Raw genomic sequence first — 48,195 nt, forward strand, 5'->3', positions numbered from 1 at the left:
TGGCGCGACGGCTGGCTCTGGCCCGAGACGGGCGATCCCGTGCCGCGCATTCAGATCCCCGCACCGGCCGAGCCACCCGCGCCGCAACCGGTGATCCGGCGCTTCGACAGCACGATTCTGCCGCCGGAATTCCAGTGGCTGCGCACGCCCCATCCCGACCGCATCTTCACGCTGACGGGCGAGGCGCTGCAGCTGATCGGTCGCGAGAGCATCGGCAGCTGGTTCGAACAGGCGCTGGTCGCCCGCCGGCAGGAGCATCTGGCCTACCGGGCCGAGACCACGTTGCAGGATTTCACCCCTGACAGCTACCAGCAGGCCGCGGGGCTCGTGACCTATTACAACCGGCACAAGTTCCACTATCTCGCCGTCACGCATGAGCCGGGCCTCGGCCGGGCGCTGACCATCCTGTCCTGCCTCGGCGACGCGGTGGATGCGCGGCTGAGCTTTGCGATCGACCCGATGCCCATTGCCGATGGCCCGGTCGATCTGGCCGTGCGGACCGATCACGCGACGCAGCGCTTCCTCTGGCGGCAGGGGGGCGACTGGCAGGAGATCGGCCCGCCGCTCGACGCCACGCTGCTCTCGGATGAGGGCGGTCTGGGCGAGCACGGCTCCTTCACCGGCAATTTCGTCGGCATGGCCGCGCATGACGTCACGGGGCAGGGGCGCCGCGCGACATTCACCCGCTTTGCCTACCTGCCGGGAGGGGACTGATGTTTGCCAGTATCGAGACCATCGACATCGAGACCGGCGAGACCTTCGTGGTGTTGCAGACCGACGCCCATGTCGAGGCGCCCAACTGGACCCGCGACGGTGCGGCGCTGATCGTGAACTGCGACGGCCGGCTCTACACTGTCTCGCTGGCCGAGCCTGCGCTGGTGCCGATCGACACGGGCCCGCTGGCGCGGCTCAACAACGATCACGGCCTGTCGCCCTCTGGCGACCTGCTGGCGATCAGCGACAAGACCGAGACCGGGAAAAGCTGCATCTACGTGCTGCCCGCCTTGGGCGGGGTGCCGCGGCGGCTGACGCGGCAGGTGCCCTCGTGGTGGCATGGCTGGTCGCCCGATGGCGGTGCGCTGCTCTATACCTGCGTGCGCGACGAGGCCTTCGGCATCGCCACCTGTGCGCTGGAGGACGGGGCAGAGACGCTGCTGATCCACGGCCCGCACCATTATGACGGGCCGGATTACACGCCTGACGGCGCGTGGATCTGGTTCAACTCCGACCGCGGCGGGGCCATGGCGCTGTGGCGCATGCGCGCCGATGGCAGCGATGCGCAGCAGATGACCGACGGCAGCACGGTCGACTGGTTTCCGCATCCCGCGCCCGACGGGCGGCAAGTCTGCTACCTTGCCTACCCGGCCGGGACCGAGGGGCACCCGTTCGGCTGCGAGGTCGAGCTGCGCCTGATGCCGGCCGAGGGCGGCACGCCCCGGACGCTGCTGTCGCTCTTCGGCGGGCAGGGCACGCTCAACGTGCCGTGCTGGGCGCCCGACAGCCGCCGCTTCGCCTTTGTCCGCTATTCCCGACCATCCTGAGACAGGAGATTCCCATGCCCGGCCTCATCAAGGGACCCGCCCTTTTCCTTGCCCAGTTCGCGGGCGACACCGCGCCGTTCGACAGTCTCGAGAACATCACCAGATGGGCCGCGGGGCTCGGTTACAAGGGCGTGCAGATCCCGACCTTCGACCCCCGGCTTTTCGACACCGACAAGGCGGCCGAAAGCGCGACCTACCGGGACGAGGTCAAGGGGATCTGCGCCGAGGCAGGCGTCGAGATCACCGAGCTGTCGACCCATCTGCAGGGCCAGCTGGTCGCGGTGAACCCCGTCTATGACGCGGCGTTCGACGCCTTCGCGCCGGCGGCGGTGCATGGAAACCCGCGGGCGCGGCAGGACTGGGCGGTGGACCAGGTCACCAAGGTCGCGCGCATCTCGCGCGCCATGGGGCTGGACACCACGGTCAGCTTCACCGGCTCGCTGGCCTTCCCCTTCCTCTACCCCTGGCCGCAGCGCCCCGCCGGGCTGGTGGAGGAGGCCTTTGCCGAGCTGGCCCGCCGCTGGAGGCCCATCCTCGATGTCTACGAGGAGGAGGGCGTCGATATCGGCTTCGAGATCCACCCGGGCGAGGACGTGTTCGACGGCGCCACCTGGGAGATGTTCCTCGACGCGCTGGACGGGCATGGTCGGGCGCGGATCAACTACGATCCCAGCCATTTCCTGCTGCAGGCGATGGATTACCTGCAGTTCATCGACCTCTACCACGACCGGATCTGCGCCTTCCACGTCAAGGATGCCGAGTTCAATCCAGACGGGCGGCAGGGCGTCTATTCCGGCTACCAGCCCTGGCTGCACCGCGCGGGCCGCTTCCGCAGCCTCGGCGACGGGCAGGTGGATTTCGGTGCCATCTTCTCGCGTCTGGCCACCTACGACTATGACAGCTGGGCGGTGCTGGAATGGGAGTGCTGCCTGAAATCGCCCGAGCAGGGCGCCGCCGAAGGCGCTCCCTTCATCGCCGAGCACATCATCGAGGTGACCGACAAGGCCTTCGACGATTTCGCCGGGGGCGAGACCGACATGGGTGCAATCCACAAGATGCTGGGGGTGACGCGATGAGACCGCTGCGACTGGGCATGGTGGGCGGTGGGCAGGGCGCCTTCATCGGCGGCGTGCACCGCATCGCGTCGCGCATCGACGCGCAGTGGCAGCTGGTCGCCGGGGCGCTGTCCTCGGACCCGGCCCGCGCCCGCGCCTCGGCCGAGGAGTTGGGCATCGCCGGCGACCGCGCCTATGACGATTTCGAGACCATGGCCCGGGCCGAGGCGGCGCGGGACGACGGCATCGACGCGGTGGCCATCGTCACGCCCAACCACATGCATGCCGCCCCCGCCGTGGCGTTTTTGCGCGCCGGCATCCACGTGATCTGCGACAAGCCGCTGGCCGCCACGGCCGAACAGGCCGCGCAGATCGAGGCCGCGCAGGCCGAGAGCGGCAGGCTGTTCATCTTGACCCACAACTATACCGGCTACCCGCTGGTGCGGCAGGCGCGCGAGATGGTCGCGCGCGGCGACCTGGGCGAGATCCGGGTGGTCCACGTGGAATACGTGCAGGACTGGCTGGCCGAAGAGGTGCACAACAAGCAGGCCGAGTGGCGCACCGACCCGGCGCGCTCGGGCGCGGGGGGCTGCGTCGGCGATATCGGCACCCATGCCTTCAACCTCGCCAGCTATGTCACCGGGCTGTCGGCGCAGGCGCTGGCCGCCGATCTCGACGCCTTCGTGCCGGGGCGGCCGGTCGATGACAATGTGCATGTCATGCTGCGCTTCGAGGGGGGCGCCAAGGGCATGCTCTGGGCCAGCCAGGTCGCCACCGGCAACGAGAACGCGCTGCGCCTGCGCGTCCACGGCACCAAGGGTGGGCTGGACTGGGCGCAGGAGAGTCCCAACGTGATGACCTATACCCCGCTGGGTGCGCCCAAGCAGATCCTGACCCGCGGCGGGGCCGGGGCCAGCGCGGCGGGGCTGCGCCACCTGCGCGTGCCGCCGGGCCATCCCGAGGGCTATCTCGAAGGCTTCGCCACGCTCTATGCCGAGGCCGCCAGCCTGATCCGCCACGCCGATACGGGCGCCCCGCTGCCCGAGGGCGTGCACACGCCCGACCTGTCCGACGGGCTGGCCGGCATGCGCTTCATCGCGGCCTGCCTCGCCTCGTCCGAGGCGGACGGCGCCTGGACGTCGCTGGCGCGCTGAGCAGGCGGGGTTTGATCCGGATCAACGCGCCGGGCCTTTCTGCGATGCAGAATGACCGGGCGAACCGGAGAACCCCATGCCCGATGCAGCTGGCACCGCGCCCGAGGTGGTCTTTCGCGCCGAGGGGCTGACCAAGATCTACGACACCGGCGAGGTGCAGGTCCACGCGCTGGCGGGCGTGGATCTTGCGCTCTATGCCTCGGAGCTGTCGGTGCTGCTGGGCCCGTCGGGCTCGGGCAAGTCGACCCTGCTGAACATCCTCGGCGGGCTGGACCATCCCACCGGCGGGCGCTTCTGGTTCCGCGACCGCGACATGACCGGCGCGGGCGACCGCGCGCTGACCCGTTACCGGCGCGACCATGTGGGGTTCGTCTTCCAGTTCTACAACCTTGTGCCCAGCCTGACCGCGCGCGAGAACGTGCAACTGGTCACCGACGTGGCGCGCGATCCCATGCGGCCGGCCGAGGCGCTGGAGCTGGTCGGGCTGGGCCACCGGATGGACCATTTCCCGGCCCAGATGTCGGGCGGCGAACAGCAGCGCGTGGCCATCGCGCGGGCCATTGCCAAGCGCCCCGAGGTGCTGCTCTGCGACGAGCCCACCGGCGCGCTGGACAGCCGGACCGGCACGCAGGTGCTGGAAACCCTGCGCCGGGTCAACGAGGAGTTCGGCACCACTACCGTGGTCATCACCCATAACGCGGCAATCCGGCAGATGGCGCACCGGGTGATCCGCTTTGCCGACGGACGGATCGAGCGGATCGAGGTCAATGACCACCGGCTCGCCCCGTCCGAGATTCACTGGTAGCGCCATGCAGGCCATCGACCTCAAGCTGATGCGCGACTTCCGCCGGCTCTGGGTGCAGGGCCTGGCCATCGCGCTGGTGCTGGCGGCAGGCGTCACGGTCATCCTGATGTCGGTCGGCATGAGCCGCGCCCTGAACGAGACACGCGCCGCCTATTACGACGACAACCGCTTTGCCCATGTCTTTGCCTCGACCCGGCGTGCGCCCCTGTCGGTGCTGCCCGATCTGCGCGCCATCGAGGGCGTGGCCCAAGTCGAGGCGCAGGTGCGCGGCTATGCCATGCTGGACCTGCCCGGCCGGACCAAGCCGGCCACCGGGCTGTTGATCTCGCGCCCCGCCTCGGGCGCGGCGCTGCTCAACGTGCCGATCCTGCGCAGCGGGCGCTGGCCCGAGGCCCCGTCCGAGGTGGTGGTCAACGAACCCTTTGCCGAGGCGAACGGCTTCGTGCCGGGCGATGTCGTTTCGGTCAACCTGAACGGCCGCAAGCGCGCGCTGACCATCACCGGCACGGCGCTGTCGCCGGAATTCGTCTACACGATCGGGCCCGGCGCGCTGATGCCGCAGAACGAGACCTTCGGCATCCTGTGGCTGACCGCCGAGGTGATGGATGCCGCCTTCGGCATGGCCGGGGCCTTCAACACGCTGTCGCTGACCGTGCTGCCGCGCACCCCGCTGGAGCCGGTCAAGGAGGCGGTCCGGGCGCGGCTGGATCCCTATGGCGCCACCACCCCCGTCGACCGCTCGGGCCAGCAGTCGAACGCCTTTCTCGAGACCGAGATCACCCAGCTGGAGGTGCTGGCCTACGTGCTGCCGCCGGTCTTTCTCGGCATCACCGTCTTTCTCGTGAATATGGTGATGGGCCGCATCGTGCAGCTGGAACGCGCCGAGATCGGGCTGCTCAAGGCGATCGGCTACAGCAATTTCGAAATCGCGCTGCATTACCTGATGCTGGCCGGGCTGATCGCGCTGGTGGGCGTGGGCATCGGCTGGGCCGCGGGCACATGGCTGGCCCAGAGCATGGCGTCGCTCTATGCCAAGTATTACGATTTTCCCTATCTCGTCTTCGGCGTGTCTCCCGGCGTCTACGCGGCCTCGGCCGCGCTGGGGTTGGCGGCGACCAGCGCGGGCGCGCTGCGCAGCGCGCTGGGGGCGGCGCGGCTGGCACCGGCCGTGGCCATGGCGCCGCCCGCGCCGCCGCGCTTCCGCCAGACCCTGCTGGACCGCGCCATCGCCGCGCTGCGCCTGTCCCAGCCCAGCCGCATGATCCTGCGCAGCCTGCTGCGCTGGCCGCTGCGCGCGGCGATGACCATGCTGGGCATGGCGCTGGCCGTCTCGGTGCTGGTGGCGTCGAACTTCTTTCCCGACGCGGTGGACGAGATCATCGACAAGGGCTTCTACCAGTCCAACCGGCAGGACATCCTGCTGCTCTTCGATCCCGACGCGCCGATCTCGGCGCTGGAGGAGGTGCGTCGCCTGCCCGGCGTGCTGCAGGTGGAGCCGCAGCAATACCATGCCGCACGGCTGATCCACGGCCCCTATGAAAAGCTCTTGCCGGTCTCGACCGTGGCGCCCGGGGCAGACCTGGCCCGCGTGGTCGACGATGCCGGCCGCGTGGTCACGCCCGAGGGCGGCGGGCTGCTGATCTCGGAGCGGCTGGCCGAGGCGCTGCGCGCCCGGGTGGGCGACACGCTGACCGTCAGCTTCGAAAGCGGCCTGCGCGAGAGGCACCGGATCCCCGTGACCGGCATCGTCACCCAGTTCTTCGGGCTGGGCGCCTATCTCGACCATGACACGCTGAACCGGCTGTTCCGGCAGAGCCCGCGCGTGTCCAATGTCAACGTGACGCTGGCCGATCCCGACGCCGCGGCCGATTTCGAGGCGCGGATCAAGGATTTCCCGCGGCTGATGGGCACGATCAACATGACCGAGAACCGGCGCAGCTTCCTCGAGACGCTCAGCCAGAACATCCTCGTCGTGACGGCCGTCTATGCCGCGCTGGGCGCGATCATCACGGTGGGCGTGGCCTACAATGCCGCGCGGGTGCAATTGTCGGAACGCGCGCGCGAACTGGCCAGCCTGCGCATCCTGGGCTTCGGCAAGGGCGAGGTGGCCTATATCCTCGCCGGCGAGGTGATGCTGCTGGCGATCCTCGCGCAGCCGCTGGGCTGGTGGATCGGGACCGAGGTCGCCCGCGCCATGACCTCGGGCTTCTCCAGCGATCTCTACGCCATCCCGCTGGTGCTGGAGCCGGCGACCTATGCGCGCGCCAGCCTGATCGTACTGGGCGCCGCGGCAGGCTCGGTGGCGCTGGTGGCCCGGCGGCTGGGCCGGCTCGACCTGATCTCGGTGATGAAGACGAGGGAATGACGCGATGACACTCTCCATCCGGACCGTGGGCCTGTCGGCCCTTGCGCTGGCCATCCTCGGGGGGCTGGCCGTCACGGCCTTCCGCTCGGACCCGATCCCGGTCGATCTTGCCACGCTGGAACGGGGCGCGCTCAGCGTCACCGTCGATGCCGAGGGCCAGACCCGCATACGCGACCGCTATGACGTTGCCGCCCCCATCGCGGGCACGCTGCGCCGCGCACCGGTCGCGGTGGGCGACCTCGTGGCCAAGGACGTGACCGTGGTGGCACAGGTGGACCCGGCGACCTCGGGCCTGCTGGATGCGCGCAGCCGGGCCGAGGCCGAGGCGGCGCTGCACGAGGCCGAGGCCGCGGTGCAATATGCCCGCGCCGAGGTGACCCGCACCGAGGCGGAGGCGGCGCATGCCCAGGCGCAATACGACCGGGCCCGCGCGCTGGCCGAGCGCGGGGCCGGCGCGCTGACCGCGCTCGAGGATGCCGAGCAGCGTCGCGCCATCGCGCGCGCGGCCACCCAGTCGGCCAAGGCGCGGCTGCAGATGGCCGTAGCCGGGCTGGAACGCGCCCGCGCCGTGCTCAGCCAGCCCGATGCCGGGGATGCCGCGGCGTCCTGCTGCCTGACCCTGACCGCCCCGGCCGATGGCGTCGTGGTCGAGATCGCCGACCGAAGCGCCCGGCCGGTGGTGGCCGGCGCGCCGATCCTGACCATCGGCGACCCTGCGGATCTGGAAATCGTGGTGGACCTGCTGTCCTCCGAGGCGACGCGCCTGGCGCCGGGAGCCCCTGCACGGGTCGAGCGCTGGGGCGGCGCGACGCCGCTCTCGGCCGAGCTGCGCCTGATCGAGCCGGCGGCGCGCACCGTCGTCTCGGCGCTCGGCATCGAGGAGCAGCGTGTCGACGCGGTGCTGGACATCACCTCGCCGCCCGAGGCCCGCGCGGGACTGGGCGACGGCTTCGCCGTCTTCGTGCGGATCGAGGAATGGCGCACCGAGGATGCGCTGCTGATCCCGCTCGCCGCGGTGTTCCGGCGCGGCGGGGCCTGGTTCACCTTCGTGGTCGAAGACGGGGTCGTGCAAGAGCGCGGGATCGAGATCGGCCGCCGCGACGGGCGCTTCGCCGTGGTCGAGGCCGGGCTGGCCGCGGGCGATGCGGTGATCCTGCACCCGCCCGACACGATCGAGCCGGGCGTGGCCGTCACCCCCCGCGCACGCCGCTAGGGCCGGGGAGAAGCCGCTTCGAAGCGGCTTGCGGCGCCCCGTGGCAACCGTTCGACCGAATGGCGGCCGGGCAAGCGGGCCCAATCCGCGCCACCCCCCGCGCGATGGTTTCCGTGTTCTCCCGGCATGTCGATGGTCTGCCGACCGGTGCCGCCGGGGGCCAAGCCGCTTCGAAGCGGCTTCCGTCGCACGAACGCTTACGCCTGCGCCCGGGACATCAGTCGTGGCGAAAGCGCCGCATCTCCATCAGGAAGAGGCTGGCCAGCGCCTGTCCATAGGGCGCGGCCACGTTGCCGATCTGCCTGTAGAACGCCAGCGTGTCGCCCATCGGCGTGCCGTCCGAGACATCCGCGAGGATCCCGTCCACCCCGATGCGCTGCAGGATCGCGTCGCAGGCCCTCTCGGCGATCGTCGCGTGATCGGGCGCCAGCAGCCCCGTGCGGATGCCGCAGAGCACGCCATAGCCGATGCCGGCCGTGGCCGAGGCCTCGACCGGCGCGTCGGGATCGTCGAGCAGCGTGGGGAACATGCCATCGGCCCGCTGGCAGCCGGCCAGCGCCGTGACCTGGCTGCGCAGCACCTCGGCGAGGTGGCGCGACAGCGCCGGATCGGCGGGCGGGGCCAGCAAGAAGAGTTCGGGGATGGCAATGGTCACCCAGGCATTGCCGCGCGCCCAGAGCGCCCGGGCATAGTTGTGCCGCCCCTCGAAGCACCAGCCGTGGAAGAACAGCCCCGTCGCCGTGTCGGCGAGGTGGCGCAGGTGCACGAGGTACTGGTATTGCGCCTCGGACACCCAGTCCGCGCGCCCCGTCATGCGGCCGGTCTGGGCGAGGAACAACACCGCCATGAACAGCGTGTCATCCCAGAGCTGGCCGGGGCGGCGACCTTCCTTGACCACGTGTTCGAACCCGTCCTCGCCGGTCCGTGGCAGCTCGGTGACCAGCCAATGCGCCCAGTCGCCGCAGAGCGCGGTCCAGTCCGGGCGGTCGGCATGCTCGGCCAGGCAGGCCAGCGCCAGCATCGGGGCGGTGGAGTTGATCTGCCGCGCCGGCAGGCCGCGACCGATCTGCCGGTCATACCAGCGCGCCACGGCCGCGAGCGCCGCCGTGTCCTGCCGGTCCTGCGCGTCGCGCACCGCGCCGTAGAGCCCGACGCCGACCTCCCAGTCCCATTCCTCGAACAGGATCTCGTCACCGGCCCCGGCCACCGCGTGGATGCCCTTCAGCCGGCAGAACCCCGCGGCGAGCCGCACCAGCGCTGCGTCAATCTCGTCCATCTCTCCTCCAGGGCTGCAGGGGGCCACCGTTACGCGCCACATGCGGCTCGGGCGTCAGGGGGGCGAAGGGGCGGGGCGTGCCATCGACCGACAGCGTTCCGTCGAACGCCAGCGAAAGCGCCGCGCCGTCCGACCCGCGAGCCTCCAGCCGCAGCGCGGCGGCATCGAAGCGCGGCGCGGTCCGCTGCAGGCGCGCGTCGAGCCCTGCGCTGTCCTCGCCCGGCATGGCCAGCGTCACCACCCAGCCCAGCCGTGGCCCCGTGGCGCGCCAGAGGCTGCCCGCGTAAAGCCCTGGCGCCGGCGCCAGCGGGGCTGAGCACTTGGCCGCGACCGCACCGCCCGGGCCGGTCGCGCTGTCGGCAGTCTCGAAGACCCACCACTCGCCCACGCGCCGCGGCGGGGCAAAGGCGTCGCGGGTGGCAAAGAGCTGGGCGAAGGGGATCTCGGTCCAGTCGCGGTCGAGGTCCTGGATCACCAGCGCGACCGGCCCGTATTGGGCGACCTGCGGCACCACGTGGCTGCCGGCCAGCAGCGACGGGCGCCGGTCGCCCCAGGGCTTGAGCTCGCCCGGATGGTTGATCCAGAGCCGCGCCATCGGGTGCGCGGCCATCTGCACGTCCAGCACCTGCGCCTGGTGGCCCTCATCTCCGGCAGGAAGGGCACAGACCGTCGACAGCTGGCCCTGGGCGGATTTCCAAAGGCTCAGCTTGCCGGCATGGGCGTGGCCCTGCGTGTAGCGCGCCTGCAGCACCGTGCCGGGCAGCGGCGTCACCAGCGCCGCCGCCTCGGCCGTGGGCGCGTAGTCCGACAGGCAGAATAGCGCTGCGGCGCGGTCATAGCCCGGGCGGAACGGCGCGCCGAAGGCGATGGCGGCGACCGAGCCCAGCTCGGTGCAGGGGCCGGCCAGCAGCTCCTTCTCGTAGCAGCGACCCTGGCTGCCGGCGGGTGTCGTGCCGCTGGTGTGCAGCGCTGTCATCGCGAAGATCCGGTCCAGCACCGCACGCGCCCGGTCGCGCAGTGCCGGCACCATGTCATGCAGCGTGAACAGCCCCAGCAGGTCGATCGGGTAATAGGCGGCCGAGTTCCACTCGCACAGCCCGTCGCGGTCGATCGCGTCGAACCAGCGGGTCAGCCGGGCCTGCGCGTCCTGCGCGTGTTCGGCCCCTGACCGGCCGCTGTTCGTGAAGACCGCGTCGGGAAAGAGCTGCCCGGCCACGGCTTGCGCGACATGGAAACACAGCACGTGGTTTTCGGACCAGAACCACATCACGTCGTCGCCGGGCTCGGTCATCCAGTAGCGGTAGCCCAGAACCGCCGCGCGCAGCCGCGCCTGCCGGTCCGCGTCCAGCGCATTGCGCCCGTCGCGCCAGAGCCGGAGAAGCGGCAGGATCGTGAAATCCGAACAGTCCTGGCGCTCCTCGATCGTGGTCAGCGCGGCGTCGAGGATGCGGGCGACCGCCTCGGGGGCTTCCCCGCGCAAGGCCAGCAGCGTGGCGCGCGAGGGGTCGAACCCGTCACCCTCGACGATCAGCTGCGCGGCCTGTGCCTTGCGCGCGGCCAGATCGCCCGTCAGCGCCTGGCCCGGCGGCAGGTTGGTGGTGCCCAGCCGGCGCGCGACGCGCACCCCGTCCTGCGTGACCGCGATCTCGACCGGCAGGCAACCCGGCGCGGTGTCGCCCACGTCGAACAGGTGGGCCGCGGACGCGTCGGGCGTCAGGGTGACACGGGTCTGCCGCCCGGCCGCGGGATTGACCGACAGACCGCCGCGCGCGAACGGGTGCAACCCGCTGACCTCGAGCACCAGCGGGTGCTCGGGCGGGGGATCCATGACCAGCTGCGCCGGGTGGGCTTCGTGGAAGACGGCGTTCAGCCCGATCGCGCCCAGCTGCTGGGCCAATACGGCCGGATCCTGCGCCATCCCGGGCACGGCAGTCTCCAGCGCCGGACCCTCCAGCAGGGTCATCGAGACGGCGCAGGTCGTGTCGCGTTCGTGAAGGTCCTCCAGCGCAAGCGTCAGCGCGACGGGCTGCGCGGTCAGCTCCAGCGTGACCTCGCAGCTCTGGAGGCGGTTGCGGGTGAAGGGCTCGAACACGGCGACGGGCTCTGGATCGTCCTCCAGCCAGATCCGCACCCCGCCGCAGGTGGTCAGCCGGAAGCGTGCCGGCCCGGGCGTGGCGGCGCGCAGGTGGCAGCGCAGCCCGTGGCGGATCAGGACCGGGCGGTGGCGGAAGGTCGAGAAATCCACCTGCGGCCCGTCCAGCCCGGGATGCAGCCGGTCGAACGGGCCCTGCGGCCGTTCCGGGCGGCGATGGGGCAGGGCCTGTCGCAGCGCCTCGCGGCAGGGCAGGTCGCCCGTGTCGGTCCAGCCGTTGCGGAACACGTAATCCACCCGGTCCTCCATCGGGCGGGCGTGGCCGGGCCAGGGCGTGACCTCGGGCGCGGCCATGGCCCAGCGGGTCAGCGCGCTGCCGGGCGGCAGGGCGTGCCAGTCGAATGCATTGGATTGCATGTGTTTTCCGCGCGCCTCCCGCTCCGGCCCCTGTCCGCAACGCTAGTCGAAAAACGTGCAGCAATGATAGATCAATTTTTTGACCCGCCGGGTGCAATTCTGTTGACCCGCCGCGAAAGCTTTCCCAGTATCGCCCCACAAACCGCCGGCACGAGCGGTATCGAGACACCAGGGAGGATCGTTCTCATGACATTCACGCAGATACCCGCCATGCGCCGCGCGGTGGCCGGATCGGTTTCCGCGATCGCGCTGTTCAGCGCCAGCTCCGCCCTCGCGGTCGAGCTGGACCTGATGATTTCCGATGTCGACGGCAAGGCGAACATCATCGCCGAGTTCGCCGAGCGCTACCAGGAGGTCAATCCGGACGTCGAGATCACGCTCAACGCCGTGGGCTACAACGTGATCCGCGAACAGCTGCCGATCCAGATGGAGGCCGGCACCGGCCCGGACCTGGCCTTCGTCACCAATCTGGGCGGTCTGAACCCCTATTACGTGGACCTGACCCCGCATGTGGATGCCGAGGCCTGGGAAGCGGCCTATGGCGCGGTGCTGCCCTGGTACCGGGCCGGCGCGCCGGACGGGATCTACGGCTTCCACACCGAGATGACGGTGACCGGACCCTACGTCAACCTGACCATGTTCGAGGAGGCGGGCGTCGAGGTGCCGGCCGATGGTGCGACCTGGGAGGAGTGGGCCGAGGCCACCGCGCAGGTGATGGACGAGACCGGCGCCTATGCCGCGATGGTCATGGACCGCTCGGGCCACCGGATGGCCGGCCCGGCCATGTCCTACGGCGCGGCCTATTTCGATGCCGACGGCAACATGGTGATCGACGAGGGGTTCCGCACCTTCGCGCAGCTGATGATCGACTGGCACAATGACGGGCTGATGCCGCCGGATATCTGGCCGGCCGTCTCGGGCAGCAAATATGCCAACGGCAACGAGATGTTCTTCAACCAGGACACGCCGTTCTACATGTCGGGCTCGTGGAACACCGGCAACGTGCAGAACAACGTGGGCGACAAGTTCGACTGGACCGTCGTGCCCGTGCCCTGCGGCCCGGCGGGCTGCGGCGTGATGCCGGGCGGTGCGGGGCTTGTGGCCTTCCAGTCCGACGACCCCGAAAAGGAAGCCGCCGCGGCGCAGTTCGTCGCCTGGATGGGCGAGGAGGCGCAGGCGCGCGAGTGGTATTCCCGCACCTTCGCGATCCCGGCCCATGCCAAGCTGCAAAACGAGGGGCTGGACTATGTCGCGGCCGGCGCCTCCGAGCAGGTGGCCGAGGGTCTGACCGCCTTCACCAAGATGGCCGCACGGGCGGCCGAGCAGACGCCGCAGGCCTATGACCTGCAGGGCGATCCCAAAAACTTCGTGATCTTCAACGCCACGACGCAATACCTGGCCGCGGCGATGAACGGCGAGCTGACGCTCGACGAGGCGATCGAGAAGATCGAGGAAGAAGTGGCGACCAACGCCAACTGAACCCGACCGGAGGCAGGGCGGGCCCGTAGGCCTGCCCTGCGCCCCCCGAGGCTGGGAGCCCCTGCATGACACCTGCCGGATTGCTGATGGCTGCGCTGGGCCTGTTCTGGGGTCTTGGCGGCACCATCTGGCTGTTGAGCCATCGCCGCTACACGCTGCGGCAGGTGCCGCAGTTCTTCATGGACCTGCTGGGCTTCCCGGTGGAGCTGGCGCAAAGCATGTTCGGCCGCGTCGGCGTGCCCTACGCGCTGCTTCTGCCCAACATGCTGATCTTCGGCTTCTTCACCTTCCTGCCGATGATCCTGAACCTCTATGTCTCGATGACCGGGGGCGGGTCGATCGCGCTGTTCGACCGGCCCTTCGTGGGGTTCGAGAAATACGCCGATCTCTTCGATTGCGAGACCATCTTCTCGCCGCGGACCTGCTCGAACCCCGGCTACAATTTCTGGACCGGCATGTTCAACACGCTGTGGTTCGTGCTGATCCAGGTGCCGGCGCTCTGCGTCGTGGCGCTGCTGACCGCGCTGGTGGTCAACCAGAACATCCGCGGGCGCGGCTTCTGGCGGGCGATGTTCTTCTACCCGGTGATGCTGTCGCCGGTGGTGATCGCCAATATCTGGAACTGGGTGCTGCACCGCAAGGGCGCGCTGAACGCGGCCATCGGCGAGACCCGCGAGGGGCTGTCGCTGCTGGCCGGCGTGGCCGGGTTCGACATGGTCATGACCGTGCTGATGGCGGTGCTGCTGCTTCTGGCCAGCGAGCGGACGCTGCGCGCACAGGACGACCCCTCGACCGCTTGGGCGGCGGTGTTCGGACTGCTCTTCGCGCTGGTCTGTGGCTGGGCCGCGCCGCTCAGCCTCATGGGCCTGTCGGGCAGCTTCTGGCTGGGCGTGGCGCTGGCCGGCGCGCTGGTCTGGCTGGTCTCGAGCGGGCACCGGTTGGCCCGGGCGGCGGTGATCGGGGCGGGGATCGTTTCCGTCCTGCTGCTGCTGATGGTGCAGTTCGACGCGGTGTTCGATTTCGGCCGCTACCGGCCGATCAACTGGCTGGTCACGCCCAATACCGGCTGGCCCTTCTTCTGGCTGGTCTTCGTCTTCTGCTGGAGCCACATGGGCTTCTACATGCTGATCCTGCTGGCCGGTCTGCAGGCCATCCCGCGCGATCTCTACGAGGCGGCCAAGATGGATGCGACCAAGCCCTTCCGCGCCTTCTGGCGGATCACCCTGCCGCTGATCATGCCGACGCTGACCGTGGTGATCGTGCTCAGCCTGATCCGCAGCTTCCAGATCTTCGACGAGGTCTACCTGCTGACCGGCGGCGGGCCGGGGCGCGAGACCTTCATGGTGGTGCAGAACATCTACGAGGTGGCCTTCGCCAAGGACATTCCCGATTACGGGCAGGCCGCGGCGGGATCGGTGCTGATGGCGATCGTGATCGCGGTCTTCACCTTCTTCCAGCTCTGGATCACCCGCAGGCAGTCCGAGCTGTGATCGCGGCCGGGCGCCAGAAAGCCGCGTCGACGCGGCTTGCTTACGCGGTTTGCAAACCGCGTGTCCAAGGCCGTTGCAACGGCCTTCCTTCAAGGCGCTTCGAAGCGCCTTGCCCGCGACAGGAGGCCCCGTCATGAGCATTGCCACCTTCCTGACCCGGACCCGCGGCAACCGCGACACCGCGCAGCCCTTCGGCGTGCAGGATTTCCTGGCCTATGGCTATCTCGTGCTCGGCGTGCTGATCATCCTCGTCCCCGTGCTCTGGACCTTCTTCAGCTCGATCAAGTCCGAGGTGGCGGTGGACAGTTTCGACACGCGCGTCCTGCCCATGGCCCAGGTCGAGGCCGAGATCGACGGCGTCGGCCCCAAGCCGGTCTGGATCCACACCGCCCCCGACGGCACCCGGACCGAGGTCTTCAAGGCCGGGCCCACCCGCATGATGACCGAGGTGGCCCGCCTCGCCGCGCCCGAGGACGTCTACGAGGTGCCGCGCGACGAGCTGGCCCCCAAGGAAGAGGTGCGCGTCGCCGTCGAGAACTATCTCGACCCGCTCCTGAAACGGAACGGGCAGGAGAACTTCCACTTCGCCACCTATCTCTACAACTCGGTCTTCGTCACCGTCGCGGCCACGCTGATCACGCTGCTGATCAATGCCATGGCGGCCTTCGCCCTGTCGAAATACCGCTTTCCCGGAAGGCTGACATTCACGCTGCTGATCGTGGCCACGCTGCTCATCCCGGCCTCGATCATCCTGGTCTCGCTGTTCTTCGTGGTCTGGTCCTTCGGCATCTTCGGCTCGCTCTGGGGGGTCATCATTCCCGCCGCGGCCACGCCCACCGGGGTCTTCCTGCTGCGCCAATACATGCTGACCATTCCCGACGAGCTGCTTGAGGCCGCGCGCATGGATGCGGCCAGTGAATGGCGCATTTTCTGGCGCATCATCATCCCGCTGTCGCTGCCTGCGCTCAGCGTGCTGGCCATCCTGTCGGTGATCTGGCGCTGGAACGATTTCCTCTGGCCGCTGATCGTGCTGATCTCGGACCCCAACAAGCACACGCTGCAACTGGGGCTGACCCAGTTCGCCGGAGAGTTCAACTCGGACTTCCACTACATCCTGGCCATGACCGTCGTGACGCTGATCCCGATCACGCTGGTCTTCGTCTGGCTGCAGCGCTTCATCACCACCGGGATCGCGACCACGGGTCTGAAATGACGCATACGCTGGAACTGAACGACATCCGCAAGAGCTTTGGGCAGGTCGACGTGATCCACGGCATCGACCTGGCGATCGAGGATGGCGAGTTCGTCGTCTTCGTCGGCCCCTCGGGCTGCGGCAAGTCCACCCTGCTGCGCCTGATCGCGGGGCTGGACGATCCCAGCTCGGGCGACATCCTGCTGCGCGGCCGCCGCGTCAACGGCGTGCCCGCCTCCGAGCGTGGCCTGTCCATGGTGTTCCAGAGCTACGCGCTCTACCCGCACATGTCGGTGCGCCAGAACCTGTCCTTCGGGCTCGAGAACATCCGCATGCCGCGCGAGGAGATCCGCAGCCGGGTCGAGGACGCCGCGAAGCTTCTGCAGATCGAGCACCTGCTCGACCGCCGGCCCGGCCAGCTGTCGGGCGGGCAGCGCCAGCGCGTGGCTATCGGGCGGGCCATCGTGCGCGAGCCGGTGATCTTCCTCTTCGACGAGCCGCTTTCAAACCTCGATGCCGAGCTGCGCCTGCAGATGCGGGTCGAGATCTCGAACCTGCACGCCCAGCTGGGCAACACGATGATCTATGTCACCCATGACCAGATCGAGGCCATGACCATGGCTGACCGCATCGTGGTGCTGCGCGGCGGGCGGATCGAGCAGGTGGGCCGGCCGCTGGATCTGTACAACCACCCGGCCAACAAGTTCGTGGCGGGCTTCATCGGCGCGCCACAGATGAACTTCCTGTCCGGCACGCTGGACGGCCGCGTCCTGACGCTGGACAGCGGCATGGTGCGCGACGTGCCGGTGGCCGAGCCGGGGCAGGGCGAGACCGTGACGCTGGGCATCCGGCCCGAGGCGGTGGGCGTCTCGCTCGACGGGCATGGCGACGAGCAGATCACCGTCGAGAACTACGAACAGCTGGGCGCGGTCACCTATATCTATGGCGTCTTTCCCAATGGCGAGAGCCTGACCGTCCAGCACGCCCACCAGATCCCGCTGACCCGCGGCCAGACCATCGGCGTCAGCTTCCCGACCGAGGCGTTCCACATCTTCGGTGGCGCGGGCGAGCGGGCGCTGGAGATGCAGCGATGAAGGTGGCTCTGATCGGGCTGGGCATGGTCTCGGGCACCTATGCCGACGCGCTGGCCAAGGCCCGCGGCCTTGACCTTGCACTGGTCCATGCCCGCAGCGCCGAGAGCCGACGCGCCTTTCTGGCCGATTGGCCCGATCTGGGCGCGACAGCGGCTGACAGCGTCGAGGCGGTGGCTGCCTCGGACGTGGATTTCGTGATCCTGACCACGCCGCCCGATGCGCGGGTGGAGATCGTCGACGCGCTGCTGCGCGCCGGCAAGCCGATCCTGATGGAGAAACCGGTGGAGCGCACCGTCAGCGCCGCCGCCGCGCTGGTCGAGCGCTGCGAGGCCGCCGGTCTGCCGCTGGGCATCATGCTGCAGCACCGCGCCCGGCCCGTCGTGGCCGATCTGCGCGCGGTGATGCCGGATCTGGGCGCGCTGCGCATGGCCGAGGTCAACGTGCCCTGGTGGCGGCCGCAATCCTATTACGACGCGCCCGGGCGCGGCAGCTATGCGCGCGACGGCGGCGGGGTGATGATCAGCCAGGCGATCCACACGATGGACCTGATGCTGTCGCTGACCGGCCCGGTGACCGAGGTCTCGGCGCTGAGCGCCACCACGGGCTTCCATGACATGGAGGCCGAGGATTTCCTCTGCGCCGGGCTGCGCTTTGCCAATGGCGCGGTGGGGCAGTTCTTTGCCACCACGGCCAGCTTCCCGGGACGCGGCGAGACGATCACCCTGCATTTTGCCCATGGCTCGGCCCGGCTCGAGGCCGGGATGCTGCGGGTCGAGTACCAGGACGGGCGCAGCGACAGCTACGGGCAGGCGGTCGGCTCAGGCGCGGGGGCGGACCCGATGGCCTTCACCTCGGACTGGCACCGCTTCGTGATCGAGGATTTCGCGCAGGCGCTGCGCGAAGGCCGCCCGCCGCTGGTGCCCGGGCGCGAGGCGCTGGCCGTGCACCGGCTGATCGCGGCGCTGGAACGCGCCGGCGAGACGGGCCGCACCGTGACGCTCGACGCGGCCTGACAGGCGCGCATCGGCACAGACCAACCCCGGGGGAACGGAACCATGCCCTTCAAACTTGGCGTCATCGGCATCGACCATGGCCATATCTTCGGAATGCTCTCGAACATGCAGGCGCAGGGCTGCAGCTGCGCGCAGTACTGGACCGACGGCAGCCCGGTGACCGAGAACAAGTTCAACGAGGTCTTCCCCGATCTGGACCGGGTGGCCGACCGCCGCGCCATCCTTGATGATCCGGACGTGCGGATGGTGCTGATCTCGGCCGTGCCCGCGGATCGCGCGGGGCTAGCGATCGAGGCGATGGAGGCCGGCAAGGACGTGATGGTCGACAAGCCCGGCTGCACCACGCCCGACCAGCTGGCCCAGCTGCGCGAGGTGCAGGCCCGCACCGGGCGGATCTGGTCGGTCAACTTCTCGGAACGTTTCCAGGTGCCCAGCGTGACCCGCGCCTCGGAACTGGTGGCCGAGGGCGCCATCGGGCGGGTCATCCAGACGGTGAACCTCGCCCCGCACAAGCAGAACCTCAAGACCCGCCCCGACTGGTATTTCCAGCGCGAGCGCTATGGCGGCATCCTGTGTGACATCGGCAGCCACCAGATCGACCAGTTCCTGCATTTCACCGGCTCGACCGAGGCGCGCGTGGTGCATGCCCATGTCGAGAACACGACCCGCCCGGAACATCCCGGCTTCCAGGACTTCGGCGAGGCGACGCTGATGGGCGATGGCGGGCACGGCTATGTGCGGCTGGACTGGTTCACGCCGGACGGTCTGCCCACATGGGGCGACGGGCGGCTCTTCATCCTGGGCACCGAGGGCACGATCGAGTGCCGCAAATACACCGATATCGGCCGGCCGCATCAGACCGACACGCTGTTCCTCGTGAACGGGACCGAGAACGCGCTGATCGACTGCCGCGAGGCGGGGCGGCCCTATTTCGCCCGGCTGGTGGCCGATGTGCAGGACCGCACGGAAACCGCCAATCCGCAGGCCATGACTTTCCTGACCATGGAACTGGCGATCCACGCCCAGCTGATGGCCGAAACCCATGCGTGACGTGGCCATCATCGGCGCCGGGATCGGCGCGCAGCACATGGCAGGCTTTGCCGCACTGCCGGATCTCTTCACCGTGCGCACGGTCTGCGATCTGGACACGGCCCGCGCCGCCGAGATGGCGGGTGACGCGGCCGTCACGGATGATTTCGCCGCGGTGCTGGCCGATCCGCAGATCGACATCGTCGACATCTGCCTGCCGCCGCACCTGCATTTCCAAGCCTGCATCGACGCGCTGGAGGCGGGCAAGCACGTGATCTGCGAAAAGCCGCTGGTGCGCTCGCTGCGCGAGGCCGACGCGCTGATCGCCACGGCCGAGGCCACCGGCCGGCAGGTCTTTCCGGTCTTCCAGTACCGCTACGGCATCGGCGCGGCGCAGCTGCGCGCGCTGCAGGCCGCGGGGCTTGCCGGGCGCTGCTATGCCGGCACGCTCGAGACCCATTGGGACCGGCCCGCCGCCTATTACGAGATCGACTGGCGCGGCACATGGGCGGGCGAATCGGGCGGCGCGGTGCTGGGCCACGCGATCCATATTCATGACTTCCTGCCCGCTTTCCTGGGGCCGGTGGCGCAGGTCTATGCCGATCTGGCCACGCGGGTGAACAAGATCGAGGTCGAGGATTGCGCGGCCCTGTCGATCCGCATGGCGGACGGTGCGCTGATCACCTCGTCGGTGACGCTGGGCTGTGCCGAGAATATCAGCCGCATGCGCCTGATGTTCGAGGGGTTCACCGTCGAAAGCGACCATGCCCCCTATGCACCCGCGGCCAAGCCGTGGCGCTTCAAAGCGCGCGCGCCCACCACGCAGGCGCAGATCGACGCGGTGCTGGACGACCTCGGCCCCGAGGCCGCGCCTTGGTATCCCGGCCTGTTCCGCGCGCTCTCGGCTGCGCTGGATGGCCAGGGCGGGCAGGAGGTGACGCTACAGGACGGGCGCCGCTCGATCGAGTTCGTGACGGCCGTCTATGCCTCGGCCCGCGCGGGCGCGCCGGTGACGCTGCCGCTGGGCGCCGATCACCCGCTCTATGACAGCTGGCTGCCCTGAGCCATGCCGGGGCTGTGCGCGGCCTCGCGGGCGCGGGTCCTCTCCGAGCTGGCCGGATCGCTTTACGGCCCGGTGCCGCGGCCGCCCGACGCGCTGGAGGTGAGCTGCCAGCCCTGGACCGGGTCGCATGCCTTGTGGCTGCGCATCACCGCGCGGGTCGGCACGGGCGCTTTCACGGTCGATGCGGCGCTCTGGCTGCCATCGGGACCGGGCCCCGCGCCGCTGATTGCCGGGCTCGACTTCCTCGGCCCCGTGGGGATGAGCGCCGATCCCGGCTTTCCGCTGGACCCCGATGCCGTGGTCTCGCCCCGTCCCGATCTTGGCGCGGCGGATGGGCGGCTGCGCGACGCGATGCGCGGCGCCTCGACCTATCGCTGGCCGCGCGACCTGCTGCTGCGGCGCGGCTACGCGCTGCTGCTGAGCTGCTACGGCTCATGGGTGCCGGATGATCCGCAGGCATGGCGCGCGCATGGGGTGAAGCCGCTGATCGACCCCGACGGGCCGTCCGGCGCGATCTCGCTCTGGGCCTGGGCGCTGATGCGGTTGCTGGATGTGGCCGAGAAATGGCCCGAGATCGACGCGGGCCGCATGACCGTCGCGGGGCATTCGCGGCTGGGCAAGGCGGCGCTCTGGGCCGCGGCGCAGGACGGGCGCATCCGGGGCGTCTATGCCAACCAGTCGGGCTGTGCCGGGGCGGCCCTGTCGCGCCATCCCGAGGGCGAGACCTTGGCCCAGCTGGCCGATCGCTTCCCCCACTGGCTGTGCCCCGACCCGGTGACCGACCCGGGCGCTCTGCCAATGGACCAGGACCGGCTGATCGCGGCCTGCGCGCCGCGCGGGGTCTACCTGGCCGCGGCGGCGGGCGATGGCTGGGCCGATCCGGCGGGCAGCTACCGCGCGCTGCAGATGGCGGCGCGTGCCTGGCCCGATGCCCATATCGACACCCCGCCAGAAATCGCATTGCGCCCCGACCAGCCGATCCTGTCGGGCCCGCTGGGCTGGCACCTGCGCCCCGGCGGGCACGAGATGCTGCCGCAGGACTGGGTTCGCGTACTGAACTGGCTGGACCGGCTCAGCCCCGCATCCGAAGATGCCCGGGATCATAGGGGCAGGGCGGGATGACCTCGGCCGGAACGAGATCGCCCAGCAGGTCCAGCGTGACCCGCGTGCCCGGGGTCGAGAGCGCGGGCGCCACGAAGGCCAGCGCCAGGTTCAGCCCCGTCCGGTGCCCCCAGGCGCCCGAGGTCACCGTGCCCATGACGGCCCCGTCCCGCATGGCCGAGGCGCCGGGATGCGCGGCCCGGTCCGTCGCCGCGACCGAGAGCGTCACCAGCCGTCGCCGCGGCCCCGCCTCTTGCCGGGCCAGAAGCGCCGCTTTGCCATGGAAGTCCTTGTCCAGCCGGACGAATCGGTCGAGCCCTGTTTCGAACGGGTCGAACTCGGTCAGCAGGTCGGCCTTCCAGTGCAGGAAGCCCTTTTCCAGCCGCATGGACTCCACCGCCCGGCTGCCGAACAGCCGCAACCCCTGCGCGGCCCCGGCCTCGCGCAGGGCGGTGAAGGCGACCAGCAAGCTGGCATTGGGCACGTGGATCTCGTAGGCCAGCTCGCCCGAGAAGCTGACCGACATCACCGTGACCGGCGCGATCCCGACAAATGCCTCGCGCACCGACAGCCACGGGAAGGCGCCGGCCGACCAGTCGCCCCGGCTGACCGCACAGAGCACCGCGCGCGCCTTGGGCCCGGCCAGCACCAGCACCGTGTGGCTGTTGGTCAGCGAAGTCAGGCGCACATCCTCGTCCGGCCGAACGTGCTGGCAGAGCCAGTCCATGTCGTGGCGCGCCGAAGCGGCGGCCGAGCCGTACCAGATCCGCGGCCCACCGCGATCCGAGGCGGGCAGGCGGGCAAAGGTGGCCTCGGCCTTGACCATGCCGTGATCGTTCAGCAGGTAGCCCAGTCCGACCCGCCCGTCGCGCGCGGGCAGGCGGCCGCAGCACATCCGGTCGAGGAAGGCCTGCGCATCCGCCCCGGTGATCTCGATCCGGTTGAACCCGTTCACCTCGGCCAGCCCGACGGCCTGCTGCACGGCGCGCACCTCCTCGGCCACCACGTCGAACGCCTCGTCGAAGCGGAAGCCGTGGGTCACGGTGAATTCCGGGGCGGGGCGGATATACTCCACCCGCTCCCAGCCATCGACCGGGGCAAAGGCGGCGCCCTCGGCGGCCAGCACCGGGGTGAGCGGCGTGGTCTTGGCATTGCGCCCGGCGGGACGTTGTTCGTTCGGGAAGTGGAAACGGAACTCATTGCGGTACTCCTGGATCGCCATCTGCGAACAGAGCTCGGTATTGGCCTCGGGGCCGAAGCGGCGCGGATCCAGCGCCCAGGTGTCGTAGCAGGCCTCGCCATGCACAATCTGCTGCGCCAGAAGCCAGCCATGGCCGCCGCCCTCGCCAAGGCCCGCGCGCAGCCCGATGATACAGAAGGCGTTGCGCCGCCCCGGGATCGGGCCGACCAGCGGCGCGCCGTCGATCGTGTAGGTGATCGGCCCGTTGACCACGCGCTTGATCCCGGTCTCGCGCAGCGCCGGCATGCGGGCAAAGGCGCCCTCGAGCACGTCCATGATCCGGTCGAGGTCATCCGGGCAGAGCGCGTTGGTGAAATGCGGGTCGATCCCGTCCATCCCCCAAGTGCGGCAGTGCTGCTCGTAGAAGCCGACCAGCAGCCCGCCGCGTTCCGGCCGGCAGTAATAGTCGCTGATCGGGCAGCGCAGCAGCGGCATCCGGTGGCCGGCCGCGGCGATGGCGGGGATGTCCTCGGTCACGAAATACTGGTGCTCCATCGACATGACCGGGTGATGCACCCCCATCATCGCGCCGACCTCGTTCACCCGGTAGCCGCAGGCATTGACCACGATCTGCGCGTGGATCTCGCCCTGCGGCGTGGTGACGATCCAGCTGTCATCGTCCAGCTGGCGCAGCCCGGTGACGGGCGTGTTGCGCATCACCTCGGCGCCTGCCTTGCGCGCGCGGCGCGCCAGCGCCTGGCAGAGCTGTGCGGGGTCGATATCGCCGTCCGACGGATCCCAGAGCCCGCCCAGCAGGTTCTCGGTCGAGATCAGAGGATGGCGGCGGGCGCATTCGGCCGCGTCGAGCACCTCGAACTCAACCCCCATGCCGCGCGCCATCGAGGCGAAATGGCGATAGCCGTCCATCTGCGCCTCGGTGTTGGCCAGCCTTATGCCGCCATCGCCATGGTGATAGCCCACCGGGTAGTCGGGATCGTCGCGCAGCTCCTGGTAGAGCGCGATGGAATGCGATTTCAGCCCGACCATGGTCTGGCTGGTGCCGAAATTTGTCACCTGCGCGGCCGAGTGCCAGGTGGTGCCCGAGGTCAGCTCGTCCCGTTCGAGCAGCATCACGTCGGACCACCCCTCCCGTGTCAGGTGATAGAGGGTCGAACAGCCGGCGATCCCGCCGCCGATCACCACCACGCGTGCCGAATTGCGCATCCTGCCTCTCCTGTTGGTCTGCCCCGCATCGGGGCGCATCGGCGCGGCGGGGGCAAGGCACGCAAGGGCAATTCGGCTTTCCCGAAACCTTCATTTCAACAGGCTGCATCCGCAACTTGGCGCTTGCCACGCCGCGGGGCCCGGCGGTTGACTGGGCCATGTCGGATGCAAACCTGCGCAAGCCGCGCCGCGGAGGACGCCGTGCGCGCCATGACACACGGGCTGCGGGCCCGCCCAACCCCTGCCCGCCGGGGCAGCGGGGCGGTCAGTACCAGCCGCTGTCGCCGCGCGAGATGCAGGCGATCCTCGACACCGCGCTGCGCCTGCTGGACGAGCTGGGCATGGGCGACGTGCCCGAGCGCCTGCGCGGCGACCTGCTGGCCGCGGGCGCGCGCGTGGCGGGCGACCGGGTCTGCCTGCCGCCCGCGCTGGTCGAGGCGGCGATCGCGGCGTGCCCCAAGCGCTTTGTCCTCCACGGGCGCGACCCGGCCCGCTCGATCACGGTGGGCGGCGAGGCGGTGCATTTCGGCTCGGGCGGGGCGGCGGTGCAGGTGCTGGACATCGATACCGGGCTCTACCGCCCCGCGACCCTGCGCGACCTGCATGATTTCACCCGGCTGCAGGACAGCCTGGTCAATATCGGCTGGTTCACGCGCTGCTGCATCGCCACCGACCTGGCCGATCCGTTCGCGCTGGACGTCAACACGGTGCACGCGCTGTTGCGCAACACGACCAAGCCCGTGGGCACGGCCTTCACGCTGGCCGAGCATGTGGCGCCCATCGTGAAGATGCTGGACGTGGCGGCGGGCGGGCCGGGGGCCTTTGCCGAACGGCCCTTCCTCAAGGCGCATGTCAGCCCGATCATCTCGCCCCTGAAGTTCGGCGCCGACGCGGTGGCTGTCAGCTATGAATGCGTGGCGCATGGCATCCCGATCAACGCGATCACCGCGGCGCAATCGGGCGCCACGGCGCCGGCGACGCTGGCGGGGTTCCTTGCGCAGTCGCTGGCCGAGACTCTGGCCAGCCTCGTCATGGTGCACGTGATGAAGCCCGGCCACCCGATGATCTTCTCGAACTGGCCCTTCGTGGTGGACCTGCGCAGCGGCGCCTTTTCTGGCGGCGGGGCCGAGGTGGCGGTGCTGAACGCGGCCTCGGCGCAGCTGTCGAACTGGCTGGGGCTGGTCTCGGGCGTGGCCTGTTCGATGACCGATGCCAAGGCGGTGGACGCGCAATACGGGGCCGAGAAGGCGATGACCGCGCTGGCCGCGGGGTTGGCGGGCGGCAATCTCGTCTATGAGAGCGCCGGCATGACCGCGGCGCTGCTGGGCGCGAGCTTCGAAGGGTTCGTGCTGGACAACGAGATGCTGGGCGGGGTCTACCGCGTGCTGCGCGGCATCGAGGTCAGCCCCGAGACGCTGGGTTTCGAGACGATCCGCGAGACGGTGCAGGGCGCGGGCCATTTCCTGGGCGCGGCGCAGACCCGTGCGGCGATGGAGCGCGACTATCTGTACCCGCGGCTGGCTGACCGGCTGGCCCCGGTGGCCTGGGCCGAGCAGGGCGCGCTGAACGCCTGGGGCCGGGCCCGGGTCGAGGCGCGCCGCCTGCTGGAGGCGCCGCATCCCGGCTTTCTCGATGCCGCGCAGGAACGCGCGATCCGCGCCATGCTGCCCGTCGCGGGCTGAGCGTCAGACCGAGACCTTGGAGAGCAGCAGCTCGCGCGGGGTGTCCGCCTTGGGCGCGTCATGGATCACCGCGCCGCGTTCCAGCGCCACGAAATGATCGCCCAGATCGAAGGCGAAATCAAAGAACTGCTCGACCAGCACGATGGCCATGTCGCCGCGCCCGCGCAGGTATTTGATGACCTCGCCGATCTGGGTGATGATGTTGGGCTGGATGCCCTCGGTGGGCTCGTCCAGCAGCAGGAGCTTGGGCCGGGCCACCAGCGCTCGGGCGATGGCCAGCTGCTGCTGCTGGCCGCCCGACAGGTCGCCGCCGCGGCGGTGCAGGAAGTCCTTGAGGATCGGGAAGAGCTCGAAGATCTCGTCGGGCACGTGACGGTCGTCCCGCGGCAGGCAGGCATAGCCCGTCTCGAGATTCTCGCGCACGGTCATCAGCGGGAAGATGTCGCGCCCCTGCGGCACGTAGCCCACCCCCAGCCGGGCGCGGTGATGCGCGGGCATCTGGCGCGGCATCTCGGTGCCGTCCAGCGCCATGCCCCCGCCCGAGCGCGGATGGGTGCCCGAGATCGCCTTGAGCAACGAGGTCTTGCCCACCCCGTTGGTGCCCATCAGGCAGGTGACCGCGCCGGGCCGGGCCTGCATCGAGATGCCGTGCAGGATCTGGCTGTGGCCGTAATGCAGGGTGAGGTCGGTCAGCGTCAGCATCCGCGCTCCTGTCCGGAAAGGCGGCGCCCGTGGCCGGCGCCGGATTTGAGTATTTGCAAAGAGAAGAAGCCCATGCGCTCAGCGCCCCAGATAGACTTCGATCACCTGCGGGTCGCCGGTCACGTGGTCGATGCTGCCCTCGGCCAGCACCGATCCCTCGTTCAGCACGGTGACCTTGCAGTTCAGCCGGCGGACGAATTCCATGTCATGCTCGACCACGATCACCGCGTGGTCGCGGCCCAGATCGACCAGCATCTCGGTGGTCTTCTCGCGCTCGGCCGGGGTCATGCCGGCCGCAGGCTCGTCGACCAGCAGCAGGCGGGGCTCCTGCGCGAGCAGCATGCCGATCTCGAGCCATTGCTTCTGGCCATGGCTGAGCTCGCCCGCGGGGCGGGTCAGCGCCTCGGAAAGCCCGATGCGCGCGGCGATCTCTTCGATGCGGGCGGCGCCGGCCCTGGTCTTGCGGTAGAGCAGCACGTCGAAGGGGCCGCGCGGGTTCTTCAGCGCCATGGCGAGGTTCTCGCGCACGCTCTGCGCCTCGAAGACGGTGGGTTTCTGGAACTTGCGGCCGATCCCTTCGCGGGCGATGCGCGATTCCGACAGGCCGAGCAGCGAGATGCCCTTGTCGCCATAGAGGATGCGGCCCTCGTCGGGTTTGGTCTTGCCGGTGATGATGTCCATGAAGGTCGTCTTGCCGGCGCCGTTGGGGCCGATGATGGCGCGCAGCTCGGGTTCGCCGATCTGGAAGGAGAGGTTGTTGATGGCGCGGAACCCGTCGAAGGAGACCGAGACGCCGGACATTTCCAGTAGTGTGCTCATGACTTCCTCACCAGCTTGTCGACCAGCCCGCCGAGCCCCTGCGGCGCGAAGAGCGTGACGGCCACGAAGGACAGGCCCAGCAGCACCAGCCACCAGTCGGTCCACTGGATGGTGTAGATGCCGAGATCGATATCGGGCGCGCCGCCGCCGGTGAACCAACTGGATAGCAGGGTGACGAAGACCGTGCCCAGCACCGCCCCGTAGAGCCGGCCGCGCCCGCCGATGGCGACCCAGACGGCGAGGTAGATCGAGGCGATGGGCGCGATCTCGGCGGGGTTGATGATGCCGGCCTGCGGGTAGTAGAGCGCCCCCGCGATGCCCGAGACCACCGCCGTCAGGGTGAAGACGAAGAGCTTGTAGCTTTCCACGTGGTAGCCGAGGAAGCGCACCCGCGCCTCGTCGTCACGGATGGCGCGGATCACGCTGCCCATCTTGCCCGAGACCACCCAGGCGAAGAGCACGTAGCCCAGTGCCAGCGCCAGGGCCGAAGCCCAGAAGAAGGCGATCGAGATCTGCGATTGCGGCGTGGCCTCGAAGCCGGGGATGTTCTGCAGCCCCGACAGCCCGTTATTGCCGCGCAGCCCGCTGTCGTTCTGGAAGAGGTAGAGCGACAGGGCGAGCGTCATGGCCTGGGTCAGGATCGACAGGTAGACGCCGGTGACGCGGCTGCGGAAGGCCAGCCAGCCGAAGACCAGCGCCAGGAGCCCCGGCACCAGCACGACCATGGCCAGTTGCAGCGGCAGCGAATGGGCAAAGGCCCAGATGGCGGGGAATTCCGAGGCGCCGACCACGCCGAAGATCTGGCTGGCGATGGCGTCCGAGACCTCGGCTTCGGTCGGCGGGATCACCGCGGCGGCGAGGTTCTCGGTCACGATGGCCTCGGTGCGGGCATACATCAGCCACATGCCGATGGCATAGCCGCCGATCCCGAAGAAGGCGAAATGCCCCAGGCTCAGGATGCCGCAATAGCCCCAGACCACGTCCATGGCGATGGCCACGAGGCACAGGCACAGCGTCTTGCCCAGCGTCTTGACGAAGGAGGTCGAGAGCACCGCGGTGCCATAGGCCTCGGACAGCACGGTCACGCCGAGGGTGAACAGGCCCAAAAGCCCGATGAACCACAGGATCGAGGGGTTCTGCGCGAGAAAGCCGCGGGTCATGTCAGGCCTCCGGTCTGGGGTGCGGTGCGCGCGCGGGGCGGCCGGCCCTTGCGCGGCGGTTGCGGGGCAGGGGGCTGGGGGAGATGCGCGCCGGCGCGGATCAGGAGCACATGCATCGGATCAATCCCCCGCCGCGCGGCCCTTGAGGGCGACGATGCCCTTGGGACGGAACTGGATGAAGAGGATGATGAAGAGGATCATGTAGGTCTGCGCCGCCAGCGTGTTGGAGGGGTTGAAGAACTCGATCCCCTTCTGCAGGAAGCCGATCAGTGTGGCGCCCGCCAGCGTGCCCCAGACATTGCCGACCCCGCCCACGACCACGGTCATGAAACTCTGCACGATATAGTCCGAGCCCATCTCGGAGGTGACCTTGGCATAGAGCCCGATGGCCACGCCGGCGATGCCCGCGATGCCCGAGCCCAGCCCGAAGGTCATCATCTTGATGCGGTCGGGGTTGATCCCCATCGAGGCCGCCATGCGCGGGTTCTGGGTGACCGCGCGCACCTCCAGCCCCAGCCGCGTCCGTTTCAGGATGAAGAGCAGCAGGCCGAGGAAGAGCAGCGCCAGCACGAAGATCGCGATGCGGATATAGCTGATCTGGATCACGTCATTGATCACCCAGGCGCCGTCCAGCCAGCCCGGCGAGGTCAGCGGGCGGGCCTGCGTGCCGAAGATGTTCTTGGCCAACTGCTGCAGCGCGATGGACACGCCGAAGGTGGCCAGCAGGGTTTCCAGCGGCCGGTCGTAGAGCCAGCGGATCACCAGCCGCTCCATGGCGACGCCCGCGGCAAAGGTGATGGCGAAGGCCAGCGGCAGGGCGACCACCAGCGAGACGGTGTAGTTCTCGATGAAGAGCTGCACCACGTAGCCGGTATAGGCGCCCATCATGATGAACTCGCCATGCGCCATGTTGATCACGCCCATCACCCCGAAGGTGATGGCCAGCCCGATCGCGGCAAGGAAGTAGATCGAGGCCAGCGAGACCGCGTCCAGCGCGAGATCGGCGGCCTGCCCGGCGGCGACGCGGGTCTGCACGCTGTCATTGGCGGCGCGCGCGGCATCGGTGACGGCGCTGTCCTCTTCGTCATAGGCCTCGTAGATCGTCCAGCTGGCCAGCGCGGCATCGACGGTGGCCGGGGTGGCGCGCTCGGGCACCAAGCCTTCGGCCGCCAGCCCGTCATAAGCGAGGAGACGCCCGGAGCGTGTGGCCAGCCGCGCGATGGGCAGCCCGCCCACCTTGCCGCCCTCGACATGGGTCTCGAGCAGGCCGCGGATGCCGGAGGGGTCCAGAACGGGGGGCAGGTCGGCGGCCTCGCGCATCAGCGCATAGGCTTCCTCGCGCGGCAGGTCGGTGCCGGGCTCCAGCACGCGGGCGAGGTTCACATCATCGGGCACCTCCTGCGCGACCTCGACCGAGGTGTCGAGGATCTGCGACAGCACGGCACGGCCGTCGACGCTGGAATCGGTGGCCAGCGCCTCGATCGCGGCGACGCGGGCCTCCGTGCTGTCGCCGAAACGGGCGACGAGGTAATTGGCCAGCCGCTCCTTGCGCAGGCGCAGCGCGGGGTCGGGCTCGCCCGCGATGGAGCCGCGCAGCGGGCCCAGCTGGTCGGGGTCGAGGTTGCGGGCGATGGCATCCAGCGCGTCGCGCCGCCGGTCGATGTCGGGATCGCTCAGCTGGAACTGCACCAGTGCCTCGGAGATGACACGGCGCACGCCGCCATTGGGCTTGATCTGGTCCAGCCCGTCGGTCGGCACGTCCTCGGCCACCGTCTCGCCGGTGGTCAGGTCCAGCAGCGCCACGGTGTCGCCGCTGCCATCGATGCGGAAGAACAGCCCGTCGGCCTCGCGGACATAGATCTCCTTGTTCTGCCAATCCTCCAGGAAGGCGGGCACGCCCGGCAGGCCGGAGCCGGCCAGCGCCTCGATCGCAGGGCCCACGGTCCGGCGCGAGGGCTTGGCGATCTCGGCCTGGTGCTGCTGCAGGATGGCCTGCAGGTCCGGGGCGGGGCCCGGCGCGGTCTCCTGCGCCTGCAGGGCGGCCGGCAGCCACGCGCAGAGAAGGGCTGCGAGAAATACTCGGAGCATCGGAAATCCTGTCCTGAAGGGAGGTCAGGACGGGTGCGCACACCCGTCCTGCGAAAGAGCCCGGGGGCTCAGTAGTTCGACTTGATCTGCACGCAGGTCTCGGTCTCGGTGTTGTACATGCCGCAGCCCAGCTCCTGCCAGTCGGACTTCAGCACCGCCGATTCCGGCAGGTAGTCGGTCCAGGCATCGCCCGGCACTTCCTCGGTCTGGCTGATGATGTCGAACTGACCGTCGGCCTGGATCTCGCCGATCAGCACCGGCTTGGCCAGGTGATGGTTCGGCAGCATGACGGCGGTGCCGCCGGTCAGGTTCGGGAATTCCTGCCCGTACATCGCGTCGCGCACCGCGTCCACGTCGGTGGTGCCGGCATCCTCGACCGCGTTCACCCACATGTTGAAGCCGATGTAATGCGCCTCCATCGGGTCATTGGTCACGCGCTCTTCGCCCATGCGTTCCTTCCACGCGGCGACCCATTCGGTGTTGGCCTCGCTCTCGGCGGACTGGAAGTAGTTCCACGCCGCCAGGTGGCCGACCAGGTTCGAGGTGTCGAGGCCCGACAGCTCTTCCTCGCCGACCGAGAAGGCCACGACGGGAATGTCATCGGCCGAGACGCCGGCCGCCGCGAGCTCCTTGTAGAAGCCGATATTGGCGTCGCCGTTGATGGTCGAGATCACGCCCACGAAAGAACCATCCTCGCCCAGTTCGACCACGTCCGACACGATGGTCGACCAGTCGGAATGGCCGAAGGGGGTGTAGTTGACGAAGATGTCCTCTTCGGCGATGCCCTTGTCCTGCAGGTAGGATTCAAGGATGTTGTTGGTCGTGCGCGGGTAGACGTAATCGGTGCCCAAGAGCGCGAATTTCTCGACGCCCAGCTCTTCGAGGAAATAGTCCACCGCCGGGATCGCCTGCTGGTTCGGTGCGGCGCCGGTGTAGAACACGTTCTTGGAGCTTTCCTCGCCCTCGTACTGCACGGGGTAGAACATCAGCCCGTTCAGCTCTTCCAGGACCGGTAGCACCGACTTGCGGCTGACAGAGGTCCAGGAGCCGAAGATCACGTCGACCTCGTTCACGGTCAGCAGCTCGCGCGCCTTCTCGGCGAAGAGCGGCCAGTCCGAGGCCGGGTCGACCACCACGGCCTCCAGCTCGCAGCCCAGCAGCCCGCCGGCCGTGTTCTGCTGCTCGACCAGCATCAGCATGGTATCCTTCAGCGTGGTCTCGGAAATCGCCATGGTGCCCGAGAGCGAGTGCAGCACGCCGACCTTGATCGGGCAGGCGGCCTCTTGCGCCGAGGCGGCGCCCGAGATCAGAGCGAGCGTGGCGGCACCGGACAGCAGTTTCGTGAAATGGGTCATTCATCTCTCCCCTGCAGACGCACCGCTTGCGCCGCCCGGGGGCAGCGGCTAGCACGCGTCTGCAACTATTGTTGCATCCCGTGTGGCGGTCCGGTCGAGGTCCAAGTCGCAAGGACCGTCACACACCCCCCGGATCACTGACAGCGGACAGCATGTCGGCAGGCCCCTTCAGTCATTCTGCGCTGCCGCGTAACGGTCAATTGCGCTCCGGCGATTGACCATGCCTCCCCTCGGATTGCCCAATTTTGCGGCGCTGAGCCGGCGATGTGGTCGATTATTGGGCGCCATTTCGGGGCTGGCGCCGGTTTCGCGGTGGAATCGTTGTCGTTGGGGGCCGGACATGCTCAACGAAACGGCGAAACTGGGCACGGGGACCGAAGTGACACGCCATCTGCGGACAGACGACCTGACCCGTGACGCGGCCGTGCCCCGCGCCGAGGGGGCGCTGACCCTGCGGGCCAAGGCGCGCGACGGGCAGAGCGCGCTGGCGGCCTATCGCGGGGCGGGATGCCTCAAGGCGCTTTTCCCGCGCGGCCGCGAGAGCGTCGAGGCGATCGTCATCAACAGCTCGGGCGGGCTGACCGGCGGCGACCGGCTGGACCTGGACCTGGCCGTCGGGGCGGGTGCGGCACTGACTGTGACCACGCAGGCGGCCGAGCGCGCCTATCGCGCCGCGGCCGGCGAGGCGCGGGTCACCAGCACCGCGCAGGTCGCCGCGGGCGGGATGCTGTCCTGGCTGCCGCAGGAGCTGATCCTCTACGATGGCGCGGCGCTGCAGCGGCGGCTGCAGGTCGCGCTGGAGCCCGGCGCAAGGCTGCTGCTGGTCGAGCCGGTTCTTTTCGGCCGCCGCGCCATGGGCGAGCAGGTCCGCCAGCTGGCCTTCCGCGACCGGATCGAGATCACCCGCGCCGGGCGCCCGCTCTATACCGATGCGCTGCGGCTGGACGGCGATGCGGTGGCGCAGCTGGCCCGCCCGGGCGTGGCCGGCGGCATGGGGGCCATGGCCGCGCTGGTCTACGTGGCCGCGGATGCCGAGGCGCAGCTGCCCCGCCTGCGCGCCATGCTGCCCGCCAGCGGCGGCGCCTCGCTGATCGGCGCCGACCTGCTGGTGCTGCGCCTTCTGGCGCAGGACGGCTTTGCCCTGCGCCAGGCCCTGCTTCCCATCCTCGACCGGCTCAGCCGCGAGACCCTGCCCGCGTCATGGAGACTCTGACAGATGCAACTGACCCCGCGCGAAAAAGACAAGCTGATGGTGGCCATGGCGGCCGAGTTGGCCCGCAAACGGCTGGCCCGCGGCGTCAAGCTGAACCATCCCGAGGCCATCGCCCTGATCACCGACGCGGTGGTCGAAGGCGCGCGCGACGGCCGCTCGGTCGCGGACCTGATGCAGGCCGGTGCCGAGGTGATCACGCGCGACCAATGCATGGAGGGCATCGCCGAGATGATCCACGAGGTGCAGGTCGAGGCCACCTTTCCGGACGGCACCAAGCTGGTGACCGTGCACGAGCCGATCCGGTGAGACATGAGTATTTTCAAAGAGAAGAAGCGGGGAGACGTGCAGATGACCAGGCGTTTGACGGGTGGTGACGACAGGGCGCTTCTGCGCGCGGGCCCGGAGGGGGGCGCATGATCCCCGGTGAACTGTTCCCTGCCGAGGGCGAACTGGAGCTGAATGCCGGGCAGGTGGCGATCACGCTCATGGTGGCCAATACCGGCGACCGGCCGGTGCAGGTCGGCAGCCATTACCATTTCGCCGAGGCGAACCCGGCGCTGGCGTTCGACCGGGACGCGGCGCGTGGCCACCGGCTGGACATTGCCGCGGGCACCGCGGTGCGCTTCGAGCCCGGTCAGCGCCGCGAGGTGCAGCTGATCCCGGTGTCGGGCGCGCGGCGGATCTTCGGTTTCAACCAGCAGATCATGGGGGCGCTGTGACCATGACCCCCTTTCTGCCGGATGCGGCGCGGATGATGCGCACGCAGGCCTTCATGACGGCCCTTGCCACCGAGGCGGGCGCGGTGATCTGGATGCGGATGCTGGGGCTCTGCGGCGCCTGGAGCGTGGCGCCGTCGGAATCCGCCACCATGATCGCCGAGAAACAGGCCGCCTTTGCCCGCGCGGGCGAGGCCGGGCTGCGCGCCAGCTATCGCGGCCAGTCCCCCGATGCCGTGCTGATGGCCACGCTGGCGCCGATCCGGCGCACCACGCGCGCGAACCATGCCCGGCTGACGCAGAGCGGCCCCAAGACCCTTCGCTAGGAGACCCAGATGCCCGCCACGATCAAACGCGCCGATTACGCGGCCATGTTCGGACCGACCACCGGCGACCGGCTGCGGCTGGCCGATACCGACCTGATCATCGAAGTCGAGCGCGACCTGACCACCTATGGCGAAGAGGTGAAGTTCGGCGGCGGCAAGGTGATCCGCGACGGCATGGGCCAGAGCCAGGCCACCCGGGCCGAGGGCGCGGTGGACACGGTGATCACCAATGCGCTGATCGTCGACCATACGGGCATCTACAAGGCCGATATCGGGCTGAAGGACGGGCGCATCGCGAAGATCGGCAAGGCGGGCAATCCTGACACCCAGCCCGGGGTCGACATCATCGTGGGGCCCGGGACCGAGGCGATCGCCGCCGAGGGGCGGATCCTGACCGCGGGCGGGTTCGACAGCCATATCCACTTCATCTGTCCGCAGCAGATCGAGGACGCGCTGCATTCGGGCCTGACCACCATGCTGGGCGGCGGCACGGGCCCCGCGCATGGCACGCTGGCCACCACCTGCACGCCGGGGCCCTGGCATATCGGGCGGATGCTGCAGGCGGCCGATGCCTTCCCGATGAACCTCGCCTTTGCGGGCAAGGGCAATGCCTCGCTGCCCGGCGCGCTGGAGGAGCAGGTGAAAGCGGGGGCCTGCGCGCTGAAGCTGCACGAGGACTGGGGCACCACGCCGGGCGCCATCGATTGCTGCCTGTCGGTGGCCGATGCCTGGGACGTGCAGGTGATGATCCACACCGACACGCTGAACGAGAGCGGTTTTGTCGAGCATACCGTCGCCGCCATGAAGGGCCGGACGATCCATGCCTTCCACACCGAAGGGGCCGGGGGCGGGCACGCGCCCGACATCATCAAGATCTGCGGCGAGGATCACGTGCTGCCCTCGTCCACCAATCCCACGCGCCCCTTCACCGCGAACACGATCGACGAGCATCTCGACATGTTGATGGTCTGCCACCATCTCGACAAGTCGATCCCCGAGGATGTGGCCTTTGCCGAAAGCCGCATCCGGCGCGAGACCATCGCCGCCGAGGACATCCTGCACGACATGGGCGCCTTCTCGATCATCGCGTCCGACAGCCAGGCCATGGGCCGGGTGGGCGAGGTGCTGATCCGGACCTGGCAGACCGCCGACAAGATGAAGAAGCAGCGCGGGCGGCTGGCGGACGAGACCGGCGCCAACGACAACCTGCGGGTGCGCCGCTACATCGCCAAGTACACGATCAACCCCGCCATCGCGCACGGGATCGGGCACGAGATCGGCAGCATCGAGGAAGGCAAGCGCGCCGACCTGTGCCTCTGGTCGCCGGCCTTCTTCGGGGTCAAGCCCGAGATGGTGCTGCTGGGCGGCACCATCGCCATGGCGCAGATGGGCGACCCCAATGCCTCGATCCCGACGCCGCAGCCGGTCTATTCCCGCCCGATGTTCGGCGCCTATGGCCGCTCGGTCGAGCGCTCGGCGGTGACTTTCGTGTCCGCCGCGGCGCAGTCCGAGGGGATCGGCGCCACGCTGGGCCTGGCCAAGGACACGGTGGCGGTCCGCAACACCCGCGGCATCGGCAAGAAGGATCTCGTCCTGAACGACGCGACCCCGGTGATGGAGGTCGACCCCGAGACCTACGATGTGCGCGCCGATGGCGAGCTGCTGACCTGCCAGCCGGCGGCGGAGCTGCCCATGGCGCAGCGCTACTTCCTGTTCTGAGTGGCGACGATGCCCGGCCATCCCCTCCTGCGCGCGTCAGAACGGCTCGATCAACGCGAAATCCTCCGCCATGTCCCAGGGCGGCGCGGTGTCGCGGCGGGGCCGCGTGGTGACGACCTGTGTCTCGACCGTTTTCCAGTAGCGCGGATCCTCGCGGATATGGTCCGGCAGCTGCTGGCCATCCAGACGGCGCGACACTTGCCGACGCACGTCCAGCGTGAAGCTCTCGCCGCTGACCGTCCCGTTCGGCCGCGCGTCCAGGATCGCCTGCCACAGCACCTGTTCCCGCGCTTTCAGCGCCTTTATGCGGCCGCGCAAGACACCCAATTCATCGGCGATCTCCGCCAGTGGTCCGTCCCGTCTCATGCCCCAGAGATAGCGGCGCCGGGTAAAGACCGGGTAAATACCTCCCCTTGGCCGGGCCACCGCGCCGCCGGCCACCACAGACCGGAGCCCAGAATATGAGCGATCTTCCCGTCACCCAGACCCTGCACCGCAAGGGCACATGGACCGGCCCGGCCGACTGGCTGGAGCTCAGCTATGACGACCGGTTCTTTCGCCGCAAGAAGCTGGTGAGCGATGGGGGCATCGGCTTCGTCGCGGATTTCGCGCAGACCCTGTCGCTCGATCACGGGGATGCGCTGGAGTTGCCCGGTGGCCGGCTGGTCGAGATCGTGGCCGCGCCCGAAGACCTGTTCGAGGTGCGCGGCCCCGCGCTGGCCCGGCTGGCCTGGCATATCGGCAACCGCCACACGCCCTGCCAGATCGAGGGCGCAGCACTGCTGATCCAGCGCGACCCGGTGATCGGCCACATGCTGGAGCATCTCGGCGCCGAGCTGGTCGAGGTGCGGCGCCCCTTCACGCCCGAGGGCGGCGCCTATGGCCATGGCCGCACCCATGCGCATGAGCATGGCAAGAGCGCCCATGCCCATTGATCCGCGCCTGCTCACGCTGACGCAATGGCTCTCGCCCGCCTACCCGCTGGGCGCCTTCGCCTATTCGCACGGGCTCGAGGCGGCGGTGCAGGGCGGGCAGGTGTCCGACGGGCGCGACCTTCAGGCTTGGCTGGAAGACCTGCTTGCGAGCGGGACAGGGCGCAACGACGCGATCTGGATCCGGCTGGCCGCCGATCCGGCGGCCGATCTCGCCGCGCTCGATGCCGAGGCGCGCGCCTTCCAACCCTCGGCCGAACGGCTGCGCGAGGCCGACCGGCAGGGCGCGGCCTTTGCCCGGGTGACGGCCGAGATCTGGAATCTCGACCTGCCGCCGCTGCTATTGCCCGTGGCGCTGGGCCGCGCGGCGGAGCAGATGGGGATGGACCCGGGCGCGGTGGCCGCGCTCTACCTGCAGGGCTTTGCGGGCAATCTCGTGGCGGCGGGCCAGCGGCTGCTGGCGCTGGGCCAGACCGAGGCGCAGGGGATCCTCGCCGCGCTGGCGCCGCTCTGCCAGTCGGTGGCCGAAGCGACCGAAGGCGCGGGGCAGGGCGATCTCTGGTCCGTGGCGCTGCTCTGGGATATCGCGTCCATGCAACATGAAACCAGCGAACCGAGGCTCTTCCAGTCATGACACAGTTGAACGGCCCGCTGCGCGTGGGCATCGGCGGCCCGGTGGGCGCGGGCAAGACCACGCTGACCGCGCGCCTCGCCGATCGCCTGAAAGGCGACTACTCCATCGGGGTGATCACCAATGACATCTACACGCAGGAGGATGCCGAGGCGCTGATGCGGTTGCAGATCCTGCCGGCCGACCGGGTGATCGGGGTCGAGACCGGGGGCTGCCCGCATACCGCGATCCGCGAGGATGCCTCGATCAACCTTGCCGCCGTGGCCGAGATGCGCGAGCGGCACCCGGAGGTGCAGATCGTGCTGATCGAATCCGGCGGCGACAACCTGTCGGCCACGTTCAGCCCTGAGCTGGCCGATCTGACGGTCTACGTGATCGACGTGGCCGCGGGCGAGGAGATCCCGCGCAAGGGCGGCCCCGCGATCACCCGTTCGGACCTGCTGGTGATCAACAAGACCGATCTCGCGCCGCATGTGGGCGCGTCGCTCGAGGTGATGGAGCGCGATGCGACCCGCATGCGTGCCGGCCGCCCCTTCGTCTTCACCGCGCTGCGCCATGACGAGGGCGTCGATGCGGTCCTGCGCCAGATCACCGAGATCTCGGGCCTCTGAACAATGCGCGGCGAAGCGGCTTCGAAGCCGCTTCCACACCGCCAGGACCGGCCGTCATGCGCGGTCCCGACCCGTGTCATGGGCGGCGGCGCTGGATAGACGCGGTGTCCCGGGCCAGGAGCGCGGGGGAAGCGGCTTCGAAGCCGCTTCCGCGGCGCCCGGGATCGCGGTCACGCGCCATGCAGGCGGGCGCGCTATTCCGAGATGAAGCGGCGTTCCATCTCGACCTCCTGCGCGCGCATCAGCCCCCAGGCGGTTTCCATATGCGCCTTCATGATCGCCCGGGCCGCGCCGGCATCGCCCTCGCGCAGGGCCATCACCAGCCGCGCCTGGTAGTCGCGCCCACGCGCCCAGAGCTGGGCGTTGGGCGGCGCGTAGAGCTGCCGGTAGACGGTCAGGTCCGACAGCAGGTTGACCATGAAATCGATCACGAAGCCCAGAAGCGGGTTCTGCGCCTGTTCGGCCAGGATCGCATGGAAGCGCAGCGAGGCGACGTGCTGCGCGCGTTCCTCGTCCAGCGTCCGCGCCGGGGCGGCATATTCGGCGATATTGGCCTCCAGCTGCGCCAGCACGGTCTCGGGCAGCGTGCCGGCCAGCGTGGCCACCAGTTCGGGCTCCAGCGCCAGGCGCAGCTGGTAGATGTCGCCGATCGTCAGGTTGCGGAAGTAGAAATAGTTGCCCAGCAGCGCCTTGGCCCGGGCGCGGCTGACCTCGTGCACGAAGCTGCCGCCACCGGGTCCGGTGCGGGTCTTGACCAGCCCCTGCGCCTCGAGGATGCGCATCGCCTCGCGGATCGTGCCCTTGGACATGCCGAAGCGCTCGATCAGCGCGGCCTCGCCGGGCAGCCGGTCGCCGGCGGCCAGGCCCTGTTCCACGACCCAGGACTTGATCGCCTCGGCGACCTGCACCGGGCGGCTGGTGCGGGGCTCAGTCCGCGATCGGGTGGTGGCAGGCGGCAAGCTGGTCCTCTCCCATCGTCTCGAGCGGCGGCTCCGTCTCGCGGCAGAGCGCCGTGGCCCGCGGGCAGCGCCCGGCAAAGGCGCAGCCCGGTGGCGGGTTCAGCGGGTCGGGCAGTTCCGTACCCGTCTGCTCGGGCGCCCGCAAGGGCCGGCCGACCACCGGGGCGCTTTCGGCCAGCAGCCGGGTATAGGGATGTTTCGGCGCCGCGAAGATCCGCTCGGCGCGGCCGATCTCGACCACCGAGCCGAAATAGAGCACCATCACCCGGTCGCTCACCGCCTCCACCACCGCAAGGTCATGGCTGATGAACAGGTAGGTCAGGTCCAGCCGCGCGCGCAGCTCGGCCAGCAGGTTCAGCACCTGCGCCTGCACCGAGACGTCCAGTGCCGAGACCGGCTCGTCGAGGATCATGATCTTCGGCGCCGCGGCCAGCGCGCGGGCGATGCCGATGCGCTGCGCCTGGCCGCCCGAGAACTCGTGCGGATAGCGCTCGAGAAAGGCCTCGCGCAGGTTGACCGAGGCCAGGATCTCGGCGATCCGCGCCTGCCGCTCGGCCGCGCCCATCCCGTAGAGCCGCTTCAGCGGGGTCTCGATGATCTGGCGGATCGACTTGCGCGGGTTCAGCGACGAGATCGGGTCCTGGAAGACATACTGGATCAGCCGTCCGAAGGCGGCCGGATCGGCAGTGTCGAGCGCGCTGCCGTCGATCTCGATCGACCCGGTGGTGGGCTCCAGCAGCCCCACCAGCATGCGTGCCAGCGTGGACTTGCCGCAGCCCGACTCGCCCACGATGCCCAGCGTCTCGCCGCGGGACACGGAAAAGGACATCGGCCGTACCGCGCGCACCCCGTCGCGGGGGCCGCCGAACAGCCCGCTGCGCAGGGCGAAGGTCTTGGACAGGTCGGTCACCTCGAGCGCGTGCATCAGACGGCCTCCTCGGGAAACAGGCAGCGCACGGCGCGCGGCCCCGTGCCCTCCAGCGCGATCTCGCCCTGCCGGCAGGCCGTCTGCGCCTTGTCGCAGCGCGGGGCAAAGGCGCAGCCCGGCGGCAGGTCATCCACCGAGGGCGGCAGGCCGGGGATCGCGGCTAGTTCGCGCCGACCGCCGCCCAGCTCGGGCACGCAGGCGATCAGCCGGCTGGTATAGGGATGGGCCGGCGCCGCCAGCACCGCCTTCGTCGGGCCCTGCTCGACGATGCGGCCGGCATACATCACCGCCACCCGGTCGCAGAGCTGGGCGACCACGCCGAAATCATGGGTGATGAAGATGATGGCCAGCCCGCGCTCGCGCCGCAGATCGTCCAGCAGGGCCAGGATCTGCGCCTGCACGGTCACGTCCAGCGCGGTGGTCGGCTCGTCGGCGATGATCACGTCGGGATCATTGGCCAGCGCCATGGCGATGCCGACGCGCTGGCGCATGCCGCCGGACATCTCGTGCGGGTAGTCGCCCAACCGGCTCTCGGCGTTGGGAATGCGCACTGCGCGCAGCAGCTCCAGCGCACGTTCCCGCGTCTCGGACTCGCTCACCTTGTGGTGACAGCGGATCGCCTCGGCCAGCTGCTCGCCCACGCGGTAGAGCGGGTGCAGCGTGGCCAGCGGATCCTGGAAGATATAGGCGACGTTCTCGCCGCGGCGCTGGCGCAGGTCGGCATAGCGCATGGCCAGCAGGTCCTCGCCCGCGTAGCGCACCGCGCCCCCCGTCACGACGCCGGGCGGCGAGGAGACAAGCCCCATGACCGACAGCGCGGTGACCGATTTGCCCGACCCGGATTCCCCGATCAGGCCCAGGCATTCGCCCTTCTCGACATGCAGCGTGACCCCGCCCACGGCGCGGAACACCCGCTTGCCCACGTGAAACTCGGTCTGCAACTGCTGCAGCGCCAGCAGGCCCTTGCCATCATCCTCGGGCACCGGGCCCGTGCGGTCGACCAGCGTGGTGGCGCGCGGCCGCGACAGCGCGCCCGAGCGCAGCCGCGGGTCCAGCGCGTCGCGCACGCCGTCGCCCAGCAGGTTGATGCTCATCACGATGAGAAAGATCATCACGCCGGGCACGACGCTGGTATGCGGCGCAGTGATCAGCGCCGCGCGTGCCTCGCCCAGCATCGAGCCCAGATCCGCCTGCGGCGGCTGGCTGCCGAGGCCGAGGAAGGACAGGCCGGCGGTCTCGAGGATCATCCAGCCCACGGTGGTGGACATGGCGATCACGATGGTCGACAGCACGTTGGGCAGAAGCTCCGAGACGATGATGCGGGTATGGCCCAGCCCGGCCAGCCGTGCGGCATCGATGAACTCGCGCCCGGCCAGCCCCACGGTGATGCCGCGGATGTTGCGCGCGAAGAAGGGGATGTTGACCGCGGCCACCGCGATCAGCGCGTTCATCAGCCCCGGTCCCAGCGCGGCCACGATGGCCAGCGCCAGCAGAATGTAGGGAAAGGCCATCAGCATGTCGACGCCGCGCATGATCAGGTTGTCGATGCGGCCGCCAAAATAGCCCGCCACGATCCCGATGGCCGAGCCGATCGTCGCCGCGATCAGCGCCGCGGCCAGCCCCACAGCCAGGCTCAGCCGCGTGCCGTGCAGGAGCCGGCTGAGCAGGTCGCGGCCCAGGTGGTCGGTGCCCAGAAGATGCCCCTCGGAGAACGGGCGCAGGAACCGGTCGGCGGTGGCGGTGGCGTTGGGGTCCTTCAGCGGCAGCACCGGGATCAGCAGCACCAGCAGCAGGATCGCCCCCAGCACCACGGCCCCCAGCGCGGCCAGCCGGTTGCGGAACAGCAGTTTGAGGAAGGCGCTCATGTCTTGATCCTCGGATCCAGCAGGCTCTGCGCCACGTCGACCATGATGTTGAACAGCACGTAGCAGGCCGCCACGAAGACCACGCCGCCCTGCACCAGCAGGATGTCGCGCTTCAGGATCGCGTCGACCAGCATCCGCCCGACGCCGGGCCATTGGAAGACGATCTCGATATAGACCGCACCGGACAGCACGAACCCCGCCTGGATGCCCAGCACGGGGATGATCGACACCATGGCGGCGCGCAGCGCGTGGCCGTAGATCACCCGGCGCTCGGGCACCCCCTTGGCCCGCGCGGTGCGGATGTAGTCCTGCCGCAGCACCTCCAGCATGGCCGAGCGGGACAGCCGCGCGATGACCCCCGTGGCCACCGCCGCCAGCGCCAGCGCCGGCATGATCAGGTGGCGCAGCAGGTCGGGCAGATCGCCGCCGCCATAGATCGCGTACATGCCCGAGACCGGCAGCCAGCGCAGCTTCACCGCGAAGAGCAGGATCATCATCATGCCGAGAAAGAAGGCCGGGATCGAGATGCCGATCAGCACGGTGAAGGTGATCGCCTTGTCGGCCAGCCCGTATTGCCGCGCCGCCGAGACGACGCCCGCCACGATGCCCAGCACCGCGCAGAGGACAAAGGAGGTGCCGGCCAGGATCAGCGTCGCCCCGAACCGGTCGAGGATCTCGTCCAGCACCGGTCGGTTGAGGCTGAAGGAGCGGCCGAAATCGCCCTGCAACATGTTGCCCAGCCAGATGAAATACCGCTGCACCAAGGGCTTGTCCAAGCCGAGGTCGCGGTTGATCTTCTCGACATTCTCCGGCGTCGCGTAAGAGCCCAGGATCGCGGTGGCCGGGTCGCCCGGGATCATCGCCATGATCAGGAAGACGATCACCGTGATCCCCAGCAGGACCGGGATCGCCGAGGCGAGGCGTTTCAGGATGTAACGGCCCATGCGGTCTCCTCGGTCAGGGGGCGGTCACCCCCGAATGCGTTGGGGGAGGCCGCGCCTCCCCCCGGTCGGGCCGGGCGCACCCGGCGCGGCCTCAGTTCTTGACCACGTCTTCCAGCATCAGCAGGAAGGACGGCTCGAGCGAGAAATTCTCGACCCGGTCGCTGGTCACGGCGTTCTGCTTCCAGTTCGCCACGAAGACCCAGGGCGCGTCCTCCTGCACGATGGCCTGCATCTCCTTGTAGAGCCGCGCGCGCTCGGCCTGGTCGGTGGCCACGCGGGCCTGCTCCAGTAGCCGGTCCACCTCGGGGTTGGAATAGTAGCCCGAGTTGAACCCGCCCTCGGAGGGCCACGCCTCGGTGCGCAGCGCCAGGTAGGGCAGCGTGTCGGGGTCGTTGGTCATCCAGGCCATCTCGGCCATGTCCGCCTTGCCCTCCAGCCCCGGGTTCACCTCGCCCAGGAAGGTGTTCCACTCGTAGGTCTCGATGCTGACATCCAGCCCCACGGCGTTCAGATCGGCCTGGATCGCGGTGCCCATGGGGATCGGGTCCAGCATGCCCGAGCCGCCCTCGGTCACGTAGAAGGTCAGCTCGGCCCCCTCGGCACCGGCCTCGGCCAGCAATTCGCGCGCCCGGTCGGGATCGTAGGGGTAGGGGTCCAGCTCTTCGTTATAGGCCCAGGCGAAGGCCGGCGGCGTCGGGCCGGCGGCGACCTCGGCGGTGCCCTCCAGCACGTCGTTCACGATCGCTTCCTTGTTGATCGCGTAATTGGCCGCCTGGCGCACGCGCTTGTCGGCAAAGGGACCTTCCTTGGCGTTCAGGATCAGGAACCAGACATGCGGGCCGGCCTGCTCGACCACCTCGAACCCGTCGCCCTGGAACTGGCCCAGCGCGGTGGGCGGCACCTCGACCATCAGGTCGATGCCCCCGGCCAGCATCTCGGCCACGCGGGTATTGGCGTCGGTGATCGGGCGGAAGACCACGGCCTCGGTGCCTGCCGGATCGCCCCAGTACTCGGCGTTGCGCTCGATCACCACCGCCTCGTTCGACCGCCACTCGGCAAAGGTGAAGGGCCCGGTGCCCACCGGGTTGCGCCCGTAATCGGCGCCGTTCGCCTCGACCGCGGCAGGCGAGACGATCAGCCCGGTCGGGTAGGCGAGGTTCGACAGGAAGGGCGCATAGGGCTCGGACAGGGTGAAGCGCACGGTGTGCGTGTCCACCACCTCGGTGCTCTCGACCGAGCCGAAGAAGAAGGCCAGCGGGAAGGGCCCGGTGTCGTGATAGGGGTGATCCTCGTTCAGCATCCGGTCGAAATTGAACTTCACCGCCTCGGCATCGAAGGGCGTGCCGTCATGGAAGGTCACGTCCTCGCGCAGGGTGAAGGTATAGACCGTGCCGTCCTCGCTGACCTCCCAGCCGGTGGCCAGATGCGGCTCCACCTCCAGCGTGCCGGGCGCGTAGCGCACCAACCCCTCGTAGAGGTTCACCAGGATGCGGAAGTCGTTCACCGCGGTCACCGCCGCCGGATCCAGCGATTTGGGCTCGGCGATCTGGCCCACGATCAGCACGCCCGGCGGGGTCTGTGCCTGCGCCGGCAGGCTCAGCGCCCCCAGCGCCAGGACCGAGGTTGCGGCGGCGAACAGCGTGCGCCGCGTCAGGGAAAGGATTGTCATGCGAAAGGCTCCCGGTTGGAATTATGTTTCAAAAATTATCATGATAATTTGCGCCGGTCAATTTATCATGATAATTCTGGGCCCCTGATCTTCAGGGGGTGCACGCAGGGGGTGCCATGACATTCTCCATTCTGGTCCGCGATCCCGAGACCGGCGCGCTGGGCGGGGCGGCGGCGACCGGCTCGCTCTGCGTCGGCGGCTGGGTGCTGCGCGGCGACATCCGCGCCGGGCTCTCGGCCAGCCAGGGCGCCGCGCCTTCGACCTTCTGGGGCGAGGACGTGCTGACCCGGATGCGCGCGGGCCGCCCCGCCGATGCCGCCGTGGCCGAGGTCACGGGCGCCGATCCCGGCCGCGCCGCGCGCCAGCTCTCGGCGCTCGACCTGTCGGGGCAGGGGGCGCATTTCACCGGCGCCGACAACACGCCGCAGATGGCCGGCTCGCTGTTCCCGCAGGGCGTGGCGGCGGGCAACATGCTGGCAGATGCGGGCGTGGTCGACGCGCTGGCCGAGGGGTTCGCCGCCGCAACCGGACCGTTAAGCCTGCGGCTTCTGGCCGGGCTGCGCGCCGCCGAGGCCGCGGGCAGCGATTCGCGCGGCCTGCTCTCGGCCGCTCTGCTGGTGCTGCGCCATGACCATGCGCCGCTGACCCTGCGCATCGATTATCACGAGGGCGATCCGATCGGTGCGCTCGAGGCACTGCATGACCGCGCCACCTCGGGCGCCTATGCCGACTGGGCGCGGCAGGTGCCCAGCCCCGAGGACCCGACCCGCGTGCTGGACCGCTTGCCCCCCGCCCGCGGCTGACGCTGCGTCCGCCTGCAGCTTGCGCAGCCGGCGCGGGAACCGGGGTCTGATATCCGGCGTTCCCGCCTTGCTTGTGCACGACGGCTTGCGTCCCGCACGGCGACGCGGAACAGTGACAACGGGCAAGACGGGGCGGGCATGTGAGCGTTGTGGTGTTTACCGATCTGGACGGCACGCTTCTGGATCACGAAACCTATGATCACGGGCCGGCGCGCCCGGCGCTGGACCGGCTGAAGCGCCACGGCATTCCCCTGGTCCTCGCCAGCAGCAAGACCGCTGCCGAGATCGCCCCCCTTCACGTACAGCTGCAACTGGGCGAGGCCCCCGCCATCGTCGAGAACGGCGCCGGGCTCTGGCGCCCGGGTGATGCGGGGGCGGGCCGTGATGCCTATGACCGGCTGCGCGCCGCACTCGACACGTTGCCGGAGGCGCTGCGCATTCATTTCCGCGGCTTCGGCGACATGGGCCCGGACCAGATCGCGCAGGTCACCGGCCTGCCGACGGAGGCCGCTGCGCAGGCCGCCGACCGCGCGCAGTCCGAGCCCGGTCTCTGGACCGGCTCAGACCAAGCGCGCGCGACCTTCATCGACGCGCTGACGGAGCACGGGATCACCGCGCGGCAGGGCGGGCGCTTCCTGACCCTGTCCTTCGGCGGCACCAAGGCCGACCGCATGGCCGAGATCGCCCGCGCCCACGGCGCGACCACGACCATCGCGCTGGGCGATGCCCCCAACGATACCGAGATGCTGGAGCGGGCCGATCACGGCGTGATCGTGGCCAACCCCCACGGTGCCGGCCTGCCGGAACTGGCGGGCGAGCGCGCCGGGCGCATCCGCCGCACCGCGCTGCCCGGCCCCGCCGGCTGGAACGCGACGATGAACGAGATTCTGGACGAACTGGATTACGGAGACGACAGCCATGGCTGACTTTCATCAGAACGGCAACATCGCGCAGTTCCACGACCTGCGGCAGCGACCGATCGAAGAGCTGGTCTACGAGATCGAGACCTTTGCCCAGACCCGCAAGATCACCCTCGTCCTGCCTTCGCTCTACTCGGAGCTCGAAGGCCCCGCGCTGGGCCACATCCTCGACGAGCTGAGCCAGGTCAATTACCTGCACCGCGTCATCATCGGGCTCGACCGCGCCGATGAGCGGCAGTACCGCATGGCGCGCGATTTCTTCTCGCGCCTCAAGCAGCAGCACGTGGTGCTGTGGAACGACAGCCCGCGCATGCAGGCGCTCGAGGAAAAGCTCTCCGAGCAAGGGCTGGCCCCCGAAGAGCCGGGCAAGGGCAAGAACATGTGGACCTGCATGGGCTACCTGATCTCGTGCCAGGACAGCGCGGTGATGGCGCTGCATGATTGTGACATCACCACCTATCACCGCGACATGCTGGCCCGGCTGGTCTACCCGGTGGTGAACCCGAATTTCCGCTACCAGCTGTCCAAGGGCTATTACCCGCGCATCGGCGACGGCAAGCTGAACGGGCGGGTGACGCGGCTGCTGGTCTCGCCGCTGCTGATCGCGTTGAAACGGGTGATCGGCGACCGCGACTATATCGATTACCTGCGCGCATTCCGCTACCCGCTGTCGGGGGAATTCGCGCTGCGCACCGCTCTTCTGCCCGACCTGCGCATCCCCTCGGACTGGGGGCTTGAGATCGGCGTGCTCTCCGAGGTCTGGCGCAATCTCGGCCGCCACTCGGTCTGCCAGGTCGAGATCTCGGATGCCTATGACCACAAGCACCAGGATGTCAGCGCCGAGGACGCGCGCGGCGGGCTGAACCGCATGTCCACCGATATCTGCAAGGCGATCTTCCGCAAGCTGGCCGCCGACGGCACGGTGTTCACCGCCAACACCTTCCGCGCGCTCAAGGCCACCTATTACCGCGTGGCGCTGGACCTGCTGGAGTTCTACGCCGACGATGCGCGGATGAACGGGCTCAAGCTCGACCGGCACCGCGAGGAAAAGAACATCGAGCTCTTTGCCGAGAACATCATGGTCGCCGGCCATACCTTCCTCGCCAAGCCGAACGAGGCGCCCTTCATCCCCAACTGGAGCCGCGTCAACGCCGCCGACAACGAACTGGTCGCCGAACTGCGCGCCGCCGTAGCGGCCGACGAAGAAGAATACGCCCCGATCCCCTTCGGCAGCTGAGGGGGGTGGGGCCGGGCTATTGCCAGATCTGTAGGTGACCGCGAGCGGGGGCGGAGTCATCGCAAGGGTGTTCGTCGGATTTGAGCCCATGTTGCCGGAGGCGTGCCCAGCCGAGGTTGCACGTGCAGCAACGCAATATGTTTCGCGAGCGGACCAGACCTGTCACTCAGCAGGAGTTAAATCGCTGCGACGCAGTTTACCTGAACCGGATATCACTGGCCGCACTCGATAAGTTAAATCAAGGCAACATTGGACAACTGGGTGTAGTTGTGTCCGAGTTGAGTCAGTTCGCCTGGAAGTGGTTCTGTTTAGTTCATTGTGGTATGTCGGCCAATCTTTTTTGCATTCCAGCGCAACCAAGCTATTTGCACAAGCAAGCTACCATCATGGGCTCATGGAAAGAATTCTCTTGGGGATATGCCCAACATGACTCTTAAAACCGCTATAAGTTTCCTGCGCATTTTTTCCGCATCGCCAGAATCTGAGAATAGTCTCGCCGAACCATAGCAGGCTGCTGAAAAACTCCGACCTCGACGCCCATGGCGGAACATGATTCACCGCCACGACGGCATGGAGGGAGGTGGCGATGCGCGGATCGGACGAGGCGACGGGATCGTTGTTCAGCTATGTTGATCTCGAGGAGCGCATCCCGCCTCGGCATCCACTTCGCAAGATCAGGTCCGCCGTCAACGATGCGCTGCGTTCACTGGATGCCGATTTCGACCGGCTCTTCGCCGGTGAGGGTCGGCCTTCCATCGCGCCGGAACGTTTGATCCGCGCCAGCTTGCTGCAGATCCTCTACTCGATCCGGTCCGAGCGACAGTTGATGGACCAGATGGATTACAACCTGCTGTTTCGTTGGTTCGTGGGCCTCGGGATCGACGATACCGTCTGAGTCCCGACCGTGTTCACGAAGAACCGCGACTGGCTGCTGACCACGGACATGTCCCGCAAGATCATGACCGCCATCTTGGCGCATCGCGAGGTGGCGCCACGGCTGTCCGATGACCACTTTGGACCTGTCCCGTTTTTGTGCCGCGCCAGGTGCTCGTTTAGGCCACTTTTCTTTCGAAGACGACGGGGCTTTTGCAGCCCAAAGCTGAGTGTCTCCGGCGCGGGTTGTAGAAGCCATT

General features: G+C 69.1%; 41 protein-coding genes and 1 pseudogene (1 of these 42 only partly in view). 28 read left to right on the forward strand and 14 right to left on the reverse strand.

From position 1 onward, the window contains the following. From AVJ23_RS18090 to AVJ23_RS18120, 7 genes are all read left to right on the forward strand, one after another. Positions 1 to 714: the end of a glycoside hydrolase family 43 protein gene (locus AVJ23_RS18090; protein ID WP_058863630.1), read on the forward strand. 909 nt of this gene lie to the left of the window's left edge; 714 of the gene's 1,623 nt are visible here — the last part of the coding sequence; its start codon lies beyond the left edge, outside the window; the stop codon is at positions 712 to 714. Next, positions 714 to 1,541 carry a TolB family protein gene (locus tag AVJ23_RS18095; RefSeq protein WP_058863631.1) on the forward strand — a complete coding sequence of 276 codons (828 nt, stop codon included), beginning with the start codon at positions 714 to 716 and terminating at the stop codon, positions 1,539 to 1,541. Before AVJ23_RS18090 ends, AVJ23_RS18095 begins: the two co-directional genes overlap by 1 nt. A 14-nt stretch (positions 1,542 to 1,555) precedes the next feature. Next, on the forward strand, positions 1,556 to 2,617 hold the full coding sequence (locus AVJ23_RS18100) for a sugar phosphate isomerase/epimerase family protein (protein ID WP_058863632.1): 1,062 nt from the start codon (positions 1,556 to 1,558) through the stop codon (positions 2,615 to 2,617). Beyond that, the gene (locus tag AVJ23_RS18105) at positions 2,614 to 3,750 is read left to right on the forward strand and encodes a Gfo/Idh/MocA family protein (protein ID WP_058863633.1); all 1,137 of its coding nucleotides are present in this window, start codon (positions 2,614 to 2,616) and stop codon (positions 3,748 to 3,750) included. The genes AVJ23_RS18100 and AVJ23_RS18105 overlap by 4 nt, the downstream gene beginning before the upstream one ends. Before the next feature lie 76 nt (positions 3,751 to 3,826). Further along, a complete protein-coding gene (locus tag AVJ23_RS18110; protein ID WP_058863634.1) occupies positions 3,827 to 4,555 on the forward strand; it encodes an ABC transporter ATP-binding protein in 729 nt (242 codons plus the stop codon). Between the two features lie 4 nt (positions 4,556 to 4,559). Next, positions 4,560 to 6,920 carry an FtsX-like permease family protein gene (locus tag AVJ23_RS18115; protein WP_058863635.1) on the forward strand — a complete coding sequence of 787 codons (2,361 nt, stop codon included), beginning with the start codon at positions 4,560 to 4,562 and terminating at the stop codon, positions 6,918 to 6,920. 4 nt (positions 6,921 to 6,924) lie between these two features. After that, on the forward strand, positions 6,925 to 8,133 hold the full coding sequence (locus AVJ23_RS18120; protein WP_058863636.1) for an efflux RND transporter periplasmic adaptor subunit: 1,209 nt from the start codon (positions 6,925 to 6,927) through the stop codon (positions 8,131 to 8,133). Between the two features lie 217 nt (positions 8,134 to 8,350). Here AVJ23_RS18120 and bglB read toward each other — a convergent pair whose 3' ends face one another. Further along, positions 8,351 to 9,409 carry a beta-galactosidase BglB gene (gene bglB / locus AVJ23_RS18125; protein ID WP_058863637.1) on the reverse strand — a complete coding sequence of 353 codons (1,059 nt, stop codon included), beginning with the start codon at positions 9,407 to 9,409 and terminating at the stop codon, positions 8,351 to 8,353. Next, positions 9,396 to 11,918: a hypothetical protein gene (locus AVJ23_RS22900; RefSeq protein ID WP_058863638.1), complete on the reverse strand. Its 2,523-nt coding sequence runs from the start codon at positions 11,916 to 11,918 to the stop codon at positions 9,396 to 9,398. The genes bglB and AVJ23_RS22900 overlap by 14 nt, the downstream gene beginning before the upstream one ends. Before the next feature lie 186 nt (positions 11,919 to 12,104). On the opposite strand from AVJ23_RS22900, the gene AVJ23_RS22905 reads away from it, so the two are divergent. From AVJ23_RS22905 to AVJ23_RS18170, 8 genes are all read left to right on the forward strand, one after another. Continuing rightward, positions 12,105 to 13,397, forward strand: a complete 1,293-nt coding sequence (locus AVJ23_RS22905) for an ABC transporter substrate-binding protein (RefSeq protein WP_058863639.1) — start codon at positions 12,105 to 12,107, stop codon at positions 13,395 to 13,397. Between the two features lie 65 nt (positions 13,398 to 13,462). Next, positions 13,463 to 14,887 carry a carbohydrate ABC transporter permease gene (locus tag AVJ23_RS18140; RefSeq protein WP_157772704.1) on the forward strand — a complete coding sequence of 475 codons (1,425 nt, stop codon included), beginning with the start codon at positions 13,463 to 13,465 and terminating at the stop codon, positions 14,885 to 14,887. A 133-nt stretch (positions 14,888 to 15,020) separates the two neighbouring features. Beyond that, positions 15,021 to 16,100, forward strand: coding sequence for a carbohydrate ABC transporter permease (locus tag AVJ23_RS18145; RefSeq protein WP_058863641.1), 1,080 nt, complete (start codon positions 15,021 to 15,023; stop codon positions 16,098 to 16,100). Next, positions 16,097 to 17,173: an ABC transporter ATP-binding protein gene (locus AVJ23_RS18150; protein WP_058863642.1), complete on the forward strand. Its 1,077-nt coding sequence runs from the start codon at positions 16,097 to 16,099 to the stop codon at positions 17,171 to 17,173. Before AVJ23_RS18145 ends, AVJ23_RS18150 begins: the two co-directional genes overlap by 4 nt. Beyond that, entirely contained in the window at positions 17,170 to 18,186 is a 1,017-nt protein-coding gene (locus AVJ23_RS18155) for a Gfo/Idh/MocA family protein (RefSeq protein ID WP_058863643.1), read from the forward strand. Before AVJ23_RS18150 ends, AVJ23_RS18155 begins: the two co-directional genes overlap by 4 nt. A 42-nt stretch (positions 18,187 to 18,228) precedes the next feature. Next, entirely contained in the window at positions 18,229 to 19,236 is a 1,008-nt protein-coding gene (locus AVJ23_RS18160; protein WP_058863644.1) for a Gfo/Idh/MocA family protein, read from the forward strand. Beyond that, a complete protein-coding gene (locus tag AVJ23_RS18165) occupies positions 19,229 to 20,278 on the forward strand; it encodes a Gfo/Idh/MocA family protein (protein ID WP_058863645.1) in 1,050 nt (349 codons plus the stop codon). The genes AVJ23_RS18160 and AVJ23_RS18165 overlap by 8 nt, the downstream gene beginning before the upstream one ends. 3 nt (positions 20,279 to 20,281) lie before the next feature. After that, positions 20,282 to 21,400 carry a glucuronyl esterase domain-containing protein gene (locus AVJ23_RS18170; protein ID WP_058863646.1) on the forward strand — a complete coding sequence of 373 codons (1,119 nt, stop codon included), beginning with the start codon at positions 20,282 to 20,284 and terminating at the stop codon, positions 21,398 to 21,400. On the opposite strand, the gene AVJ23_RS18175 is transcribed toward AVJ23_RS18170, so the two are convergent. Next, positions 21,351 to 23,783: a GcvT family protein gene (locus AVJ23_RS18175; RefSeq protein WP_058863647.1), complete on the reverse strand. Its 2,433-nt coding sequence runs from the start codon at positions 23,781 to 23,783 to the stop codon at positions 21,351 to 21,353. The genes AVJ23_RS18170 and AVJ23_RS18175 overlap by 50 nt on opposite strands. Before the next feature lie 158 nt (positions 23,784 to 23,941). Here AVJ23_RS18175 and AVJ23_RS18180 point away from each other — a divergent pair, with 158 nt between their 5' ends. Beyond that, positions 23,942 to 25,465 carry a trimethylamine methyltransferase family protein gene (locus AVJ23_RS18180; protein WP_058863648.1) on the forward strand — a complete coding sequence of 508 codons (1,524 nt, stop codon included), beginning with the start codon at positions 23,942 to 23,944 and terminating at the stop codon, positions 25,463 to 25,465. A gap of 3 nt (positions 25,466 to 25,468) precedes the next feature. On the opposite strand, the gene urtE is transcribed toward AVJ23_RS18180, so the two are convergent. The 5 genes from urtE to urtA all read right to left on the reverse strand — a co-directional run bounded on the left by urtE (position 25,469) and on the right by urtA (position 31,589). Further along, positions 25,469 to 26,167, reverse strand: coding sequence for an urea ABC transporter ATP-binding subunit UrtE (gene urtE / locus AVJ23_RS18185; protein WP_058863649.1), 699 nt, complete (start codon positions 26,165 to 26,167; stop codon positions 25,469 to 25,471). 78 nt (positions 26,168 to 26,245) lie between these two features. Next, positions 26,246 to 26,986, reverse strand: a complete 741-nt coding sequence (gene urtD / locus AVJ23_RS18190) for an urea ABC transporter ATP-binding protein UrtD (RefSeq protein ID WP_058863650.1) — start codon at positions 26,984 to 26,986, stop codon at positions 26,246 to 26,248. Then, the gene (gene urtC, locus AVJ23_RS18195) at positions 26,983 to 28,146 is read right to left on the reverse strand and encodes an urea ABC transporter permease subunit UrtC (RefSeq protein ID WP_058863651.1); all 1,164 of its coding nucleotides are present in this window, start codon (positions 28,144 to 28,146) and stop codon (positions 26,983 to 26,985) included. The genes urtD and urtC overlap by 4 nt, the downstream gene beginning before the upstream one ends. A 120-nt stretch (positions 28,147 to 28,266) precedes the next feature. After that, positions 28,267 to 30,234 (reverse strand): urea ABC transporter permease subunit UrtB, encoded by a 1,968-nt coding sequence (gene urtB / locus AVJ23_RS18200; RefSeq protein ID WP_058863652.1) that lies wholly within the window; start codon positions 30,232 to 30,234, stop codon positions 28,267 to 28,269. Positions 30,235 to 30,302: 68 nt separating this feature from the next. Then, a complete protein-coding gene (gene urtA, locus AVJ23_RS18205; protein ID WP_058863653.1) occupies positions 30,303 to 31,589 on the reverse strand; it encodes an urea ABC transporter substrate-binding protein in 1,287 nt (428 codons plus the stop codon). Between the two features lie 379 nt (positions 31,590 to 31,968). On the opposite strand from urtA, the gene AVJ23_RS18210 reads away from it, so the two are divergent. The 5 genes from AVJ23_RS18210 to ureC all read left to right on the forward strand — a co-directional run bounded on the left by AVJ23_RS18210 (position 31,969) and on the right by ureC (position 35,563). Beyond that, positions 31,969 to 32,802 (forward strand): urease accessory protein UreD, encoded by an 834-nt coding sequence (locus tag AVJ23_RS18210; protein WP_240484715.1) that lies wholly within the window; start codon positions 31,969 to 31,971, stop codon positions 32,800 to 32,802. Between the two features lie 3 nt (positions 32,803 to 32,805). After that, positions 32,806 to 33,108 carry an urease subunit gamma gene (locus AVJ23_RS18215; RefSeq protein ID WP_058863654.1) on the forward strand — a complete coding sequence of 101 codons (303 nt, stop codon included), beginning with the start codon at positions 32,806 to 32,808 and terminating at the stop codon, positions 33,106 to 33,108. 107 nt (positions 33,109 to 33,215) lie between these two features. Next, complete coding sequence (locus tag AVJ23_RS18220) at positions 33,216 to 33,521, forward strand: urease subunit beta (RefSeq protein ID WP_058863655.1); 306 nt, start codon at positions 33,216 to 33,218, stop codon at positions 33,519 to 33,521. Positions 33,522 to 33,523: 2 nt separating this feature from the next. Next, positions 33,524 to 33,844: a hypothetical protein gene (locus AVJ23_RS18225; protein ID WP_058863656.1), complete on the forward strand. Its 321-nt coding sequence runs from the start codon at positions 33,524 to 33,526 to the stop codon at positions 33,842 to 33,844. Between the two features lie 9 nt (positions 33,845 to 33,853). Then, on the forward strand, positions 33,854 to 35,563 hold the full coding sequence (ureC, locus tag AVJ23_RS18230; protein WP_058863657.1) for an urease subunit alpha: 1,710 nt from the start codon (positions 33,854 to 33,856) through the stop codon (positions 35,561 to 35,563). Between the two features lie 36 nt (positions 35,564 to 35,599). Here the strand turns inward: ureC and AVJ23_RS18235 are convergent, their stop codons facing one another. Next, positions 35,600 to 35,929 (reverse strand): hypothetical protein, encoded by a 330-nt coding sequence (locus tag AVJ23_RS18235; RefSeq protein WP_157772705.1) that lies wholly within the window; start codon positions 35,927 to 35,929, stop codon positions 35,600 to 35,602. Positions 35,930 to 36,024: 95 nt separating this feature from the next. On the opposite strand from AVJ23_RS18235, the gene AVJ23_RS18240 reads away from it, so the two are divergent. From AVJ23_RS18240 to ureG, 3 genes are read left to right on the forward strand one after another with little or no spacing between them, the layout of a single operon-like run. After that, positions 36,025 to 36,498 (forward strand): urease accessory protein UreE, encoded by a 474-nt coding sequence (locus tag AVJ23_RS18240; protein WP_058863659.1) that lies wholly within the window; start codon positions 36,025 to 36,027, stop codon positions 36,496 to 36,498. Continuing rightward, positions 36,488 to 37,129 (forward strand): urease accessory protein UreF, encoded by a 642-nt coding sequence (locus AVJ23_RS18245; RefSeq protein ID WP_058863660.1) that lies wholly within the window; start codon positions 36,488 to 36,490, stop codon positions 37,127 to 37,129. The genes AVJ23_RS18240 and AVJ23_RS18245 overlap by 11 nt, the downstream gene beginning before the upstream one ends. Then, on the forward strand, positions 37,126 to 37,737 hold the full coding sequence (ureG, locus tag AVJ23_RS18250; RefSeq protein WP_058863661.1) for an urease accessory protein UreG: 612 nt from the start codon (positions 37,126 to 37,128) through the stop codon (positions 37,735 to 37,737). Before AVJ23_RS18245 ends, ureG begins: the two co-directional genes overlap by 4 nt. Positions 37,738 to 37,931: 194 nt before the next feature. On the opposite strand, the gene AVJ23_RS18255 is transcribed toward ureG, so the two are convergent. From AVJ23_RS18255 to AVJ23_RS18275, 5 genes are all read right to left on the reverse strand, one after another. Further along, positions 37,932 to 38,645, reverse strand: a complete 714-nt coding sequence (locus AVJ23_RS18255) for a FadR/GntR family transcriptional regulator (RefSeq protein WP_058863662.1) — start codon at positions 38,643 to 38,645, stop codon at positions 37,932 to 37,934. A 19-nt stretch (positions 38,646 to 38,664) separates the two neighbouring features. Continuing rightward, entirely contained in the window at positions 38,665 to 39,621 is a 957-nt protein-coding gene (locus AVJ23_RS18260) for an ABC transporter ATP-binding protein (protein ID WP_058863663.1), read from the reverse strand. After that, entirely contained in the window at positions 39,621 to 41,489 is a 1,869-nt protein-coding gene (locus AVJ23_RS18265; RefSeq protein WP_058863664.1) for a dipeptide/oligopeptide/nickel ABC transporter permease/ATP-binding protein, read from the reverse strand. Before AVJ23_RS18265 ends, AVJ23_RS18260 begins: the two co-directional genes overlap by 1 nt. Beyond that, the gene (locus AVJ23_RS18270; protein WP_058863665.1) at positions 41,486 to 42,433 is read right to left on the reverse strand and encodes an ABC transporter permease; all 948 of its coding nucleotides are present in this window, start codon (positions 42,431 to 42,433) and stop codon (positions 41,486 to 41,488) included. The genes AVJ23_RS18265 and AVJ23_RS18270 overlap by 4 nt, the downstream gene beginning before the upstream one ends. Before the next feature lie 91 nt (positions 42,434 to 42,524). Continuing rightward, the gene (locus AVJ23_RS18275; RefSeq protein WP_058863666.1) at positions 42,525 to 44,102 is read right to left on the reverse strand and encodes an ABC transporter substrate-binding protein; all 1,578 of its coding nucleotides are present in this window, start codon (positions 44,100 to 44,102) and stop codon (positions 42,525 to 42,527) included. Positions 44,103 to 44,218: 116 nt separating this feature from the next. Between AVJ23_RS18275 and AVJ23_RS18280 the strand changes: the two genes are divergently transcribed. The 4 genes and pseudogenes from AVJ23_RS18280 to AVJ23_RS18295 all read left to right on the forward strand — a co-directional run. After that, the gene (locus AVJ23_RS18280) at positions 44,219 to 44,905 is read left to right on the forward strand and encodes a DUF1028 domain-containing protein (protein WP_058863667.1); all 687 of its coding nucleotides are present in this window, start codon (positions 44,219 to 44,221) and stop codon (positions 44,903 to 44,905) included. Between the two features lie 140 nt (positions 44,906 to 45,045). Beyond that, the gene (locus tag AVJ23_RS18285; protein ID WP_058863668.1) at positions 45,046 to 45,831 is read left to right on the forward strand and encodes an HAD-IIB family hydrolase; all 786 of its coding nucleotides are present in this window, start codon (positions 45,046 to 45,048) and stop codon (positions 45,829 to 45,831) included. Further along, positions 45,824 to 47,062, forward strand: coding sequence for a glycosyltransferase family protein (locus AVJ23_RS18290; protein ID WP_058863669.1), 1,239 nt, complete (start codon positions 45,824 to 45,826; stop codon positions 47,060 to 47,062). The genes AVJ23_RS18285 and AVJ23_RS18290 overlap by 8 nt, the downstream gene beginning before the upstream one ends. Positions 47,063 to 47,648: 586 nt before the next feature. Further along, a pseudogene (locus AVJ23_RS18295) lies at positions 47,649 to 48,119 on the forward strand (transposase); the annotation flags it as partial. Between the last annotated feature and the right edge of the window lie 76 nt (positions 48,120 to 48,195).

It is taken from the genome of Pseudoponticoccus marisrubri, from assembly GCF_001482405.1.
Lineage (GTDB): Bacteria > Pseudomonadota > Alphaproteobacteria > Rhodobacterales > Rhodobacteraceae > Pseudoponticoccus > Pseudoponticoccus marisrubri.

Coding starts and splice junctions, on each gene's coding strand:
- AVJ23_RS18095 (WP_058863631.1), top strand. CDS start 714: ATGTTTGCCAGTATCGAGACCATCGACATCGAGACCGGCGAGACCTTC.
- AVJ23_RS18100 (WP_058863632.1), top strand. CDS start 1,556: ATGCCCGGCCTCATCAAGGGACCCGCCCTTTTCCTTGCCCAGTTCGCG.
- AVJ23_RS18105 (WP_058863633.1), top strand. CDS start 2,614: ATGAGACCGCTGCGACTGGGCATGGTGGGCGGTGGGCAGGGCGCCTTC.
- AVJ23_RS18110 (WP_058863634.1), top strand. CDS start 3,827: ATGCCCGATGCAGCTGGCACCGCGCCCGAGGTGGTCTTTCGCGCCGAG.
- AVJ23_RS18115 (WP_058863635.1), top strand. CDS start 4,560: ATGCAGGCCATCGACCTCAAGCTGATGCGCGACTTCCGCCGGCTCTGG.
- AVJ23_RS18120 (WP_058863636.1), top strand. CDS start 6,925: ATGACACTCTCCATCCGGACCGTGGGCCTGTCGGCCCTTGCGCTGGCC.
- bglB (WP_058863637.1), bottom strand. CDS start 9,409: ATGGACGAGATTGACGCAGCGCTGGTGCGGCTCGCCGCGGGGTTCTGC.
- AVJ23_RS22900 (WP_058863638.1), bottom strand. CDS start 11,918: ATGCAATCCAATGCATTCGACTGGCACGCCCTGCCGCCCGGCAGCGCG.
- AVJ23_RS22905 (WP_058863639.1), top strand. CDS start 12,105: ATGACATTCACGCAGATACCCGCCATGCGCCGCGCGGTGGCCGGATCG.
- AVJ23_RS18140 (WP_157772704.1), top strand. CDS start 13,463: ATGACACCTGCCGGATTGCTGATGGCTGCGCTGGGCCTGTTCTGGGGT.
- AVJ23_RS18145 (WP_058863641.1), top strand. CDS start 15,021: ATGAGCATTGCCACCTTCCTGACCCGGACCCGCGGCAACCGCGACACC.
- AVJ23_RS18150 (WP_058863642.1), top strand. CDS start 16,097: ATGACGCATACGCTGGAACTGAACGACATCCGCAAGAGCTTTGGGCAG.
- AVJ23_RS18155 (WP_058863643.1), top strand. CDS start 17,170: ATGAAGGTGGCTCTGATCGGGCTGGGCATGGTCTCGGGCACCTATGCC.
- AVJ23_RS18160 (WP_058863644.1), top strand. CDS start 18,229: ATGCCCTTCAAACTTGGCGTCATCGGCATCGACCATGGCCATATCTTC.
- AVJ23_RS18165 (WP_058863645.1), top strand. CDS start 19,229: ATGCGTGACGTGGCCATCATCGGCGCCGGGATCGGCGCGCAGCACATG.
- AVJ23_RS18170 (WP_058863646.1), top strand. CDS start 20,282: ATGCCGGGGCTGTGCGCGGCCTCGCGGGCGCGGGTCCTCTCCGAGCTG.
- AVJ23_RS18175 (WP_058863647.1), bottom strand. CDS start 23,783: ATGCGCAATTCGGCACGCGTGGTGGTGATCGGCGGCGGGATCGCCGGC.
- AVJ23_RS18180 (WP_058863648.1), top strand. CDS start 23,942: ATGTCGGATGCAAACCTGCGCAAGCCGCGCCGCGGAGGACGCCGTGCG.
- urtE (WP_058863649.1), bottom strand. CDS start 26,167: ATGCTGACGCTGACCGACCTCACCCTGCATTACGGCCACAGCCAGATC.
- urtD (WP_058863650.1), bottom strand. CDS start 26,986: ATGAGCACACTACTGGAAATGTCCGGCGTCTCGGTCTCCTTCGACGGG.
- urtC (WP_058863651.1), bottom strand. CDS start 28,146: ATGACCCGCGGCTTTCTCGCGCAGAACCCCTCGATCCTGTGGTTCATC.
- urtB (WP_058863652.1), bottom strand. CDS start 30,234: ATGCTCCGAGTATTTCTCGCAGCCCTTCTCTGCGCGTGGCTGCCGGCC.
- urtA (WP_058863653.1), bottom strand. CDS start 31,589: ATGACCCATTTCACGAAACTGCTGTCCGGTGCCGCCACGCTCGCTCTG.
- AVJ23_RS18215 (WP_058863654.1), top strand. CDS start 32,806: ATGCAACTGACCCCGCGCGAAAAAGACAAGCTGATGGTGGCCATGGCG.
- AVJ23_RS18220 (WP_058863655.1), top strand. CDS start 33,216: ATGATCCCCGGTGAACTGTTCCCTGCCGAGGGCGAACTGGAGCTGAAT.
- AVJ23_RS18225 (WP_058863656.1), top strand. CDS start 33,524: ATGACCCCCTTTCTGCCGGATGCGGCGCGGATGATGCGCACGCAGGCC.
- ureC (WP_058863657.1), top strand. CDS start 33,854: ATGCCCGCCACGATCAAACGCGCCGATTACGCGGCCATGTTCGGACCG.
- AVJ23_RS18235 (WP_157772705.1), bottom strand. CDS start 35,929: ATGAGACGGGACGGACCACTGGCGGAGATCGCCGATGAATTGGGTGTC.
- AVJ23_RS18240 (WP_058863659.1), top strand. CDS start 36,025: ATGAGCGATCTTCCCGTCACCCAGACCCTGCACCGCAAGGGCACATGG.
- AVJ23_RS18245 (WP_058863660.1), top strand. CDS start 36,488: ATGCCCATTGATCCGCGCCTGCTCACGCTGACGCAATGGCTCTCGCCC.
- ureG (WP_058863661.1), top strand. CDS start 37,126: ATGACACAGTTGAACGGCCCGCTGCGCGTGGGCATCGGCGGCCCGGTG.
- AVJ23_RS18260 (WP_058863663.1), bottom strand. CDS start 39,621: ATGCACGCGCTCGAGGTGACCGACCTGTCCAAGACCTTCGCCCTGCGC.
- AVJ23_RS18265 (WP_058863664.1), bottom strand. CDS start 41,489: ATGAGCGCCTTCCTCAAACTGCTGTTCCGCAACCGGCTGGCCGCGCTG.
- AVJ23_RS18270 (WP_058863665.1), bottom strand. CDS start 42,433: ATGGGCCGTTACATCCTGAAACGCCTCGCCTCGGCGATCCCGGTCCTG.
- AVJ23_RS18275 (WP_058863666.1), bottom strand. CDS start 44,102: ATGACAATCCTTTCCCTGACGCGGCGCACGCTGTTCGCCGCCGCAACC.
- AVJ23_RS18280 (WP_058863667.1), top strand. CDS start 44,219: ATGACATTCTCCATTCTGGTCCGCGATCCCGAGACCGGCGCGCTGGGC.
- AVJ23_RS18290 (WP_058863669.1), top strand. CDS start 45,824: ATGGCTGACTTTCATCAGAACGGCAACATCGCGCAGTTCCACGACCTG.